61 protein-coding genes and 1 pseudogene (2 of these 62 cut by a window edge) are annotated in these 57,671 nt (G+C 45.7%); 43 read left to right on the plus strand and 19 right to left on the minus strand.

Features of this window, described 5'->3' with window-relative positions:
* The 3 genes in view from AB1552_04440 to AB1552_04450 are tightly spaced (at most 10 nt apart) and all read left to right on the plus strand, a layout consistent with a single transcriptional unit that may run on beyond the window.
* Nucleotides 1-540, plus strand: partial view of an ABC transporter substrate-binding protein gene (locus AB1552_04440; protein ID MEW6053026.1) — the 3' end only. It extends 1,077 nt beyond the left edge of the window; only the last 540 of its 1,617 coding nucleotides appear in the window; the start codon falls outside the window, past its left edge; it ends in the stop codon at nucleotides 538-540.
* 10 nt (nucleotides 541-550) lie between these two features.
* Complete coding sequence (locus AB1552_04445) at nucleotides 551-1,468, plus strand: ABC transporter permease (protein MEW6053027.1); 918 nt, start codon at nucleotides 551-553, stop codon at nucleotides 1,466-1,468.
* Nucleotides 1,452-2,261, plus strand: a complete 810-nt coding sequence (locus AB1552_04450) for an ABC transporter permease (protein MEW6053028.1) — start codon at nucleotides 1,452-1,454, stop codon at nucleotides 2,259-2,261. The genes AB1552_04445 and AB1552_04450 overlap by 17 nt, the downstream gene beginning before the upstream one ends.
* Nucleotides 2,262-2,271: 10 nt before the next feature.
* On the opposite strand, the gene dksA is transcribed toward AB1552_04450, so the two are convergent.
* Both dksA and AB1552_04460 read right to left on the minus strand, forming a co-directional pair.
* Nucleotides 2,272-2,787: an RNA polymerase-binding protein DksA gene (dksA, locus tag AB1552_04455; GenBank protein MEW6053029.1), complete on the minus strand. Its 516-nt coding sequence runs from the start codon at nucleotides 2,785-2,787 to the stop codon at nucleotides 2,272-2,274.
* An 85-nt stretch (nucleotides 2,788-2,872) separates the two neighbouring features.
* Complete coding sequence (locus AB1552_04460) at nucleotides 2,873-3,556, minus strand: energy transducer TonB (protein MEW6053030.1); 684 nt, start codon at nucleotides 3,554-3,556, stop codon at nucleotides 2,873-2,875.
* Nucleotides 3,557-3,730: 174 nt separating this feature from the next.
* On the opposite strand from AB1552_04460, the gene AB1552_04465 reads away from it, so the two are divergent.
* The gene (locus tag AB1552_04465; protein MEW6053031.1) at nucleotides 3,731-4,501 is read left to right on the plus strand and encodes a hypothetical protein; all 771 of its coding nucleotides are present in this window, start codon (nucleotides 3,731-3,733) and stop codon (nucleotides 4,499-4,501) included.
* A gap of 29 nt (nucleotides 4,502-4,530) precedes the next feature.
* Here AB1552_04465 and ychF read toward each other — a convergent pair whose 3' ends face one another.
* Nucleotides 4,531-5,610, minus strand: a complete 1,080-nt coding sequence (gene ychF, locus AB1552_04470) for a redox-regulated ATPase YchF (GenBank protein MEW6053032.1) — start codon at nucleotides 5,608-5,610, stop codon at nucleotides 4,531-4,533.
* Between the two features lie 480 nt (nucleotides 5,611-6,090).
* Here ychF and AB1552_04475 point away from each other — a divergent pair, with 480 nt between their 5' ends.
* From AB1552_04475 to AB1552_04495, 5 genes are all read left to right on the plus strand, one after another.
* Entirely contained in the window at nucleotides 6,091-7,551 is a 1,461-nt protein-coding gene (locus AB1552_04475; GenBank protein ID MEW6053033.1) for a DegQ family serine endoprotease, read from the plus strand.
* A 27-nt stretch (nucleotides 7,552-7,578) separates the two neighbouring features.
* The gene (locus tag AB1552_04480; GenBank protein ID MEW6053034.1) at nucleotides 7,579-7,878 is read left to right on the plus strand and encodes a hypothetical protein; all 300 of its coding nucleotides are present in this window, start codon (nucleotides 7,579-7,581) and stop codon (nucleotides 7,876-7,878) included.
* Nucleotides 7,879-8,082: 204 nt separating this feature from the next.
* Nucleotides 8,083-9,549: a Do family serine endopeptidase gene (locus AB1552_04485; GenBank protein MEW6053035.1), complete on the plus strand. Its 1,467-nt coding sequence runs from the start codon at nucleotides 8,083-8,085 to the stop codon at nucleotides 9,547-9,549.
* 57 nt (nucleotides 9,550-9,606) lie between these two features.
* Nucleotides 9,607-9,768: a hypothetical protein gene (locus tag AB1552_04490; GenBank protein MEW6053036.1), complete on the plus strand. Its 162-nt coding sequence runs from the start codon at nucleotides 9,607-9,609 to the stop codon at nucleotides 9,766-9,768.
* A gap of 184 nt (nucleotides 9,769-9,952) precedes the next feature.
* Entirely contained in the window at nucleotides 9,953-10,222 is a 270-nt protein-coding gene (locus tag AB1552_04495; protein ID MEW6053037.1) for a PilZ domain-containing protein, read from the plus strand.
* Here AB1552_04495 and larC read toward each other — a convergent pair.
* Nucleotides 10,215-11,411 carry a nickel pincer cofactor biosynthesis protein LarC gene (gene larC, locus AB1552_04500; protein ID MEW6053038.1) on the minus strand — a complete coding sequence of 399 codons (1,197 nt, stop codon included), beginning with the start codon at nucleotides 11,409-11,411 and terminating at the stop codon, nucleotides 10,215-10,217. The two genes, AB1552_04495 and larC, sit on opposite strands and share 8 nt — an antisense overlap.
* A gap of 133 nt (nucleotides 11,412-11,544) precedes the next feature.
* Here larC and AB1552_04505 point away from each other — a divergent pair, with 133 nt between their 5' ends.
* From AB1552_04505 to AB1552_04645, 29 genes and pseudogenes are all read left to right on the plus strand, one after another.
* Nucleotides 11,545-12,858, plus strand: a complete 1,314-nt coding sequence (locus AB1552_04505) for a hypothetical protein (protein ID MEW6053039.1) — start codon at nucleotides 11,545-11,547, stop codon at nucleotides 12,856-12,858.
* A 13-nt stretch (nucleotides 12,859-12,871) separates the two neighbouring features.
* Nucleotides 12,872-13,747 (plus strand): cyclic nucleotide-binding domain-containing protein, encoded by an 876-nt coding sequence (locus AB1552_04510; GenBank protein ID MEW6053040.1) that lies wholly within the window; start codon nucleotides 12,872-12,874, stop codon nucleotides 13,745-13,747.
* Between the two features lie 291 nt (nucleotides 13,748-14,038).
* Nucleotides 14,039-15,028: a CHASE2 domain-containing protein gene (locus tag AB1552_04515; GenBank protein MEW6053041.1), complete on the plus strand. Its 990-nt coding sequence runs from the start codon at nucleotides 14,039-14,041 to the stop codon at nucleotides 15,026-15,028.
* Nucleotides 15,025-16,314 (plus strand): adenylate/guanylate cyclase domain-containing protein, encoded by a 1,290-nt coding sequence (locus tag AB1552_04520; protein MEW6053042.1) that lies wholly within the window; start codon nucleotides 15,025-15,027, stop codon nucleotides 16,312-16,314. Before AB1552_04515 ends, AB1552_04520 begins: the two co-directional genes overlap by 4 nt.
* A 43-nt stretch (nucleotides 16,315-16,357) precedes the next feature.
* Nucleotides 16,358-19,618, plus strand: coding sequence for a FecR domain-containing protein (locus tag AB1552_04525; protein MEW6053043.1), 3,261 nt, complete (start codon nucleotides 16,358-16,360; stop codon nucleotides 19,616-19,618).
* Nucleotides 19,619-19,696: 78 nt separating this feature from the next.
* Complete coding sequence (locus AB1552_04530) at nucleotides 19,697-19,897, plus strand: hypothetical protein (GenBank protein ID MEW6053044.1); 201 nt, start codon at nucleotides 19,697-19,699, stop codon at nucleotides 19,895-19,897.
* Between the two features lie 381 nt (nucleotides 19,898-20,278).
* On the plus strand, nucleotides 20,279-20,980 hold the full coding sequence (locus tag AB1552_04535) for a hypothetical protein (protein MEW6053045.1): 702 nt from the start codon (nucleotides 20,279-20,281) through the stop codon (nucleotides 20,978-20,980).
* Nucleotides 20,981-21,084: 104 nt separating this feature from the next.
* Nucleotides 21,085-21,270 (plus strand): hypothetical protein, encoded by a 186-nt coding sequence (locus AB1552_04540; protein MEW6053046.1) that lies wholly within the window; start codon nucleotides 21,085-21,087, stop codon nucleotides 21,268-21,270.
* A gap of 141 nt (nucleotides 21,271-21,411) precedes the next feature.
* Nucleotides 21,412-24,648, plus strand: a complete 3,237-nt coding sequence (locus AB1552_04545) for a BTAD domain-containing putative transcriptional regulator (protein MEW6053047.1) — start codon at nucleotides 21,412-21,414, stop codon at nucleotides 24,646-24,648.
* Between the two features lie 176 nt (nucleotides 24,649-24,824).
* Nucleotides 24,825-25,211 (plus strand): hypothetical protein, encoded by a 387-nt coding sequence (locus AB1552_04550; protein ID MEW6053048.1) that lies wholly within the window; start codon nucleotides 24,825-24,827, stop codon nucleotides 25,209-25,211.
* 269 nt (nucleotides 25,212-25,480) lie between these two features.
* Nucleotides 25,481-26,248 carry a 3',5'-cyclic-nucleotide phosphodiesterase gene (locus tag AB1552_04555; GenBank protein ID MEW6053049.1) on the plus strand — a complete coding sequence of 256 codons (768 nt, stop codon included), beginning with the start codon at nucleotides 25,481-25,483 and terminating at the stop codon, nucleotides 26,246-26,248.
* A 243-nt stretch (nucleotides 26,249-26,491) separates the two neighbouring features.
* Nucleotides 26,492-26,695 (plus strand): hypothetical protein, encoded by a 204-nt coding sequence (locus tag AB1552_04560; GenBank protein ID MEW6053050.1) that lies wholly within the window; start codon nucleotides 26,492-26,494, stop codon nucleotides 26,693-26,695.
* Nucleotides 26,696-27,015: 320 nt separating this feature from the next.
* The gene (gene hisC, locus AB1552_04565) at nucleotides 27,016-28,089 is read left to right on the plus strand and encodes a histidinol-phosphate transaminase (protein MEW6053051.1); all 1,074 of its coding nucleotides are present in this window, start codon (nucleotides 27,016-27,018) and stop codon (nucleotides 28,087-28,089) included.
* Between the two features lie 130 nt (nucleotides 28,090-28,219).
* Nucleotides 28,220-28,810 carry an imidazoleglycerol-phosphate dehydratase HisB gene (gene hisB / locus AB1552_04570; protein ID MEW6053052.1) on the plus strand — a complete coding sequence of 197 codons (591 nt, stop codon included), beginning with the start codon at nucleotides 28,220-28,222 and terminating at the stop codon, nucleotides 28,808-28,810.
* A gap of 108 nt (nucleotides 28,811-28,918) precedes the next feature.
* The gene (locus tag AB1552_04575; GenBank protein MEW6053053.1) at nucleotides 28,919-29,701 is read left to right on the plus strand and encodes a carbon monoxide dehydrogenase accessory protein CooC; all 783 of its coding nucleotides are present in this window, start codon (nucleotides 28,919-28,921) and stop codon (nucleotides 29,699-29,701) included.
* Nucleotides 29,701-30,552, plus strand: coding sequence for a universal stress protein (locus tag AB1552_04580; GenBank protein ID MEW6053054.1), 852 nt, complete (start codon nucleotides 29,701-29,703; stop codon nucleotides 30,550-30,552). Before AB1552_04575 ends, AB1552_04580 begins: the two co-directional genes overlap by 1 nt.
* Complete coding sequence (locus AB1552_04585; protein MEW6053055.1) at nucleotides 30,552-31,577, plus strand: sodium:calcium antiporter; 1,026 nt, start codon at nucleotides 30,552-30,554, stop codon at nucleotides 31,575-31,577. The genes AB1552_04580 and AB1552_04585 overlap by 1 nt, the downstream gene beginning before the upstream one ends.
* Nucleotides 31,578-31,716: 139 nt before the next feature.
* Entirely contained in the window at nucleotides 31,717-33,036 is a 1,320-nt protein-coding gene (locus AB1552_04590) for a sigma-70 family RNA polymerase sigma factor (GenBank protein MEW6053056.1), read from the plus strand.
* Between the two features lie 179 nt (nucleotides 33,037-33,215).
* Entirely contained in the window at nucleotides 33,216-33,524 is a 309-nt protein-coding gene (locus AB1552_04595; GenBank protein MEW6053057.1) for a hypothetical protein, read from the plus strand.
* 39 nt (nucleotides 33,525-33,563) lie between these two features.
* On the plus strand, nucleotides 33,564-34,133 hold the full coding sequence (locus AB1552_04600) for a 5-formyltetrahydrofolate cyclo-ligase (GenBank protein ID MEW6053058.1): 570 nt from the start codon (nucleotides 33,564-33,566) through the stop codon (nucleotides 34,131-34,133).
* Between the two features lie 54 nt (nucleotides 34,134-34,187).
* Nucleotides 34,188-34,457 (plus strand): annotated as a pseudogene (locus tag AB1552_04605) (inositol monophosphatase family protein).
* Between the two features lie 97 nt (nucleotides 34,458-34,554).
* Entirely contained in the window at nucleotides 34,555-35,118 is a 564-nt protein-coding gene (gene folE, locus AB1552_04610) for a GTP cyclohydrolase I FolE (GenBank protein ID MEW6053059.1), read from the plus strand.
* 36 nt (nucleotides 35,119-35,154) lie between these two features.
* Nucleotides 35,155-36,024, plus strand: a complete 870-nt coding sequence (locus AB1552_04615; GenBank protein MEW6053060.1) for a tetrahydrofolate dehydrogenase/cyclohydrolase catalytic domain-containing protein — start codon at nucleotides 35,155-35,157, stop codon at nucleotides 36,022-36,024.
* A gap of 94 nt (nucleotides 36,025-36,118) precedes the next feature.
* A complete protein-coding gene (locus AB1552_04620) occupies nucleotides 36,119-38,140 on the plus strand; it encodes an NAD(P)-binding protein (protein MEW6053061.1) in 2,022 nt (673 codons plus the stop codon).
* Nucleotides 38,137-38,808, plus strand: a complete 672-nt coding sequence (locus AB1552_04625) for a methylenetetrahydrofolate reductase C-terminal domain-containing protein (GenBank protein ID MEW6053062.1) — start codon at nucleotides 38,137-38,139, stop codon at nucleotides 38,806-38,808. The genes AB1552_04620 and AB1552_04625 overlap by 4 nt, the downstream gene beginning before the upstream one ends.
* Before the next feature lie 248 nt (nucleotides 38,809-39,056).
* Complete coding sequence (purD, locus tag AB1552_04630; GenBank protein ID MEW6053063.1) at nucleotides 39,057-40,358, plus strand: phosphoribosylamine--glycine ligase; 1,302 nt, start codon at nucleotides 39,057-39,059, stop codon at nucleotides 40,356-40,358.
* A gap of 13 nt (nucleotides 40,359-40,371) precedes the next feature.
* On the plus strand, nucleotides 40,372-41,253 hold the full coding sequence (locus AB1552_04635; protein ID MEW6053064.1) for a methylenetetrahydrofolate reductase: 882 nt from the start codon (nucleotides 40,372-40,374) through the stop codon (nucleotides 41,251-41,253).
* A 21-nt stretch (nucleotides 41,254-41,274) separates the two neighbouring features.
* Entirely contained in the window at nucleotides 41,275-41,676 is a 402-nt protein-coding gene (locus AB1552_04640; protein ID MEW6053065.1) for a PilZ domain-containing protein, read from the plus strand.
* Nucleotides 41,677-41,719: 43 nt separating this feature from the next.
* The gene (locus AB1552_04645; GenBank protein ID MEW6053066.1) at nucleotides 41,720-42,082 is read left to right on the plus strand and encodes a hypothetical protein; all 363 of its coding nucleotides are present in this window, start codon (nucleotides 41,720-41,722) and stop codon (nucleotides 42,080-42,082) included.
* A gap of 62 nt (nucleotides 42,083-42,144) precedes the next feature.
* On the opposite strand, the gene ybeY is transcribed toward AB1552_04645, so the two are convergent.
* The 12 genes from ybeY to AB1552_04705 form a co-directional block, all read right to left on the minus strand.
* Complete coding sequence (gene ybeY / locus AB1552_04650) at nucleotides 42,145-42,591, minus strand: rRNA maturation RNase YbeY (GenBank protein ID MEW6053067.1); 447 nt, start codon at nucleotides 42,589-42,591, stop codon at nucleotides 42,145-42,147.
* Nucleotides 42,485-44,098, minus strand: coding sequence for an HDIG domain-containing metalloprotein (locus AB1552_04655; protein MEW6053068.1), 1,614 nt, complete (start codon nucleotides 44,096-44,098; stop codon nucleotides 42,485-42,487). The genes ybeY and AB1552_04655 overlap by 107 nt, the downstream gene beginning before the upstream one ends.
* Entirely contained in the window at nucleotides 44,064-44,900 is an 837-nt protein-coding gene (locus AB1552_04660) for a PhoH family protein (GenBank protein ID MEW6053069.1), read from the minus strand. Before AB1552_04660 ends, AB1552_04655 begins: the two co-directional genes overlap by 35 nt.
* A gap of 142 nt (nucleotides 44,901-45,042) precedes the next feature.
* Nucleotides 45,043-45,738 carry an SPOR domain-containing protein gene (locus AB1552_04665; GenBank protein MEW6053070.1) on the minus strand — a complete coding sequence of 232 codons (696 nt, stop codon included), beginning with the start codon at nucleotides 45,736-45,738 and terminating at the stop codon, nucleotides 45,043-45,045.
* The gene (queA, locus tag AB1552_04670; GenBank protein MEW6053071.1) at nucleotides 45,735-46,742 is read right to left on the minus strand and encodes a tRNA preQ1(34) S-adenosylmethionine ribosyltransferase-isomerase QueA; all 1,008 of its coding nucleotides are present in this window, start codon (nucleotides 46,740-46,742) and stop codon (nucleotides 45,735-45,737) included. The genes AB1552_04665 and queA overlap by 4 nt, the downstream gene beginning before the upstream one ends.
* Complete coding sequence (locus tag AB1552_04675; protein ID MEW6053072.1) at nucleotides 46,729-47,715, minus strand: SpoIID/LytB domain-containing protein; 987 nt, start codon at nucleotides 47,713-47,715, stop codon at nucleotides 46,729-46,731. Before AB1552_04675 ends, queA begins: the two co-directional genes overlap by 14 nt.
* Nucleotides 47,716-47,721: 6 nt before the next feature.
* A complete protein-coding gene (locus AB1552_04680; protein ID MEW6053073.1) occupies nucleotides 47,722-47,949 on the minus strand; it encodes a DUF2905 domain-containing protein in 228 nt (75 codons plus the stop codon).
* A gap of 43 nt (nucleotides 47,950-47,992) precedes the next feature.
* Nucleotides 47,993-48,514, minus strand: a complete 522-nt coding sequence (locus AB1552_04685) for an epoxyqueuosine reductase QueH (protein MEW6053074.1) — start codon at nucleotides 48,512-48,514, stop codon at nucleotides 47,993-47,995.
* A 45-nt stretch (nucleotides 48,515-48,559) separates the two neighbouring features.
* Nucleotides 48,560-49,618, minus strand: coding sequence for a Holliday junction branch migration DNA helicase RuvB (gene ruvB, locus AB1552_04690; GenBank protein ID MEW6053075.1), 1,059 nt, complete (start codon nucleotides 49,616-49,618; stop codon nucleotides 48,560-48,562).
* Nucleotides 49,615-50,235 carry a Holliday junction branch migration protein RuvA gene (gene ruvA, locus AB1552_04695; protein MEW6053076.1) on the minus strand — a complete coding sequence of 207 codons (621 nt, stop codon included), beginning with the start codon at nucleotides 50,233-50,235 and terminating at the stop codon, nucleotides 49,615-49,617. The genes ruvB and ruvA overlap by 4 nt, the downstream gene beginning before the upstream one ends.
* Complete coding sequence (locus AB1552_04700; protein ID MEW6053077.1) at nucleotides 50,232-50,723, minus strand: crossover junction endodeoxyribonuclease RuvC; 492 nt, start codon at nucleotides 50,721-50,723, stop codon at nucleotides 50,232-50,234. Before AB1552_04700 ends, ruvA begins: the two co-directional genes overlap by 4 nt.
* A gap of 36 nt (nucleotides 50,724-50,759) precedes the next feature.
* Complete coding sequence (locus tag AB1552_04705) at nucleotides 50,760-51,347, minus strand: D-sedoheptulose 7-phosphate isomerase (GenBank protein MEW6053078.1); 588 nt, start codon at nucleotides 51,345-51,347, stop codon at nucleotides 50,760-50,762.
* 274 nt (nucleotides 51,348-51,621) lie between these two features.
* Here AB1552_04705 and AB1552_04710 point away from each other — a divergent pair, with 274 nt between their 5' ends.
* Together AB1552_04710 and AB1552_04715 are read left to right on the plus strand one after the other, a co-directional pair.
* Nucleotides 51,622-51,822: a cold-shock protein gene (locus tag AB1552_04710; GenBank protein ID MEW6053079.1), complete on the plus strand. Its 201-nt coding sequence runs from the start codon at nucleotides 51,622-51,624 to the stop codon at nucleotides 51,820-51,822.
* A 79-nt stretch (nucleotides 51,823-51,901) separates the two neighbouring features.
* Nucleotides 51,902-52,411, plus strand: a complete 510-nt coding sequence (locus tag AB1552_04715; protein MEW6053080.1) for an NUDIX domain-containing protein — start codon at nucleotides 51,902-51,904, stop codon at nucleotides 52,409-52,411.
* A gap of 10 nt (nucleotides 52,412-52,421) precedes the next feature.
* Here the strand turns inward: AB1552_04715 and AB1552_04720 are convergent, their stop codons facing one another.
* The 3 genes from AB1552_04720 to AB1552_04730 form a co-directional block, all read right to left on the minus strand.
* Entirely contained in the window at nucleotides 52,422-53,432 is a 1,011-nt protein-coding gene (locus AB1552_04720) for a hypothetical protein (GenBank protein MEW6053081.1), read from the minus strand.
* A gap of 135 nt (nucleotides 53,433-53,567) precedes the next feature.
* On the minus strand, nucleotides 53,568-54,950 hold the full coding sequence (gene argH / locus AB1552_04725; protein ID MEW6053082.1) for an argininosuccinate lyase: 1,383 nt from the start codon (nucleotides 54,948-54,950) through the stop codon (nucleotides 53,568-53,570).
* The gene (locus tag AB1552_04730; protein ID MEW6053083.1) at nucleotides 54,947-55,453 is read right to left on the minus strand and encodes a DUF4388 domain-containing protein; all 507 of its coding nucleotides are present in this window, start codon (nucleotides 55,451-55,453) and stop codon (nucleotides 54,947-54,949) included. The genes argH and AB1552_04730 overlap by 4 nt, the downstream gene beginning before the upstream one ends.
* Nucleotides 55,454-55,623: 170 nt before the next feature.
* Between AB1552_04730 and AB1552_04735 the strand changes: the two genes are divergently transcribed.
* The 3 genes in view from AB1552_04735 to AB1552_04745 are tightly spaced (each overlapping or abutting the next) and all read left to right on the plus strand, a layout consistent with a single transcriptional unit that may run on beyond the window.
* On the plus strand, nucleotides 55,624-56,547 hold the full coding sequence (locus AB1552_04735; GenBank protein ID MEW6053084.1) for a MoxR family ATPase: 924 nt from the start codon (nucleotides 55,624-55,626) through the stop codon (nucleotides 56,545-56,547).
* A complete protein-coding gene (locus AB1552_04740) occupies nucleotides 56,544-57,557 on the plus strand; it encodes a DUF58 domain-containing protein (GenBank protein ID MEW6053085.1) in 1,014 nt (337 codons plus the stop codon). The genes AB1552_04735 and AB1552_04740 overlap by 4 nt, the downstream gene beginning before the upstream one ends.
* A protein-coding gene (locus AB1552_04745) for a DUF3488 and transglutaminase-like domain-containing protein (GenBank protein MEW6053086.1) crosses the window boundary here: on the plus strand, nucleotides 57,541-57,671 show its beginning. 1,795 nt of this gene lie beyond the right edge of the window; 131 of the gene's 1,926 nt are visible here — the first part of the coding sequence; the start codon lies at nucleotides 57,541-57,543; its stop codon lies off the right edge, out of view. Before AB1552_04740 ends, AB1552_04745 begins: the two co-directional genes overlap by 17 nt.

The raw sequence follows: 57,671 nt of genomic DNA on the forward strand, positions 1-57,671 counted from the left end.
TTGATTCAGAAAGAGGGAGCGATTGGCCGCGGGATAAAATTCTATGTGACCGCAGACCAGGAAATAGTCGATATCGCAGAGGTCATTCAGTCCTATATCGGGGCAGCTGGTCTGAATGTCACGATCACGCAGCTCGAGTGGAGTGCATACAAGGAAGCGGTCAATAAGGGAGATCCGGATATCTTCTATCTGAGCTGGTGGGCTGATTATCCGGACCCCGAAAACTTTCTTTTCCCGTTATTCCATTCCTCCAATCACGGACCAGCCGGGAACAGGACAAGGTATACCAATACGGCTGTCGACTCTCTGATAGAGCGGGGACAGCATACAAGAGATACAAGGAAGAGAAATCTTTATTACCGAAGGGCGGAAGAAATGATTGTTGCTGATGCGCCATGGGTATGTCTGTGGCACAGAAACGATTATACGATCAGGCAGCCATGGATAGCGCACTACCGAATTTACCCTGTGTACAGCATGGACAAAGGGACAGAACTTGCGGCCATACCCCGCAGCGTGAAAAGGGAGGCGAGGAATTAGGAATTACCTGATAAAAAAAATCATTCTTCTTATCCCTCTGCTTTTCGGTATTACGCTTCTCACCTTTACACTCACAAAGGCGTTGCCCGGTGACCCTGTCCTGAGCATGGTAGGGGAGAGGGCACATCCGGAGACCATAGAGAAGATAAGGCGGGAACTCGGTGCAGACAGGAATATCCTCGAACAATATACGGGATATGTAACGCTCCTGTTACGCGGAGAGTTCGGCCGTTCGTATTATACAAACAGGGAAGTCTTTGAAGATATCCTCATGAAGTTTCCGAATACCCTGAAACTGGCACTGGTCGCAATGATGATTGCGGTTCCTGGAGGATTACTGATGGGTTTCATTGCCGCGGTCAAAAGAGGCAGTGTTGCCGACAGGGTCATATCCTCGCTTTCAGTCGCGGGATTGAGCATACCCGTATTCTGGAGCGGACTTATGATAATGCTGTTCTTCAGCCTGAAAATGAATCTGTTCCCGCCATCGGGGACAGGAGATATACGGTTTCTCGTACTGCCTGCCATTACCCTGTCGCTGCCTGCTGTCGGAGCATTATCAAGGATTACGAGAACCACCGTAATCGACGTGATGGCCATGCCCTGTATCACCACAGCGAGGGCAAAGGGCGTGAGTAATGTCCGGATACATATCGTCCATATATTGAAAAATGCGTTTATACCTGTAGTGACCGTCATAGGTCTCGATTTCGCGAGCTATCTGAACGGAGCTGTCCTGACAGAGACGATTTTCGGATGGGATGGCATAGGAAGATTTACCATGGAAGGAATAATCAGGAGGGACTACCCGGTGATTATGGGGTGTGTGATTACCGGTACGGTATTTTTTGTGCTCATCAATATGACAGTCGATATCATGTATCATTACCTTGACCCGAGGATAAGGCTGGATGAAAAAGGCAGGTAAGATTTCCTCAGGGATACTTCTGATGATTTTTGTGCTGTCGATATCAGCTCCTTTTATCGCAGTCCATGACCCTGACACAATCGATCTCGACAGTCTCAGGGAATCCCCGAGCCTCGAGCATCCGTTTGGCACGGACAGCAAGGGAAGGGATATTTTGTCGAGGATACTTTACGGAGGAAGGATATCAATGAGCATCGCATTTGCCGCTGCGAGTATTTCAATGGCAATCGGTCTCCTTGTCGGGCTGATATCGGGATATCTGGGCGGCAGGACCGACACCATTCTGATGGCCTTTGTGGATCTCATACTGTCTTTCCCTTCGCTCCTTCTTGCGATAGGAATATCAGTCATTTTCCCCTCGGGAATCTACACGGTGATGATTGCAATAGCGGCAGTGGGGTGGGCATCCTTTGCGAGAGTTGTAAGGGGACACATCCTTTCACTCAGGGAATCCAGTTTCGTGGAAGCCGCGGTTTCTGCAGGGTGCAGCAGGATAAGAGTAATGTTCGTGCATCTCATGCCACAGTGCATTCCCCTGATAATCGTGATGATGGGGATGAAGATAGGAGGGTATATCATTACAGAGGCATCACTGAGTTTTCTGGGGCTGGGTGCGCAGCCTCCCGCAGCAACGTGGGGATCAATGATCAACGCCAACCGGGCTTATATCACGTCAGCGCCATGGATGGTGTTTGCCCCGGGATTCATGATAGCGATCACTGCGCTGTGTTTCAATATCCTGAGCGATACACTGAGAGACGCGTATGGACTGGACCTGAGACAGAAACAATGAGAGGAATTGCCTACTTCTCCATCATCTTTTCTTCCTCTTCCTGCAACGTCTTGCATTCTATGCACATGGTCGTTACAGGACGGGCTTCAAGTCTCCGTATATCTATTTCTTCACCGCATTTCTCACATATGCCGAATATTCCGGTGTCGATCCTGTCAACGGCTTCATCAATCTTTTTCAGGAGTTTGCGTTCCCTTCCCTTAAGGCGAAGCATGAAGTTTCTGTCGATCTCCGCAGTTGCCTGATCTCCAAGATCGGGAAAAACGGTCTGTCCCGGCAGTTCGTTCAGTGCTTCCATAGCGCCGGCCAGCAGTGACTTTTTCTGATCAAGGAGGTTCTTCTTAATCTGCTGGACCATATTTTCCCTCTCGTTCAGCTTTCTTGACGTTGCTTTTGTCTTTACAGACGCTTTGACCGGTTTTTTTCCGGTTGTTTTTTTCACGGGTGTTCTTGTTTTGACAGATTTCTGTGCTGTAGTTTTGGTGCGGGATTTCCTGCTCGTTTTCACAGTTTGTTTTTTTGGCATAAAAACTCCTGTAAATAAAAGATAGTCCAATAACTTAACAGAAAAGGCGGCGCTTAGTCAATGGAATGCCGCACGAACATGTGCATTAATGCAGACTGTAAACGATGGGGATTAATATCTGCGCCTCGGCAGGTGGTACGGGAAAGGGAGAGGTGTTCCGGACTGCCTCCAGCGCACTCTGGTCAAGAAGTTCCCTGCCCGAACTCTGCTGTATCTTCATTTCTTTTACGGAACCGTTGGACAGAATCACAAAAGATACCGTAACTTTTCCTTCCCATCCGAAATGTCGCGCTATTTTCGGATATATTGCGTTTTTCTGGATCATATTCTTGATATATGAGAAATTCTCTTTCATATACGTCATTTTGCTGTTATGTGAACTGCTGGCTGAAGGAGAGCATTCGAACTGAGCTGACGATTTCGGGGATGGTGTTGCGTTCAGGGAACCTGCATACGCTGAGACTTCCGGATTATCAGCAAACGAACTGCAGGGATTCTTTGTCCGGTTATTACGAGGAAGGGAAAGATTTTCCTGTTGCTTTGCGAGAGAATCTTTTTTAATAAATGATTCGGGTTGAATCGGCATTGACGGATGAATGTGGTCGCGCTCACTGTTCCGGTCATCCTGGGGGATCACAGCTTTCCGGATCTTTTCCTGTACCGGCAAATCGAAATCTTTTTTCCCTCCGGAGAAGGTGCTTCGGGGTGTAACGGTGATTGCATTTTCGAGTGTCAGGTCAATTACGAATAATTCTTTCTTCTGGAACAAGGAATTACCTGAAAAAAGCAGCCCAAGAATGAGAAGCGAATGAACGCTGACAGACAGAAGTAATGCTATGAATTGTGCACTCATGACAGACTCACTGTACTAAAAAACCGCTGCATTTGTCTATGGCGCCGGATATGCCGAAGCGTATCTCCCCGGATACGGTAAAATACAGGCATGCAGGATATCGAAAAAGAACTTCGTCTGGCAGCAACGGGAAACAGAGACGACTTGCACTATCTGGTTTACCACCATTCGCCGAAAGTCATCGAAAAAGTTCTGCTTAACCGGAATCTCACTGAAGACCTTGTGCTCATTCTTGCCGGAAGACGCAATCTGGACAGTGAAATTCTTGAATCCATATATATGAACAAGAGATGGCGGGAAAGATACCGCATCATACTTGCGCTTTGCAGAAACCCCAGGACACCGCAAAAGATTTCTGTCTCATTGCTGAAATCACTGCGGATTTTCGACGTCTCTGATTTAACCAGGAACCATACTGTCCCCGTTGGGGTGAGAATGAAGGCCGAGGCAATGATCAATGAGAAGATGTTATCCCTTCCGTTAGGCATAAAAAAGGCGCTCGCAAAAAGGGTAAGCGGAAATGTTCTTCTGAGACTTATTGAAGACGGAATGAAAGAAGTGGTTGCATCGTGCCTGAACAGCCCCTGCATGACCGAAGGCATCGTCTGCAAGGTGCTGAACCTGAAAAAAATCGCATCCCATGTGGTCAGACAGATTGCGGAGCATCCGAAATGGGCTTTGAGGTATGACATACAATGGTCCCTTATCCGTAATAACCACGCGCCGCTCGTCAGAGTAGTACACTTCCTCCGTAACATGAAGACGCGTGATCTCGAAGAACTCTACTCATCCCCCGAAGTGCCGAAAAGTACGAAGCCGTTTATTTTCAGGGAACTCTCGGACAGGGGAAAAGCAGGATGACAGGCCGGAACCGGTATCCCTATAATATGTTACACATTAAACCTGAAATTGATGACGTCGCCGTCACTGACCTCATATGTTTTGCCTTCAAGACGCAGCAGGCCTTTTTCCCGTGCAGCCTGGATGCTGCCGGAAGCAATCAGGTTATCGAATGAGATAACCTCTGCACGTATAAATCCCCTTTTTATGTCAGTATGAACCTTCCCTGCGGCCTTCTGTGCAGGGGTGCCTTTTTTTATTGTCCATGATCTCACCTCGTTGCCTGCATAGGTAAAAAAGGATATCAGGCCGAGGCTTCTGAAACACTCGTGGACCAGTCTGCGTGATGCCGGGATATCCAGCCCCATTTCATCGAGGAACGGTTTTCTGTCCTCAGGAGTAAGCTGTGCTATTTCCATTTCGATCTTTCCGCATAATGCCAGTAAGGGAAGAGAAGGAAATCGGCCTGTGAGAGAAGACAATGTATCGGTCAGATGATTGGTGCGTACATCTTCTTCTCCAAAATTCAGCACAATAATCACGGGGACTGTTGAGAGAAACTGCAGATGACTCATCGATCGCAGCTCTTCATCAGAGAACGCCGCATCTCTTAAGGGGATGTCACGGGAGAGCGCGTCTTTGCATTTGAGGAGCAGCGATGTTTCGGATTCATCAGGCTTTTTTCCATGTTTTTGCCCTTCCTTTATACGTTCAAGACGTTTTTCAACAAGTTCCATGTCTCCGAAAATAAGTTCAAGAGCAATGGTCTCAATATCTCTCAAAGGATTGTTTTCTCCCAAGGGATGCGGTACAGAATCATCATGAAATGCCCTCACCACATGGACAATTGCATCAGAATCCTTAATCAGGTCAAATACCCTGATATTTTGTTTAAGATCGCCTTTTGTAAGGCCGACAGAATCAACACAATCCATGACTGCATGCGTGGTTTTCCTGGGAGTGAACAGCCTTGTGAGGCTGTCAAGCCTTTCATCCGGAACCTGTATGATGCCGATATGCGGTTCTCCACCAGATGTCTGATACCTTGCGGTCTCTCTGTTCTGGCCGGTAATGGCGTTGAAAATCGTGGTTTTCCCGCTGTTTGGCAGTCCGATAATCGATACTTTCATTTCAACTTCCCCCGGAAAGCGAAAACATACCGTGACCCGTCCGGAAAGGTCTATGCAGGGTACCGTATGACAGGCCTTCCGTGTTCCTCTTCTAAATTCTGCATACATTGCAGTGATATTTCAAGCCCGAATACCGCAAAAAAAACAGAGCAAGTCTGGCGATGCAATCTTAGTGTCATAGCGCGAGATTGCCACGTATCTGATCCATCCGGCCTCTCGATAAAAAGTGCATATGTATTGAAGAAATCATGGGAGGAAGCGATTCTATAATCTTCATGATGGTATCTGTGTGCCCTTTTCTGCGTACCAGGGATGGCTGACGGAGAGAATAGGGAAAAAGACGAAAAGAGTTATTCCCATGGGATGTGAAGAGCCTGAATAAATAATGCGGAAGACGTGGAGTATGATAGAATAATGATAAACAGTTTTCAGGAATTGCCATAATATGATCCCAATACCAACGTGTCAACAGGAGGAAAAATGAGTATCCGGAAATCCGACAAAGAAAGATTTGCGTCATTTATCATACTCTCGCTTGTTTCAGCAATGATGGTGTTTTTCTCTGCCATAATATCTTTTCCTGCACGTGCGGAAGACATAAAAGTATCAGAAAAACCGTCGGATATCCTCTCCAGTATCGGGGCTGCGACCGCAGGGATTGTCGATTCGGTAAGGCCTGCGGTAGTGAACATCTCCACCATGAGAACGGTGAAGATGCAGGGCGGTTATAATCCCTTTTTTGACGATCCCATGTTCAGACGTTTTTTTGGAGACCAGTTCAGGGTTCCGAAAGAACGTAAATCAGCCAACCTCGGATCAGGTGTCATCGTAGATCCGAAGGGCTATATATTAACGGCAAATCATGTTATTCAGGGCGCGGAAGAGATCAAGGTTACCCTTTCTGACAGGAGAGAGTTCACGGGGAAGATTGTAGGAAATGATGCGATGACTGATATTGGGATAATAAAAATAGAGGCAAAAAACCTTCCGACAATACAATGGGGTGACTCTGACAAGCTGAGGGTGGGAGAGACGGTACTTGCGATCGGGAGCCCGTATGGCTTAAGTCAGACCGTAACCATGGGGATTGTAAGCGCTGTCGGACGGGCCAATGTCGGCATTGCTGACTATGAGGATTTTATCCAGACTGATGCCGCAATAAACCCCGGAAACTCGGGAGGGGCTCTCGTGAATGTCAGGGGGGAACTCGTGGGAATCAATACTGCCATTTTCAGTACAAGCGGCGGTTATCAGGGGATAGGGTTTGCCGTGCCTACAAGCATGGCAAAATCAGTCATGGACAGCCTCATCAGCAAAGGAAAGGTTGTGAGGGGATGGATGGGGGTTACCATACAGCCTTTAACTCAGGAGCTTGCCAAACAATTCGGGATAGAGGATGAAAAAGGCCTGCTCGTAGGTGATGTTACGGAAGGAAGTCCGGCTGAAAAGGCCGGTATCCAGAGAGGAGATGTTATCGTCGAATTCGAAGGGAAAAAAATAGAAGACCCCAATCAGCTCAGGAATCTTGTAGCCAATACCGAGCCAGGGAAAAAAGTGAAGATGAAGATTATCAGGGAAAAAAAGACGGAAGTGAAGGTTATGACCATCACCGAACTGCCTTCGGACAAGCAGGAATTGTCGAGGGAAGAGTATAACAATCTGTTGAGCGGTGTCTATGTGCAGGACATCTCTCCGGAAATCTCGGGAAGACTCAACCTCCCCAAGAAGCTCAGGGGAGTTGTTGTTGCAAGTGTCGCGGATGACAGCCCTGCCGCGATGGTGCTCATGCAGGGGGATGTGATTCAGGAGATTAACCGGCAGAAAATAACGGGAGTGAAGGAATATGAGAAGGTTGCGTCAAGGATTAAGGCGGGACAGGACATATTGCTACTTATATTCAGAGGAGGGGCATCTGTCTTCATAACGCTCTCGGAGAAATAATGTGCGGATATTATAAAAACTCTCGAGGTGCTGAAAAAGCTGGAACTGACAGTAGAACGTCTGTATCTTTTTTATCAAAAATTGTTTACATCCGATCATGATGCCTCTGCATTCTTCCATCAACTGAGTCTTGATGAGCAATCACATGCAGAAATTATCGACTACCAGATCAGGATTATCAGGAAAAACAGGGGCCTTTTTAAAGATGTTGAGTATGACATTGAGACTCCTGCTCAGATGATATCTGACATTGAGAAATTGGTCAGCAAGAGAGAACATTTTGAGAAGATAAGAACCATGGCTGAGAGCAGGGGATACCTGGTATAGAGAAAACTGCATCAGGAAATTCAGAGTGTTTCCCGTCTCAGCAGACATCGTTATCGCATGGAGCTGCAATAGTCCTCCACGGTGCTGTAACTGATTAAAATTAATGGATAATATTCCTTCATAACTTTTTCATATTCTCTTCGCAATTTCTTCATAATGTTTATGTAATTTAATAAGAAAAAGAAAGCAACGGAAAGGAGAAGAATGCTACTCAGAAAGAGGCCGCTGATCATCGCAGCAGTATTTGCCGTATTTGGAATCATTGTCGGGCTTGTCATGTCGTCGAATTTCGGCTTCCATGTGAAGGGGTATACCGATGACTCAAAAATAACGGAGAAATCGGTTCAGCTGCTTTCGAGAACCAACCAGGCGATGGCAGAGCTTGTCGCGGTTGTGAAGCCGTCGGTTGTCAATATCGCGTCAGTAAGAAAGGTGAAAAGCGGAGGAGTTCCCTCACCATTTACGAATGATCCTTTTTTCAGAAGATTTTTCGGGGATAATTTTGGTCCTCCCGAAAAACAGAAGGAATTCAAGAAGTCAGGTCAGGGTTCAGGAGTTATCGTGGACAAGGAAGGATATATCCTTACCAATAACCACGTTGTAAGGGGTGCTGACGAAATTAAGGTAACATTGTCAGACCAGAGAGAATTCAGGGGCAAAGTGATAGGAGCAGACCCCAAGACCGATCTGGCTGTGATTAAGATTGATTCTGACAATCTGCCGGTGATTGCCATGGGAGATTCTGACAGGCTGAAGGTTGGAGAAACTGTTCTCGCTGTGGGAAATCCCTACGGTCTGAGCCATACGGTTACTTCAGGGATAGTAAGTGCCACGGGACGGGCCAATGTGGGAATTGCTGATTATGAGGATTTTATCCAGACAGACGCTCCCATCAATCCGGGAAATTCGGGCGGAGCGCTTGTCAACATAAAAGGTGAACTCATAGGGATTAACACAGCGATATTCAGCACTACCGGTGGCTACCAGGGCATAGGTTTTTCGATCCCGAGCAATATGGCAAAAAATGTAATGGAGAGCCTGATTGCGCACGGAAAAGTTGTCAGGGGATGGCTCGGGGTCACCATACAGCCGTTAACTCAGGAACTTGTAAGGCAGTTTCATCTGAAAGATGACAAGGGCGTTCTTGTAGGCGATGTGAACGAGGAAAGTCCTGCGCAAAAAGCGGGTATCCTGAGGGGTGATGTGATCATTGAATACGACGGCAGAAAGGTTGATGGTGTGGTCGGTCTCAGAAATATGGTCGCAGGGACGGTGCCTGAACGTGAGGTCAGGATCCAGCTTCTGCGGGACGGAAAACCTCAGGCGGTTGAGGTAAGAATAACAGAGATGAGTGCTGAACCACAGAAACTGGCCGGGACATTCGAGAATCAGCTGAAGGGGGTAGTTGTCCGGGATCTTACACCATCAATGAAGAAGACCCTTGATATCCCGAACCGTATTAACGGAGTTCTGATAGCTGATATTGCAGACGAAAGTCCTGCAGATGATATGCTCAGAAAAAACGATGTCATCATGGAAATCAACAGGACAGGAATCGCGGACACCAGAGAGTATGAAAGGGCGCTATCGAAAATCAGGTCTGATGAGAATATCCTTCTCCTCGTGTTCAGGCAGAACTCAACCTTCTATGTAACTCTTTCATCGCAGTAGGAAGTTTGATGGCTGAAAAAGCAGCAACACAACATATCAGAAAAAGGTGGTGAAAAAATGAAAGTCCATAAATGCATGCAGTGTGACAACAAGACGCACCAGAAAGACGGTATTTGCGTTTCATGCAGGCTGGGCATCACGCAGATGTATACGGAACTTGCAGAACTGATGAAAAAGGACAAGAAATATACCCTGCGTACCCGCAAAACCTGCAGCTAACACAGGTTCTCCCCTCCTTACATTCAGTCCCCCTCCTGTCAAAAGGAGGGGGACTGAATTTCTCTCCCGATCGCATCCCGAAGGCTTTGCAGGCATACGAGAAACTTTTTTGTGATATGAATCACATAAAAAAATTGTGATTGCCTTTAGACTGTTAATAAGGGATGTTTTTTCTTTTTCTAAAATGACATCATTCTATACAAACAAATACGAACGTGCGTTTCTTGATTGCAGGATTGAATATGTGTTCGATATGCAGTGCGGCGATACGTACGAGGGAATCATTGACAATATCAGCGAAGCAGGGTTCTGCCTTGTAACACAGACTCCCCTGCACGAGGGACAGGAAATCACCATAAGAAGCATACTGTATTTTCCTTCTCAAACGGCGGTTGTGTGCTGGGTTACGCAGGATGAGAATGATTGTTACAGGGCGGGAATGAAATTCATTTAATTTTCCCCGGATTCAGCAGACCGATTCTTTTCATGACTTCCGTGAGAGGTATCTTCAGTTTCCTGGCTGCCTTTTTGCAGTCTTCGTACTCAGGAATCATTTTTGTAATGTCCCTGCCGTCTCCGGAGAGCTTGACCCTTATCTTTCCAAATTCGGTGTCAATTACTCTGATTGCACGGTCAAGGATTTTTCTTTCTGTTTCATGAAATCTCAGTCCGAGAGTCGGTGTTTCCGAGAAGATGATTTTTACGAGTGTTTCCAGACGTTCCCTGTGACAGAGAGCGGTCAGTTTCGTACCGGGCCTGGATTTTTTCATGATGATCTGTGTGAGGAAGACGTCAAGAGCCCCAGCCTTGTAGAGAAGCTCCATGACATATTCAAAAATCTGGGGATTCATGTCATCAATATTGGTTTCGATCACCATGATGCTGTCCCCGTTGCTGTTATCATGTGCTGAATGCATATTGCCTATCATGATTCTCAGTATGTTCGGCCAGTCACTGAAATTCCTGCTTCCGGCACCCAACGCCAAACTTGAAATTTCCATGTCGGGCATGTTGCCGAAGCCTGAGCAAATCTCTCTGATGATCGCGGCTCCTGTGGGGGTAGTCAGTTCACAAGGGACACCCCTGGAAAATACTGGCACTTTTTTCAGGATCTCTGCGGTAGCAGGGGCGGGTACCGGAAGCATGCCGGTCTCGGTACTGACCATACCGCTTCCGAGATTGAGCGGGGATGAAAAAACTTTTTCTATGCCGAGCATATTCAGGCCGATCACTGTTCCGAAAATATCTATCAGGCAGTCGACAGAGCCGAGCTCATGCAGATGAACGCGATTGAATGCTACGCCATGGACCTTTGCCTCTGCGGTGAAAAGTCTTTTGAAAATCCTGAGACCCTTCAGCTTAATCTCATTTGAGAGAGACGATGAAAGGACGGTTTTTTCGACATCTTTCCAGCTTCTGATGACTTTTTGAACGCGTCCTGCTGCCGGGCGGAAGGTGACATCGACCTTGGTTGCGGCAAGGTGCGATCGCATTACTCTCCCGGACGTCAGACGGTAACCACTCAAAGGGATTTTTTTCAGTTCCCTGTTCAGATCCCTTAAAGGCAATCCTGCGTCAATTAATGCGCCGAGGCACATGTCTCCGCTTATTCCTGAAAAACAGTCGAAATATGCTGCTTTCAAAACAGATCTCCCTCCTGACGATGCTATTTTACCATCAAGCCGGAGCTTTTTTTACATTTCCGGGTTATTGCTTGACAAAAGATGTCCTTTGTAAGTTAATAAAAGAAAACACTCAGTTTTCTCCGGGGGAGAGATGACAGCCAACCCGCATATCCTGAAAGACGGTAATCATATCGCTGTTGTAGGTGGCGGTCCCTCTGGTTCCTTTTTCAGCATCTTTGTGCTAAAAATGGCAAAGATTATGGGAAAAGAGTTTCATATAACTGTCTTCGAGCCAAAGGATTTTACAAAAGAAGGCCCTCTCGGCTGCAACAGATGTGGCGGTATAATCTCCGAACTCCTCGTGCAGATGCTTGCAGTCGAGGGAATCAATCTTCCTGATTCCGTCGTTCAGCGAGGGATCAATGCCTACAGACTGCATACCAATGAAGGATCTGTTGATATTGCCACACCTGCCCATGAGAAAACAATCGCAACTGTATATCGCGGGGGAGGTCCCAGGGGAACCGCGGGAACACATAAAGAGAGCTTCGACAAATTTCTTCTTGATCTTGCGATAAAAGAGGGCGCTGTACATGAGGCGGTAAGAATAGACAGGATTGCATATACCGAGAAAGGGGCGGAATTATTTGCGAAAGAACAGAAGCTATGTGAGACGGATCTGCTGGTAGGCACGATCGGGATAAAGAGCCGGACATCCGAAGTCTTCGAAGCAATGGAATTCGGGTACAGAAGACCTGTTACCACTACTGCTTCAATAGCAGAAATAAGCATGGACGAGGCAGTCATTGCTGAATGTCTCGGGAATTCTGTGCATCTTTTTCTCCTCCCGGTCAGTAACATAAAATTTGCTGCAATGATTCCGAAGGATACGTATGTGACGGTGTGTATACTGGGAGAAGCTTTGGGAACGGAAACGGTAAGTGATTTTCTTGCACACCCGGTTGTCGGAGCGGTACTGCCTGACAGGGATCAATACTCCATTGAGTGCCGGTGTTTGCCGCTGATGAATGTGGGGGCGCCGAAAACGCCTTTTCATGAGAGAGTAGTAATATGCGGCGATGCAGGCTCAACAAGGCTCTTTAAGGACGGTCTTGGTGCCTCTTATATAATGGGGAAAGCAGCTGCAAAGACTGTGGTGTTTCATGGTGCGGGCAAGAGTGATTTCCAAAGGGAGTATTATCCGGTATACAAGAGCCTGATCGTTGATAACCGTTACGGAAGATTCCTTTTTAGAGTCACAGATATTGTAAAAAATCATTCATTGCTGACAAAAGGCATGCTGGAAGTTGTAAGAAAGGAACAAGCCGAGGCAGAGAAACCGGCGGTATTAAGTTCGATCCTCTGGGACATGTTTACCGGGAACGAGCGTTACAGGAATATATTCATGAGGTCTCTGCACGTTCCCATGTTTTATGACCTGCTGAAAGGAATAGCAAGAGTATAAAACAGGAGGAAAGATGACAGAAGGGGAACTTGGCAAAAAATATCAGGACGGCCAGATCATTTTCAAAGAGGGTGATGCCGGGGATAAAATGTATGCAATACAGGCGGGAGGAGTAAAAATAATGAAAAAGACCCATTCCGGCGAAGTGGCTATCGCGGTTCTTGGAACAGGGGAAATATTCGGAGAAATGGCCCTGTTCGACAAAATGCCCCGCTCTGCGACTGCGGTTGCCTCCGGTGAAACCAGGATCCTCACCATAGACAAGACCAAGCTTTTTCAGACAATAAGCAGAGACCCGACCCTTGTGTTCAAGATTATTGAATCAATGAGCCAGAGGATAAGGAAACTTGACGAAGAATTCTCGAAGCTGAAGAAGAACAAAATAGATATTCTGAGAATATTTTCGAATCTCGAAGAGACGTGCGTGTTTATTCTGGAGGAGGCGAGAAGTTTCATCAGGGCTGACAATGGTTCCATCATGCTCTATGATGAGGGGATTCAAAGGCTCACGATCAGGTCTGCATTCGGCACGGACTGGGAGCCGAAGATAGTCATGGGGATAGGGGAAGGAGTTGCCGGAGATGTGTTGCGAACTGGCAAATCTGAACTTATCAATAACGTTTCGATGGACCCGAGGTTTAAGTCAGGAGCAGCCAGTATTACGTCCGTATTGTGTGTTCCGCTTAAGGGGAAGAGTCAGAATCCTGGCGTGATCAACATGAGCAGAAGTTCCGAGATATTATTCACTCTCGAGGATCTGAAATTGCTGAGGTCGATAGCAATGTATGCGTCGATTGCCATTGAAAATGCCCTGAACTTTTCGAAACTCAACAATGCAACCGATGAAATTCTGAGACACGCAACGTTGCTGGACATGTGCAATCTGTAACAGTCTGCTGTTTGCTTTTTTTCCTGCAAATGTGACCAATCTGTAATTTCCCCTGTGGTAGAGTGTAAATAAAGAAAAAGGACTCATCGATGTACGAGAAAATGCTCAGGGCACTTCTCCTTGATGATATAAAGGAAAAGGCAGATAGCCGGGATAAAGGGCAGCCCCTGAAGCAACTCTCTTCAAAAGAATGAGCCAATGTGTCTCTTGTTTTTCATGCAGCAATAGTATATGATTTGATACAAATAATGGAATAGTATTTGACTGGCTTTTTATCCTGTGGGGGGAGCCATGTTAAAGGAGTTCATAAAGGAACGCCTTGTAAAGGCTTTCATTGTAGGAGCCATAATCGGCATGGCCGGGATAGGAATTAACCTGTTCCCTGCAGGAACTGCACTTGAGGAAAATTTCGGCCTTGACCTGCTGTTCACAATGAGAGGAACAAGGGTGCCTCCTGAAGATGTTGTTATTGTGAGCATAGATAAGGAGTCGGCTGACAGACTCGACCTGCCTGAAGATCCCAGAAAATGGCCACGATTCCTCCATGCAAAGCTCATTGATGTGATAACTGCTGCAGGAGCAGCAGTTATTGTCTTCGATGTGAATTTTTCCGAGCCACGCTCGTCCCAGGAGGATAATAAACTTGCCGATGCAATGAGGAGATCCGGCAATACGGTACTTTGTGAGTTCATGCAGATAGAAAATGTTCCCATAGACAATAAAACAGGCTCCACATACGGAGAAATGAATATTGCAAAAGTGGTGCCCCCGATACCGTCTCTTGCCCGGGCAGCATTTGCACGTGCCCCTTTCCCCCTTCCCAAAATATCAAATAAAGTCAGTCAATACTGGACATTCATGACATCAGCGGGAGACAAGCCCACGCTGCCCGTAGTCAGTTTCCAGATATTTGTCATGCAATATCACGTGGACTTTATTCGTCTTATGGATCGTGTCAATGCATATCATGCGGAAAAGCTCCGGCAAAGCCATAAGGATTTTGTGAAAAACCGGGGGATTGAAAAAGTCATACGTGATATCCGCCACATCTTTCAGGGAGATCCTCACATTGGTGCAGAAATGGTGAAAGAGCTGGAAAGTTCAAGAATACCATTTGATAATAAAACAAAGCATGCCGTGCTGCATTCTCTCATTACCCTCTATAAGGGAAATTCTCACAGCCAGTATCTGAACTTCTACGGGCCTGCACGGACTATTACGACCTTGCCGTATTACATGGTATTGCAGCATGGTCTGCCCCCGGGAATACCTTGCCGGTGAATCTGAAGGGAAAAGCGGTATTTGTCGGTCTTTCACAGCTGTCGCCAATAGATCAGAAAGAGAGCTTTTACACCGTATATTCGGAAAAACATGGTCTCGATATCAGCGGTATTGAAATTGCAGCTACGGCATTTGCCAATCTGCTGGAGAACAGGCCTGTGCAACCAATTGATTTCCGGGTCTATCTTGGAGTAATTTTTGTGTGGGGAATTGTGATCGGCTTTATCTGTAAAAGGTTTAGCACTACTGCAGCATTTTTCAGTATGACGGGATTGGTTACCGTATATCTCATATTTGCCATTTTCCAGTTTAAGAGCCGGGGCATCTGGTACCCTGTGATTACCCCCTGCGTTTTGCAGACAACGCTGGCACTCTTCAGCGGTGTTTTATGGAATTACATAGAAGTGAAACAGGAAAGGCAGAATATCAAAAAGGCTTTCGGTTATTATCTCCCGAACGACGTTGTTGAAAGGCTGCTGACGGATATTGACGGAATCCATGACAGTCATCAGGTTGTCTACGGGATATGCATGTCTACAGATGCCGAACAGTATTCATTTCTTTCAGAAGTAATGGAACCTAAAGAGCTGGGAAATTTTATGAACAGGTACTATGAGCTTATATTCAAACCGATAAGACAGCACGGAGGGATTGTCTCAGATGTGGTCGGAGATTCTGTGCTTGCAATATGGGTGTCAGCCAAGCCGGAAATTGTTCTCAGGAAAGAGGCATGTATTGCGGCACTCGACATCCAGAGGACCATATATAATTTTAACAGGACGTCTCAGACACACATGCTCCCCACACGCATCGGCCTGCATTCCGGAAAGATACTTCTCGGCAATATAGGGGCATTCGATCATTACGAATACAGACCGGTCGGGGACATCGTCAATACCGCAAGCCGTCTGGAGGGTCTTAACAAATATTTAGGTACCCAGGTGCTTGTAACGCGGGACGTGGTAAGTCAGCTGGATGGATTTTATACAAGGGGACTCGGAGAATTCAAACTTGCGGGAAAAACAAAACCTGTTGAGGTTTATGAGTTGATCTGCAGGGAAGAAGAGGTGACTGAAAAGCAGAGAAGGGCAGGTGAAATCTTCCAGCAGGCAATAAGGGCTTTCAGAAATCAGTCTTGGGACAGGGCTATTAATCTTTTCAAAGAACACATGGATTATCTCGGCGATGATGGACCGTCGCAATTTTTTGTGCAAATGTGCCGTGATAAAAGGGAAGTGGCAAAGAAGGAGTTATGGGATGGTGTAGTCGAAATAGGCAGGAAATAATTACCAGCATTTAGTTTCAGATAAAAAGGGAGAGGAGAATATCATGAAACGTGCCAGCATCATACTTGTTTTCATCGCTGTTCCGCTGTTGTATCTTGTGCTGCCTCATAGTGCATCTGCACATACATGCGAGAAGTGGATAGCAAAAGCAGTATCAGTCCAGGGAGATGTGCAGACTCTGAAAGAGGGTGAAACCCAGTGGCTTTCAGTAAAAATGCAGGATACCTTCTGTACGGGTGATATGATCAGGGTGATGGAACAGGGCAGAGCTGCTGTTGTTTTGTGGAACGGGGTTATTATGCGGTTTGATCAGAATACCACGGTCACGTTCAACGGGGTAGAAAATGAGAATACCTCTCTGATAGACATACTGAAAGGAGTGGTAAATTTTTTCAGCAGGTGGCCAAGATCACTTAATATCACTACACCTTTTGTAAACGGTATTGTTGAAGGAACAGAATTTCTTGCAAAAGTCGGAAGTGACAATACAGTGCTGTCAGTATTTGAAGGAAAGGTGCTGGCAACAAACAAGGCTGGAAGTTTGACGCTTACATCAGGACAGACCGCGGTTGCCGCACATGATCAGCCCCCGGTTCTGCAAACAGTTGTTCGTCCGCGGGATGCGGTGCAGTGGGCGCTCTATTACCCTCCTGTTATATACATTCGTGAGGAGAAATTGCGGGAGGATGATCCGCGACATATGACCCAGCGCGCGTCATCGCTGCTGCATGTAGGACGGGTTGATGAAGCAAAAGCTGAAATCGGGCGCGCCCTGAACGCAGATCCGGGAAACAGCCTGGCATTTGCGCTTCAGTCCGTAATTGCCACAGTACAGAATGAAAAGGAAAAGGCGCTCAGTCTCGCGAAACAGGCGGTTGAAGCTGACAAAAAATCTGCTGCCGCATATATTTCACTGTCCTATGCACGACAGGCACATTTCGATCTTGAAGGTTCACTGATAAGTCTCCAGGAAGCGGTTAAAGCCGAACCTGAAAACGCCATTGCGTGGGCAAGGTTGTCAGAAATCCGTCTTTCTTTCGGTGAAATTGATAAAGCAGTGAAGGCGGCAGACAAAGCTTTTGAACTTAATCCGCATATTGCACGTACACATACTGTTCGCGGCTTTGCGTATCTGACTCAGGTGAAGATAAGAGAGTCCATGGAACTTTTCGAAAAGGCGATTCTACTTGATCAGGCAGATCCCCTGCCGAGGCTCGGACTCGGATTGGCAAATATCCGCAAGGGATGCCTGCAGGAGGGAAGAAGGCAGATAGAGATTGCAGTGAGTCTGGATCCTGACAACTCACTCATCAGGAGCTATCTCGGCAAAGCATACTACGAGGAGAAACAGGATAGAATGTCAGAAGACCAGTATGCAATGGCGAAGGAATTCGATCCGCGGGACCCCACGCCATTTTTCTATGATGCGATCAGGAAACAGAGCATCAATTGTCCGGTCGAAGCATTGCATGATATGCAGAAGGCAATTGAACTGAACGACAACCGGGCGGTCTACCGCTCCAGGATGCTGCTCGATGCAGACCTTGCTGCAAGGAGTGCAAGCCTTGCAAGGATTTACAGTGACCTTGGGTTCGAACAGCTTGCACTGGTTGAAGGTTGGAAGTCTGTCAATAATGATTCTGCCGATTTTTCCGGCCACAGGTTTCTTGCGGACACCTATTCGGCATTGCCGCGACATGAGATTGCACGCGTGAGTGAACTGCTCCAGTCCCAACTGCTTCAACCGATAAACATCATACCTGTTCAGCCTCGTCTTGCTGAAAGTGACCTGAGGATACTCGAAGGTGCGGGACCTTCAGACCTTTCTTTTAATGAGTTCAATCCGTTGTTCAACCGGAACGGGGTTGGTGTCCAGATGAGCAGCATAATTGGTGAGAACAAGACATTCGGAGATGAAATCGTGGTATCGGCTGTTCATGGAAAGTTATCCTTAAGCGCGGGACAATTTCATTATGAGACGGAAGGATGGCGCGAGAATAACGACCAGCAGCAGAATATTTCCAATATATTTGCTCAGGTTGAGCTTTCTGCCAAGACAAGCATTCAGGCTGAATTCAGAATGAAAAACATAAAGAGCGGGGACCTTGACGTCTTTTTTGACCCGGATAGATTTGTCCCAGATTGGCGGTATCAAGAAGAGAAAAATTCTCTGCGCTTCGGTTTGCATCATAATATTACGCCTGGCTCTGACTTAATCGCATCGTTGATTTATCTGGACGGAGACTATGAGTTCCTCATGACAGGATATGAAGGCGATATTGATGAAAAAGGTTATTTGGGAGAGATACAACATCTTTATAATACTGAGAGATTCAGTCTCATTACCGGAGCTGGATATTATAATGAAGACCGTAAGGATAAGGAAAGTATGCCTGAATTTGATTACTCTTCTTCCACAGAAAACAAACCCAGTCATAAAAACCTTTACATGTATGCCAAAATCAATGTGCTCACAAATTTAACCCTAACTGTCGGTGCAAGCGCTGATTTTCTCAAAGGCTGGAATGCAGCCCAAAAAATAGAGAAAGATCAGCTTAATCCGAAATTCGGGATAGCCTGGAATCCTCTCGTAAATACTACGCTGAGAATGGCAGTCTTCAGAACACTTAACAGGGCGATAATAACAGACCAGACGATTGAGCCCACTCAGGTCTCAGGATTCAATCAGTTCTATGACGATACCGAAGGAGCGGAAGCATGGCGTTATGGCATCGGTTTGGATCAGAAGTTCTCTTCCAGGCTGTATGGTGGTGCCGAGTTTTCGAAACGGGAGCTGGAAGTTCCGGGGGTTACATATGGTGCAACAGGAACAAGACTTATCGAAGGTGAGTGGGACGAGCAGCTTGGAAGGGCGTATCTGTACTGGACACCCCATGGATGGGTTTCATTAAGCACGGAATACCAGTATGAGCGCTTCGAGATGCCTGAGGACTTTGCTGCTCGGATGTTTACGGAGCTGAATACCCACAGGGTCAAGTTTGGAATGAACGTTTTTCATCCATCGGGTATCAGCGTCAAACTAAATCCTATATATGTGAATCAGCATGGAGATTTTATGAAATTCAATCCGGAAACATTCGAAACGTATTTCGAATCTGACAAGGATACTTTCTGGGTTTTTGATGCTTCTGTGAGTTACAGGTTTCCCAAAAGGAGGGGTATGCTCACACTGGCTGCCAAAAACCTGTTCGACGAGGATTTCAAATTTCAGGACACTGATCCGAGAAACCCGAGGATATGGCCGGACCGTTTGATATACGGAAAAATCACCCTTGTATTTTAGGGGCAATACCGGAAAGGAGGTGAAATTTTACCGCAATAAGTTGCAGTCGAATTCATAACGATTCAAAGGGGGGATATTATGAAAGACAGAGCAAGTTTGATAGTATATTTAAATGAGGCTGGTGAGGTCATTCATGTAAGAAATGTCGATCTTTCGGAAGTGGAATATGATAAGGAAGAACGGGACAGGAACAGGACTATGATCGGGGCAAGAATATTTACGCCGAACGGCTGCTGCTGGAGACTCACACCAACTGGATGGAAGTGTTTGCCCTGTTAAGAGTATTGGTAAAAACATCAACAGGCCGTCTACTGTCTGGCCTGTTGATGAATATTCGAAAATAAGAAATATTTTCTATAAGACATACGAAAAGTGGCAGTTTCCCAAGGAATTTGCCGGTATCGCTCCAGACAGAATCACAAGTCATTGATTCATCAGGATCACGAATTCTGAACTCAAGAAGTGTCAACCCGCCCGTCCTGATTTTGAGATAGGTTCCTGATAACGCTGGAGACAAGGCAGATGCTGAATACCCTATTGCACGCAATCCTCCTGACTGTATCATATGGAGTATTTCACGGAACAACTCTGGATAAGCCGGAATGACAGTGCAGAAAAAGTATGTCTGCTGTTCATGAAATCAATGACGGAGAGCAGTAAATGGAAACCATAACTATACATTACCTTTTCACATTGCCGAATGGAAAGCAGGAAGTGATGGAAATACTTCTTGATGCCGAGACTCTCGACTTAATGAATAAAATCCCTGAAAGTCTTCCTGAATGGACCATGCTTGATTACCATCAGTGCTCCAACTGTCTTCTTGCTCTCGATACGCATAAAAACTGTCCCATAGCGGTTCACTTTGTAAAACTCCTTGAAATATTCGAAAGCCTCTTGTCGTTTGATACAATTCATGTCGATATTTTTACTGCTCAGCGTGTTACTACCATGGATACAAGTGCCCAGAAAGGCGCCAGTTCCTTAATGGGACTTATTATGGCGACAAGCGGCTGTCCACACATGGCGTTCTTCAAGCCCATGGCACGTTTTCACCTGCCCCTTTCGAGTGCGGAAGAGACAGTATATCGTGCTGCATCGATGTATCTGCTTGCTCAGTATTTCCGGAAAAAGGAAGGGCTGAAAATAGATCTTGAGCTTAATGGACTCAAGGAACTGTACAGAAACATACATATAATTAATAAATCCATGTCAGGGCGCCTTCGTGACAGGTACAAAAAAGATGTCGGACCGAATTCCCTCACGATCCTTGATTCCTTTGCACAAACTCTCACCATGGTAATCGAGGAACAGCTTGATGAGCTGCGGTATCTCTTCAGACCATATCTCCTTGAACCCTGAATGCACAAAAGACAGAAAACCTTTTTCCAGAAGCGTATACCCAATCTGTGACTAATCCGTAAGCAGTCTTGTGATAAATTTACACAAGGGAGGTAGCATGCATCATGCAGCATCCTCTGGTCGAAATGTCCGGCCAGAGGTCTCTCTCTCAAAGCGGGGCAGGTAATCATTATCTGCCCCGTGGAAATACATCATTTCAGGTGACACGCCTTCAATTGTTGCTGAAAATAGCCAGCCTCAGCAGTATCCATGCCCCTGTGATATCCATTGACAGGGAAAACAGTGTGTGATATTTTTTACACATGTCGGTTGTTTGCGTTGTCTCAGGTTCTCCGGAAAGAAACCAAAGAGAGCCAGGTGAGCATGACGGATTAAGGATACCACGGGAAAGACTATTTTTCTGCTCCAACTGATTGGGGGAACACCTTGGGGTGAAAAAGGCGTACATTTCTGGCAAAGAACCCGTAGTTTTTAAAATCACAAAGCCACATATTGAAGGGATATTCGTCCGGGATAGACTATTCGATGTAATCGAAAAAGCAAGGGAATTCCCTGTACTTTTCGTAACAAGCCCTCCCGGTTCCGGAAAGACAATACTTGTATCAAGCTATCTTGAATCTCATAAATTGCCTTTTATTTGGTATAGGGTCGACGAAGGAGATGAAGATATCGCAACCTTCTTTTTTTATATGGGACTTGCGATAAAAAGGGCATTTCCTGCGAAGCGCTTCTCTTTGCCCATATTTTCACCTGAATATACGGGAAGCGCATCTGTTTTTTCGAAGCGTTATTTTGAGCATATCTTTAGCAGGGTCGCCCCTCCTTTCATGATTGTTCTGGATAATTTTCAGGCAATTCCCGATGATTCTCAGTTCCAGGAAATTTTGTGCCATATATTTGATGAAATTCCTGAAGGGATCAACATAACCGTTATCAGCAGAAAAGGCGTCCCGGCTTCATTTGCAGCTCTGCAGGTGAATAAAAGAATCTGTCCTGTTGACTGGAGTCACATCCGTTTCTCATACGATGAAGTGAAGGCTTTTGTAACGCAGAAGGCAGGGGAGATATCTGATGAGCACATTCATTTCCTGTATCAGAAGACCGATGGCTGGGCGGCGGGTCTTGTCCTGATGCTTGAAAGCCTGAGGAAAGAGAAATTTGCATATACGGGATTGAATCATCTGTCATTTGGCAATATATTTGACTATTTTGCACATGAGACTTTCCGGGAACTTGACAAAGCTACGCGTATGTTTCTTCTGAAGACTTCATGCATGCATGTACTGACAGCTGATACTGCGGACAAACTCACCGGTCTCGGCAATTCTGAAAGAATACTGAACAATCTTAATAGAAACCATTATTTTACCGAAATATATCCGCAGGAACGGTCGGTATATTATTATCATCCTCTTTTCAGGGAATTTCTCCAGTCAAGAGCCAAAGAAGTATTTCCCCATGAAGAAATTCTGGGCATAAAGCAGCATGCAGCGGTTCTTCTGGAGGATTCCGGAAGAATGGAAGACGCAATCGGTCTTTTCAGGGAGTCAGGAGATATTGAAGGAATTGTCCGTATTATTCAGAAATGGGCTGGAACGCTGGTAGAGCAGGGCAGGTACCAGACACTTTCCAACTGGCTGGAATATCTCCCAAAAGATGTACTCTCAGATAATCCGGGGATTCTCTACTGGATGGGCGTGTGTCGTTTGCCCTTCAATCCGGCCGAAAGCCAGATCCACTTTGAGGTTGCGTTTCACAAATTCAACAAAAGGAATAAAGGTCCGGAAACATTCCTCTCATGGGCAGGAGTTGTTGATTCCATCATGTATGGTCATGAGGGTCTGAAATCGCTTGACCGATGGTTTCCCGTCATTGATGATCTGACCAAAAAATACAGGAATTTTCATGATGACCATGTCGAGTCAGGGATATTGTGCAGCCTTGTCAGAGCGCTCTCTCTCAGGCGGCCGGCGAAATCCAGAATGGAAATGTGGGCAGACCGTATACAAACATTTATTCAGGAGAGCAGGGATGTTTCTGTAAAAATCAGTGCTCTGACAACGCTGGGATGCTATTTCTACAGTGAAGGTAATTTCCAGAAAATGAACATTGTCCTTGAATCCCTGCATGAATTAATCAAACGACGAGAAGTGTCTCCTGTGACCAGATTAAACGTTGAATGGTTGAAAGCAGCATACTTCAATGTGATGTCGCAGCATGATGAGTGTCGGAGGGTCGTGTCCGGAGGCCTGGAACTGGCTGCCGCACTCAAGATTTACGTCATGGAGAGCATGCTTCTTGGACATGGTGTCCTTAGTTCGCTGAAGAATGAAGATTTCGAAACTGCACATGAATATCTGAAGAGAATGGCGTATGAATTAAGCTTCTTAAAGACATGGGAGGCGAGTTTCTATCATTATTGTTCTGCCTGGGAGGCATTGTACAGGAATAATCTCGCCCAGGCTCTCACTCATTCCGAACATTGCCTGAGATTGTGTGAACACGCGGGCAATCCCTGGACAATGTCATGTGCACATCTGCTTGCCGCGAACGTATCTTTTGTTTTTGAGGAGATAAAACAGGCTTTCTGTCATATCAGACAGGCTTTTTCGATCGGGAAACGCAGCGGGAACGAATTCACTCCTTACATATGCCACTTAACAGAGGCATATTTTCTCTTCAAACAGGGCAAGGAGGGTCTGGCAATAAAAGCTGTGCGAAGGGGCTTGAAAAAGGGAAGAGAAAAGGGTTTTGTCAGTCTTTTTATGTCTGTTAAGGGAGTGATGGAAACTATTTCTTCAAAGGCGCTTGAGCATGAAATAGAAGTTCCGTATGTGAAATCACTGATATGCAGCAATAGAATTCTTCCGGATACCACTTCTCTGGAAAATGAGCATTGGCCATGGCCTTTGAAGATATTTACCCTTGGACGGTTCGGAATACAAAAAAATGGATCTGTGCTGCGTTTTTCAGGCAAGGTTCAGCAGAGACCATTGGCGATGCTCAAGGCCCTGATAGCTTTTGGAGGAAGAGAAGTCCCGGAGGACAGGATCATCGACATCCTCTGGCCCGAATCAGACGGAGATGCTGCACATAGTGCGTTTACCACAACCCTTCACCGCCTGCGCCAGCTTCTCGGGGTTGAGCAGGCAGTGGTGTTTCACGAAGGAAAAGTATTCCTTGACCCGCGGTATTGCTGGGTGGATACGTGGGCGTTTGAGAGGATTCTCGGAAAAGTTGATGCGTCATGGGACTCGGTATTTTCAGAGGGAAAAAAGGGGGATTCCAATCTCATTGAACTTGCCGAGAAAGCGGTAAGGATGTATTCCGGTGCGTTTCTTCCGGGCGACCGTGAGTCGTGGATGATATCAATACGCGAGAGATTGCGAAATAAATATCTGCGAAACATCAGCAGGCTGGGAATGTACTGGGAGACGACCGGCAAAATGGAAAAGGCAGTCGAATGTTATCACAAAGGACTGGAAGTGGATGATCTTGCGGAGGAATTCTACCAGCGCCTTATGAAGTGTTACCGGAGGATGGGGAGGCGATCGGAAGCGATCGGTGTGTATAAACGGTGTTTTCAGGTTCTTGATTCCGTGCTCGGGATTGAACCGTCACCTGAAACAGAAGCACTTATAAGACCCCTTATGCGCAAAATGGAATGAATGCATGATCCCTGTAGAATGTCATCATTGTCTGTCTGTTCGCAGATTATCCTCTATGTGTGACTCATCCGTGACCTTCCATATGATAAAGAAATACACACTATGGCTTATTCCAGCAGGAATGAGATAAAGGGGGAGATGTTCAGTGCAAACGAAGCAAAACAAGGAGGACAAAAATGTCTGTCAATCATGAAGCAAGAAGATTACTCTCTGTCATCCTCGTATCCGTTGCGGTGATCTTGTCGGGTATGGCATATGTGCACGCAGATTCATCTGTATCTGTAATATCAGGAAGGCTGGCAGCGAAATATGACAGCCAGAACGGTACCGTAACAGCCATGGTAGCGGGATATTGCGAGAGCCAGCCGGTGACAATAGGCCCCTCAACATGGAAAATTGCAGAATGGGAGTTTGCCAACATGAATGCTGCAGACATTGCAAGAACCCTGTGTGGAGAAAATCATACCCTGCAGCGGGTAACGAAATCCTCCAATAACGGAAGGGAAATTGTCGCTGATATTGTCATGGTAAAAAATAAACCGGAGGGTCTGGCTGGACGATAACCCGGACAGAAAAAAGATGAATAATCGCGGCTCAATACGTTTTTTCTTTCCGGTATTACGTGGATGTATTCCTGGTATTATAAAGTGATGCTTCACGAACCCTCATAATCTGAGACACGAAGAATACCAGAGCATATACTGTGTCACTGCGTGTTCCTGGTTTTGCGTGTACGGCCTTTTTTGCGCAGTGTCTGCGTACAAGTCGTATACAAGGGTGCAGAGTAACTCTGCATGGTATTATCTGAAAGGTAAGGAATGCAAAAGAAGCGATGAGAATCAGGGTTATCGGATGTTCGGGTGCTGAATTTCCCGGACACAACGCTCCCAGTTTTGTGCTTGATGATGAAATAGTATTCGATGCGGGGAGTATTACTGATGTGCTCGACAAGAAAGCCCAGTTCAGAATAAAGAATATCTTTATTACACATGCACATCTTGACCACATAAAAAGCATCCCATTTCTTGCTGATAACGTTATTGTAGGAAGAAAAAAGAACCGTATCAATATACTGAGTATTGCTCAGGTGATCAGAACCATCAAACGCCATCTTTTCAACAGTTCTGTGTGGCCGGATTTTACAATTATCCCCAATCCTGAACATGCAATCATGAATCTTATTACCCTGAAAGCCGGTCTGACACTCAGGATAAACCGTTATTCGGTAACTCCATACAGGGTGAAACATCCTGTTCCCGCTGTCGGTTATCTGGTAGAAGACGATAGAAACAAAAGATTCTTCTACACGGGTGATACCGGCCCCACACCACAAACATGGAAAAACATAGGCAGGAGAAGGCTCAACTGCCTTATTATTGACGTCTCTTTTCCTGATGCTATGAGGGGTATGGCGGTGAAAACCGGACATCTTACTCCCGCGTTGTTACGGCAGGAACTGATGATGATGCACGACATGCCCGAAAGGGTATATATTAGTCATCCGAAACCCCAGTATATCAGAACCATCAGAAACCAGATCTCACGGTTGAAGCTGAACAATGTGAGGATATTAAGGGAAGGAGACATTGTTAAGATATGAGTATATATCCGGGCCTCAAAACAAATCAGAAAAACCCCCGCATTATTGCCTGTCATTCCGTTTAACCTTCTGTTACACAGGTGCATCTCTTTGTCAAAAACATTGTCAGGATATCAGGCCCGTTATACGTGACCCATATGTGACCGGATGCCTGATATCCTAAGCCCAGGAAAAGTTCAGTCGGAGTTGAACACACAATATTTCAATCGTATGACGCGGACAAAAACGAACAAAGGGGGCTCTGTGGAAAGTTATATACTCCGCATTTACCGTCGACAGGGGGACAATCCGATGAATTTCATCGGCATTCTCGAAGAGACTGGCACGGAAGAAAGAAAGTCGTTTACCAATTTGAATGAACTCTGGGATATCCTCAAATCACTCAAGAAAAGAGAAACGGGAAGGCAGAGAGATTATACTCAGAGAAGAACGTCAACCAGGGGATGAAAGCCGCTTGAAAGGAAAATTCCCCTCTGTGTTGATCTGTGACAAACGCGGACTCAAGGAACACTGTCAATTATTCCCGCAAAGGGATTGCCGTAAGTATCTATCGAGCGGACAAAATATGCTTTCTGAAGAATGAGATCAAATGAAGTCCATACATCAGCAATTATTTCCCTTCCTGTCATCTGACTGTCAGACATACTGAGCAAATTGTCAGAAGCGCAACGCAGATGCGGGAATGGTGCGTACGTTTTTGCGCTTACGGAAACAAGAAGTAACGTTTTCCCGCAGCATTTATTCCCTGAAAAAACCTTGCGAGACGAATGTGGCTGAAGTTATGGTATAATTCCTTTGCGATGGATCTAAAAAAATTAGTTAGGCCGAATGTGCATGCTCTTACCGCCTATGCCGCAAAAGAAATCCCCTGCAAAGTCAAACTTGATGCCAATGAAAGCCCTTATGGCTTCAAAAATGCAGCAAGGGCATTGAAATCATTCAAGACACACAGATATCCGGATCCGGAGGCGAAGGCCCTGAAAAAGCTCATAGCAAAGGATTTCAGAGTGAATCCGGAAAACATACTCCAGGGAAACGGATCTGATGAAATGATTTATTATCTGGTCACTACGTTCGGAGGTCCTGTACTTTATCCGGTTCCGACGTTCTCGATGTACGGGATCATCTCACAGGCAATAGGAGTGAGGAAACTTGGGATTCCCCTCGACAGTGCATTTGATATCGATATCGAAGGGTTTCTCAGGGAAATCAAAAAGACCAAACCGAGACTGATTTTTTTAAGTTCTCCGAATAATCCAACCGGCAACTGCTTTTCGTCTGACAGGATATTGCAGATCATAGAAGCTTCCAGGAAGGGAACAATAGTCGTTGTCGATGAGGCTTACCAGCCATTTGCAAGCAAAACAGGATTCCTTCCGCTTCTCGGTGATTACAGAAATCTCGTCATTATGAGAACGCTGAGCAAGATAGGGCTTGCGGGTCTCAGGATCGGGTTTCTCGTAGCGGACAGCGAGATAATTGAAGAAGTAAACAAGACCAGGCTCCCGTTTAATGTCAACTCATTGTCTCAGACGATAGCTGTCGAAGCTCTCAGAAGCAAGAAAGTGTTGAGGGCATATATATCATCCATAATTTCGGAAAGAGAGAAACTTTTTGCTGGGATGTCCGGGATAAATGGGGTAATACCTTTCCCGTCAGAGGCAAATTTTATTTTGTTCAGGGTGCCGCATCCTGAGAGAGTATATGCCGGGCTTCTGGAAAACGGGGTTCTTGTAAGGAACATGAAGGGCCTTGTGGATGGGTGCCTCAGGGTGACTGTTGGAACACCTTCGGAAAACAGGATTTTTCTCGCATCGCTCAGGAAGGTTGCAAAAAAATAGTGGGTCTTAGTCATCATACGACAGGAAATCTCATGATGGGTTACCTGCGCAGCTGAAATATGTGACGCGATTCAGGATTGATAAACCAGGAGAAAATAAGGAAAAGAACACAATAATACCGGGTGGAAAAATGAGGACAGCCAAAGTAGAAAGGAAAACCAAGGAGACTGATATAAAATCAGTGATCAATCTGGACGGAGAAGGAAAGTATACAGTCAGCACATCCATTCCATTTCTCGATCACATGCTTTCTCTGATGAGCAAACACGGGCTTATTGACCTAAAAATAAAAGCAAAGGGAGACATAGACATTGATTATCACCATACCGTTGAGGATATCGGCATCGTGCTGGGGAAGTCATTGAAGCAGGCCCTGGGTGATATGAAAGGCATTGCCCGTTATGGCCAGGCTTCGGTGCCGATGGATGAGGCACTTGCCTCGGTGACGCTTGATATCAGTGGAAGACCTTATCTTGTCTACAAGGTTACATTTCCCAAAAAAGCGAAACTCAGAAATTTCGATCCTGATCTCGTTGAGGATTTTCTCCAGGCCTTTTCGAGCAGCAGCAGCATCACACTGCATGTTGAATCTTCATACGGGAGAAATACCCATCACATTATTGAAGCCATATTCAAGGCGCTTGGCAGGGCACTCAGACAGGCTGTTGCGATAGATCCCCGTGTGAAGGGCGTTCCGTCAACAAAAAAAGTGCTGGGATGAGAGGAAGTATTCGTTTTTTCCGGTCTTTTCACATAAGGGGATGAGGATAATTTACAAAACAATGTGTGACGATAGGGTTTCTTTCTTCACAGCGAGATAAACTTACCTATGAAAATCGCGATAACAGGAAAAGGTGGTGTGGGAAAAACAACACTTGCCTCTCTGCTGGCACATCTCTACGCAGAGGAGGGGAAAAGGGTTATTGCGGTAGATGCTGATCCTGATGCAAATCTTGCATCAGCGCTGGGGGTGTCAAAAACAGATGCGGAAAAGCTGAGGCCTATCACAGATATGGCTGATCTGATCGAAGAGCGCACAGGCGCAAGACCGGGACGTCCCGGCGGAATGTATAAGCTCAATCCCAAGGTCGACGACCTTCCCGAGGGCATAGGACTTACACTTAACGGAATTATCCTGCTGACCATGGGGAAGCTGAAAGATGCAGCTTCGGGGTGCTATTGTCCTGAAAACGTACTTTTGAGAAACCTGCTTAAGCATCTGATGGTTGACAGAAGTGAAGTGGTGATCGTCGATATGGAAGCAGGGATAGAGCATCTCACACGTGGGACTGCAGAGGCTGTGGACATTTTTATCGTGGTTGTGGAACCGGGGCAGAGAAGCATAGAGACGGCGAAAACTGTTTTTGGTATGGCCAGGAACCTTGGAGTGCAGAAAGTTTATGTTGTCGCGAACAAAGTGAGGGGCAATGAGGATATTCGTTTCATAAGTGAACATATCGGAGGAATGGATATTGCAGGGGCGCTTTCATACCGAAATGCTGTTATAGAAGCGGATATGAAGGGGGTATGCCCGTATCGTTTCTCTATCGAGACTGTCGATGAAGTACGGGATCTGAAAAACAGAATCGAAAAAGACTTTTCTGTTCCATAATGAATATCGAGAAGATTCTTGCCGGTATAGATTTCGGAAAGGATGCAGAGCGGGTGCTGTCATATGCCTTGTATATTGCCACGGCGTATGAAGCTTCTGTAAGTCTCCTGTATATCATTGACTATCTTGTCACGCCTCCCTCATATCTTGCACAGTATATCGATGAGGAGAAAAAGGCTGCTGAACGGAAGTTTGAAACCATGAAAAAACAAATGAACGAAGCCGGGATCGAGACCAGAACAGATGTTATCGTCGGCAGACTCAGGGAGTCTTTTGCAGCAGCTGCAAAAAACACGGGAGCAGACATGCTCATACTGGGTTTCATGTCTCATGTTTTCCGGAGGAGCAGTTCAGAGAAACTTATAAAAGGCCTGAGGATCCCAATGCTTGTAGTGAGGGGAGAGAAGGCTGCGGCTGCAAAATTTGGATCAGTCAAAGTCAGAAAAGTGCTCTGTCCGACTGATTTTTCAGGTCCTTCAGGGAACGCTGTTGAATATGCCAAGGCATTGAGTGCAAAGGTCTCGGCAGAAATGCATATCTTGCATGTGTCATCTCACCACTTGCTCAAGAAAATGCGGGTATCTGAGGAGAGAGACAGGTCAATAGAAGATTTGAAAGAAACAGCACAAGAACAGTTGAGTAAATTACTTGTGTCTAATGACATCGCAGGAAAGGGTATACTGGATGAGGGAGATCCCGAAAAGAGAATCGTCGCGTGTGCTGAGGACAAAGATATTGATTTAATAGTTATGGGTGCCAGAGGACTGGGACTCATGCAAGGGATGTTGGTTGGAAGTGTAACCGATGCAGTCCTGAAGGCATCACCCTGCCCCGTTCTCGTGATACACTGATGATCTCTGAGATACTTTTTCTTGTATTTGGGCTTCTGCTGATTCTGCTTGCTGCAGAGGTATTTACCAACGGGATTGAAACTTTCGGAAGAAAATTCTCCTTTTCGCAGGCAGTTGTGGGAAGTCTCTTTGCTGCTGTTGGTACTGCCTTGCCGGAAACAATCCTCCCTATCGTCGCAATTCTTTTTTACCGCGGACATGCATCAGAAGAGATAGGTATTGGAGCGATACTGGGGGCGCCTTTTATGCTGTCTACCCTTGCGTTTTTTCTCATTGGGTTGACTGTAGCGGTTTCATACGCAAAAAAGAGGCGAAGGTTCGAGATTCAGGCAGAGGTCAGCACAACAAAGAGAGATCTCATGTTCTTCATGCCCCTGTATTCGTTAGCCATACTCTCACCGCTGTTCGGAGGGAAATCCCTTTTACTGGCAGTTGCCGTTTTCCTCATATTGGGATATGTCTATTATGCATACAGGACGTTCCGTTGTGAAAGCGCATGCATTGAACACGCCGAGGAAATGTATCTCTTCCGGTTATTCAGGCATATCAGAGTCATCAGGAAAGAGCATTCCCCCCTTGTTCTTATTCTCATACAGGTGCTGGGGGCTCTTGCCGTAATGATTACCGGGGCCCACACCTTTGTAGAAAGTCTTGAGCACATTTCTGTTCGTTTCGGAATGAATCCGTTGCTTTTTGCACTGATTCTGGCGCCGATAGCAACAGAACTCCCTGAAAAGTTCAACAGCGTCACATGGACCTGGAAGGGGAGGGATACTCTTGCAATCGGCAACATAACCGGAGCAATGGTGTTCCAGTCGACCTTCCCCGTATGCGTAGGGCTGCTATTCACTAACTGGAAACTGACAGGTATGGCAATGCTGTCGGCTGCCATAGCGTTGACATCAACACTGATCGTCCTTTTGGAGATCACCATCAGAAAACGCATATCGCCGTTTACCATGATTTGCGGCGGAGGTTTCTATCTCTTATATGCGATTATACTGGTTGCCGGTAACAGTCAGTGAGTTCCCTCTCCTGCAAAATTTGTTAATCGTTAACCGGTTGCGGTAATTCAGAAATTCTCTTTCACCGTGATATTGTGATCTGTATCACATCATTTTTTATATTGTTATAGTAATTTGTACATAAAAGAGGTTATATGTGATGAAAGACGCTGACGTGTTAGATGCGATAATGAAGCATGACGGAACGCATGAATTCCTGTATCAGGACATGCACAGAGATATTCTGTCGACCGATGATTTTTCCGATCATACATCCGAAGACGTGGAGGATCTTCCTGCAGATCAGCATGATGATGTTTCTTCATATGCCGAACAGGCAGAGAATGATGGCACGGAAGATCTTCAAGATTCCGGAAACAACGGAGACATGGTGCAGGCGTATTTCCGCTCAATGGGAAAGGTCATGGTACTTACAAGAAAGGAAGAATCTGAACTGGCAAAAACCATATATGAAGGGGAAAGAACAATTAAAAGAGCGATAATCAAGCTTCCTCTCTACAAAAAGCTTGAAGCGAGTCATTACAGCAAGAAATCAGGAGAGGATACACAGCATTCTGATGCAGATAAAAGGGATGAAATACTGAAAACCTGTCTGGCAATGCTTGATAATTTTATGTCTTCGGCAAGCCGCGCAGAATCACGGAACAGAAAAAATGACGCTTCACGGGATGCAGAAATGTCCATTAATGAAATGAAAAGCATTTACAGGAAGATTACCATGGCAAGGAAGGCAGTCCTTGAGTCCAAGAATGAGCTTATCACGCGAAACCTCAGACTGGTAATCAGTATTGCAAAACACTATCTGGGAAGAGGACTCTGTTTTCTCGATTTGATACAGGAGGGAAACATCGGGCTTATCAGGGCAGTTGAAAAGTTTGATTACAGAAGAGGTGTCAAGTTCAGTACCTATGCGACCTTATGGATAAAGCAGTTCATCACGCGTGCAATCATGGACCAGGCGAAAACCATTAGGGTTCCGACAAATATCATGGAACAGTATAATGGAATCATAAAAGCTGCCAGGGAGCTGTCGTTGCTGTTCGGAAGGGAGCCTTTGACCGAAGAAATCGCAGATAAGGTAGGCATTGATCCCTGCAAGGTTGAAAAGGTGTTGAAGTCGGTTCAGGATACAGTGTCACTTCATACGGTTATTGGAGATGATGACAAAACACTCGAAGAATTTGTGCGTGATGAAAAGGGGATGTCACCATACGATGCGCTCGAATCCCATGTGATTACCGAAAAAACACTCCAGACACTCAGGACGCTTAACCCCAAAGAGGAAAAAGTGATACGAATGAGATACGGCATCGGACTTGACAGAGATTACACTCTTGAAGAAATAGGAAGATATTTTGCTGTTACCAGGGAAAGAGTGAGGCAGATAGAGAATACAGCCATAAAAAAACTCCGGCACCCGAACAGACAAAAAATGCTGCGGTCATTGACGACTGCGTAATTCTCTCTCTCCGGTAAAGATAATGCGTTGCACATATGAATATCAGTATATATGACCGCATTTCATTTCTTCCCTGAGCTCACCAGAAAACCATTTCCCGCAAGGGCTGTTTCAGAAGGATAATCAGACAGAAAAAACCTCTTATGGACTTAAGACCGCAAGGAGGTTTATAATTTTTTATGAATATTTTTAGAATACTGTTCGGGCTTATCTTCAGCATATTCCCATTGATAATACTTGCCAGGTTCTACCGCGGGAGGTTCCTCTTTATCACGAATCCTTACATGAAAGGCGGTCTGATGGGGTTTCTGCTCTGGCTGTTTATCGCGCTTTTGTTCTATATTGATGCGGTCTACGGCATATTAGGAATGCTTGAGGGTGAACAGGGACATGCGTTTTTTTCGCTGTTCATGTCATCAGTTCATGGTTTCATAACCGGAGGGGTAATCATCGGTGCGTTTCATAAAAAACTTGGATGGAAGAGATGATAGGAAAAGATTTTACATGAATCCGGAACAGATCATTGCATGACAGAGAAAAAAACTATAAGGAATGCAGTCATCAGAAAAAGGGACAATATCTCGCTTGATGAACGGAAGAGAAAAAACGATGAGATAAAAAATTATCTGCTTTCAATCGAGGAATTTTCTTCATCGGATACAGTATGTCTGTATGCTGCATTCAGATCAGAAGTCGCAACGTCAGAACTCCTGAAGGCATCGATGGCAGACGGCAAAAAAGTTTTGTTGCCAAAGGTAGACAGGGACGGACATACGCTGAAGTTGTACGAAATAAGGGATATGAAGGAATTGCAGGCAGGATTCATGGGAATACCGGAACCTTCTCCTTCAGATAACAGGCTCGCATCGATTGATGAAGTCGATGTTGTTGTCATACCGGGAGCAGCATTCGACTATTCCGGAAACAGGCTTGGATACGGGGAAGGATACTATGATATCCTTTTGTCCGGGAAAAAAGGAAAGGTAACGATAATAGCCCTTGCATATGAAGAACAGATCGTTGATGCACTACCCGCAGAGGACCATGACGTGAAAGTGGACATTATCGTGACTGACAAAAGGGTCATAAGGATATGAGCAATAGCACATGACGACGATAGACACATGATATCTGATTTCCTTGAGACCGCAATTACTGCGGCCAGGAGGGCAGGTTCCGCTGCGCTGGATCTTGCCTATCTTGCATCAGGGAGATGTGACGGGTTTTTCGAGATAGGTCTCAGCCCGTGGGACATTGCTGCAGGAGAGTTGATGGTAAAAGAGGCTGGTGGAGTGATTACGGATTTCGGAGGTGGCAGTGAATATCTGAAAACAGGAAATGTTGTTGCGGGAGTACATGAAATACACGGATTTCTCCTGAATGAGATTCAATCAGTATTCATGGGGGTTATCGACAAATAATATGCAAAACTGTACAAAGATGAGGGTTTCTTTTTTGACATGCAACAATAACAAATGCTAAAATTCACAAAAATTACCCGAGGTTTTCTGGAGAAATATGGATCTGAAAAAAATAGAAAAAGGCGTGCGACTTATTCTCGAAGGCGTCGGTGAGGATGCTGAACGCCCCGGCTTAAAGGATACCCCTGAGAGAGTCGCAAGGATGTACCAGGAGATATTGGCCGGACTTGAAACCCCAACCGAAGAGCTGCTAAAAACGATCGAGGGTGAAAGTCATGATGAGATGGTTCTGCTGAAAGACATCCCTTTTTACTCTATCTGTGAACATCATCTGCTTCCTTTCATAGGAAAAGTACATGTGGCCTACATTCCCTCGGGAGGCAAGATAGTCGGACTCAGCGAGCTTGTAAAATCAGTTGAGGTACTGGCAAAAAGACTTCAGGTACAGGAGAGGATGACAACCCAGCTTGCTGATCTGATAATGCATAAACTGAAACCAAAGGGAGCAATGGTGATTATCGATGCGGAACACCTGTGTATAAGCATGAGAGGGGTAAGAAGGCCGGGTTCCAGAACAGTTACTTCTGCTGTGAGGGGGATCTTCCGTTCTAAACAGTCCACAAGAGATGAGTTACTGGAACTTATCAAGAAAAGAGATTAGTGCCAATTCCTGTATTTAAAGAAAGGAGTGAGATATATGTCAGCACTTATTATCAAAGGTTCAGAGATCGCAAAGAAAATTAAAGAAGAACTTAAAGTTGAAATATCTAATATGATGAATAATAATATTATTCCAGGTCTTGCTACTATCCTCGTGGGACAAGATGAAGCCTCAAAAGTGTATGTTGGCGCGAAGGAAAAAACCTGCAAGGAGCTTGGGATTAAATCTGAGAGGATAGATATTCCTGAGGATACAACAGAGGAAAATCTCCTGTCCATCATTGCCAGACTGAACAAAGACCCGGAAATCCATGGGATTCTTGTGCAGCTTCCATTGCCCAAACATATCAATGAGACCAAAATACTCTATGCCATTGACCCGGGAAAAGATGTTGATGCTTTTCATCCTGTAAATGTGGGGAAACTGATGCTTGGTGTCCCGGATTTTCTTCCATGCACCCCGAACGGAATCCAGCAGCTTTTAGTTCGTTCAGGTATCGAGACAGATGGCGCAGAGGTGGTGGTTGTGGGGAGGAGCAACATTGTCGGCAAACCGATTGCTAATATGCTGATCCAGAAAAACAGGAAGGGTGCGAACGCTACTGTTACCATATGCCATACAGGCACAAAGGATATCGCATCACATACACGAAGAGCGGATATTTTGATTGTGGCATCGGGAAAACCGAAGACGGTGACTGCCGATATGGTGAAAGAAGGGGTTGTGGTGATAGATGTGGGAGTGAACAGGTTAGAAACAGGGTTGGTGGGCGATGTTGATTACGAGCCTGTCAAGGAGAAAGCCAGGGCGATAACCCCGGTGCCTGGCGGTGTCGGACCAATGACTATTGCTATGCTCATGGTGAATACCGTGAAATCTGCAAAGATTCATGCTGGAATTCAATAGGGAGGGCAAAAAGGCAAGGGCATTCTTTTCCCTGAAAGACATTTTATAATAAAGTATATGCTATTTTAAAATATATTTAGTGAAGGCGGAGGTTATGTCCACTTACAGTGTTCCACCTTGTCAGGCAGCATGCCCGATACATACCAATGTGCGGGGGTATGTGGCTGCCATAGCAAAAGGGGATCAGGAAGAGGCATACAGAATCATCCGTCAGGTCAACCCATTTCCCTCTTCCTGTGGCAGGATCTGCACAAGACCATGCGAATCCCGTTGCAGGCGTGCGCAAGTCGATAACCCGGTATCCATCAGGGCTCTCAAAAGGTTTGCCGCAGATACCGCAAAAAAATTCAGGGAAAGCGGACATCCGGCAATAAAATATACTGAAACGATAGCTATCATAGGAAGCGGACCGGCCGGGCTGACCGCAGCACATGACCTTGCACGACTCGGGTATAAAGTCACTGTTTATGAAGAGCAAAAGAAACTCGGGGGAATGCTGCGCGAGGGAATCCCCGATTACCGGCTTCCAAAGGACCTGGTGCAGGATGAGGTTGAAGCAATCCTGTCGCTCGGTGTTGAAGCAAAAACCGGCCTGTCTCTTGGCAAAGACATCAGTCTTGATTCACTTCTGAACGAGTATCAGGCAGTTTTTATTGCAGTTGGAAGCCAGAAAAGTCTAATGCCCCAGTTCAAGGGAGTTGAACTGAAAGGGGTAATTGCAGCAGTGGAATTTCTCAAGCAGGTGAGCAAAGGAATGAAACCTCATCTGGGAGATAAGGTCGTCATTATAGGTGGAGGTCATACGGCGGTGGATGCCGCAAGGACATCTGTACGTCTTGGCGCAACGGATGTGACCATTGTGTACAGAAGAACTGTTGATGAAATGCCGGCGGGACGTGAAGAAGCAGAAGCTGCGGAAAAGGAAGGAATAAAAATACTCTATCTTGCAGCCCCCGTTGAGTTCACAGGTGAGGAAAACGTCCGGACCGTGAAATGTATCAGGATGAAGCTTGGCGAGAAGGATGCCTCCGGCAGAAACAGACCTGTTCCGGTAGAGAACTCTGAATTTGCAATAGAGGCTGATACGGTTATCCTTGCCATAGGCTATACTCCTGATCCCGCTGTTCTAAGGGAAAGTGGTCTGGAACTCAATAGAAAAGGCACGGTACTTGTAAAGGATTCCAGGGGAATGACCAATATTGGGGGGGTATTTGCTGCAGGTGATGTTGTGAGCGGCCCTTTGAGTGTTATCGATGCGATTGCTTCGGGAAGAAGGGTTGCCGAAACAATCCATCGCTTTTTCCGGAATCTTGAAGACAAGGAACCTGATAAATATATTCCTTTAGTGGATATTGAGAAAAAGGTTCTTGCGCGTATCCGGATGGCTGAGCGGCAGAAGATGCCGGTTCTCGAGCGTGAAAAATGTCTTCGCAGTTTTGATGAAGTTGATCTGGGTTTTACCCCGGAACAGGCAGCCATGGAAGCACAGCGCTGTCTTAACTGCGGCGCAGGTGCACAGGTATCTGATACCTGCGCATCCTGTCTTAACTGTGTCCGTATTTGTCCGTTTGAAATACCTTTGCCGGGAAGAGAGAGCGCAGAGATTGATCTCAGCCAGTGTCAGGCGTGCGGAATCTGTGCTTCAGAATGCCCTGCATCAGCCATTCATTTGGGAGTTGAGTCAAAGCATGCCTGGCGTACGGAAGCTGATAAGGTGATAGAACGTGCGCGTGAAGAAACACCAGAGATACTGATTATTGGAATATATTGCAGATACGGATCACCGATAGGTCCGCCCTTTGAAGGAGAAAACGTTTATTGGATCGGAACGTTCTGCACCGGGAGGGTGAATGAAACACAATTCCTTTATCTGTTCGAAGCGGGAGCTGAAGGGGTTGCTGTTCATGGATGCGGAGATGAAGCATGCCACTTCATCAATGGAGGAAACTGGGCGAAAAGACACCTGGCCAGTGCCGGCAGAATTCTGCATGATACCGGCATTGGCGCGGAACGTTTATGCAGTATCTCTGACGAAGAGGAGTTTTTTCTTTTCAGAGAAAAAATAGAGGATCTTGGTATAAATCCTGTCAGGAAAGGGAAGAAGGTGGGAGTATGATTGTTGCCGAGATGAAGTCTTTTCATGAAATAAAGGAAATGCTTGAAGAGTATAAGAAAATCCTCGTCTTGGGATGCGGTTCGTGCGTCACAGTATGCATGAGCGGAGGACAGAAGCAGGCTGAACTTCTTGCAACTGCCCTCAGGATGGCTTCAAAAGCAGAAGGCAGCGGACGTGCTATCAGTGAACTTACTATCCTCAGGCAGTGTGATCCGGAATTTGTGGAACAGATTCGGGATGAAGCAGCCAAATACGAGGTGATCATCTCTATGGCGTGCGGTGCAGGTGTTCAGGGGATGTCAGAATGGCTTGAGAAGATCCCTGTTGTGCCTGCTATGAATACCAGGTTTATCGGGATGACAGATGGCAAAGGCACATGGCTTGAAGTATGTGCTGCGTGCGGTGATTGCGTGCTTTCCATGACGGGCGGAATATGTCCTGTTGCTTCCTGCCCTAAGGGAATACTGAACGGGCCTTGCGGAGGAAACAAAAAGGGCAAATGCGAGGTTAGCCCTGACGTCCCCTGTGCATGGGTAAGGATCTATGAAAGGATGAAAAAGCTGGGTAAGCTTGATGTCCTAAAGCAGGAGTCGGGGGCAAAGGACTGGTCCAAGGCACAGACCCCGGGGAGTTACAGAATAAAAGAAGAACAAGGATTTAGCGAATAGTGCTGGTTAGCAACAGCAGTGATATTCTTCTTGACGATGAATGAGTAAGTTGCTTTTGTCCCCGCTCAGAAAGCAATTCCGCAATTGAAACACTTTCCCCGTCATAGACTGTGCAAAAAAGTGAAATCTCTCTTCCGAACAACGATGAGATACTGTTACAATAACGGCTACGCAAACGCATCTTGTGGCAATGAAAAACAGCGCATCGAATCAATAACACAAAGAAATCAGAAAGGGCTGAATATATCATGAAAGTGATCGTTGTTGACAGCGGGGGGAGAGGACATGCAATTGCCTGGCAGTTCAAGAATGATCCGAATGTTCAAGAGGTAATTTGCACGCCAGGGAATGCGGGAATCGCCCTTGATGTAAGATGTGAACAGGCAAGGACGAATGAGGAGATTCTGGAACTTGCAAAGAAGGAAAAGGCTGATCTTGTCTTTGTCGGCCCGGAAAGCCCTCTTACGAATGGTATTGTTGATCTTTTTTCTGAAGCGAAGATACCCATAGTCGGTCCGCAGAGGAGAGCGGCAATTCTTGAGGGAAGCAAGGCCTATACAAAGCTGCTTTGCAGGGACCTGGGCGTTCCGGTAGCAGAATTTGAGGTGTTTGATGATCCCGGAAATGCAAAAAACTATGTTGCTTCTGTGAAATATCCAGTTGTTGTGAAGGCTGATGGGCTTGCACAGGGCAAGGGGTCGATTGTCTGTTCTGATGCGGAAGAAGCCTTCCGAGCAATCGACCAGTTGATGGTAGAAAAGGTTTTTGGTGAAGCGGGACAGACTGTGGTAATCGAAAAAAGACTGTATGGCACGGAGATTTCATTTTTTGTGTTTACCGACGGGGAAAATATTGCACCCATGCCTGTTGCACAGGACTATAAAAGGGCTTTTGACAATGATGAGGGGTTGAACACAGGGGGAATGGGTGCATATTCTCCGCACAGTCTTGAAGGGGAAGACCTGACCAAAATGATCTGTGATAAGGTTGCAAATCCCCTTATTAGGGGGTTCAGGGAAAAAGAAGGCGTTCCTTACAGAGGGATATTCTACTGCGGGCTGATGCTTGTTGACGGAATTCCGAATCTCCTTGAGGTGAATGTGCGATTTGGTGACCCTGAGGCCGAGGTGATTCTTCCCCGCTTAAAAACTCCTCTGAGCGATATCAGCCTGCAGATAATCAGCGGTGTGCTGAGCGACAAAAAAGTCGAGTGGTCCCGGGAATATTACTGCGGTGTTGTCGCTGCGCAGGGAAGAACGAAACAGGTCAGGCACGGGAAGAGCAAAGGCTGGTATCCGGGATATCCTTCGCGGTATGGCAAAGGATATCCTGTGTCCGGATTGGAGAAGATACAGGATCCCGACTGCAAGATTTTTTTTGCAGGCGTGAATTATCATGAAACAAAAGGGATGATTACGGACGGAGGAAGGGTTCTCCACGTTGTGGGAAGGGGGGACACCCTTCAGGATGCGAGAGATGTTGCCTACAGGAATATCAGCAAAATATCGTTTGATGGTATTCGTTACAGAACCGATATAGGCAGGGAATAACAAGGAGGGTGCTATGACGTTTCGTGAGGCAGTCAAGTCAGGGGAATTTGTTGTCACAGCCGAAATCGGGCCTCCCAAGGGAACTGATATAACGGAAATGATGCATCATATCGAACTTCTGAGCGGAAAGGTGCATGCGGCGAACATAACTGACAACCAGTCTGCTGTGATGAGAATATGCTCCCTTGGCGTATGCAGAATATGCCTTGAGAATGGGCTCGAGCCTGTTCTTCAGATGACATGCAGAGACCGAAACAGGATAGGTCTGCAATCTGATTTGCTGGGAGCATATGTGCTCGGCATCAGAAATGTTCTCTGCATGACAGGAGATCACGTGGCAGCTGGCGACCACAAGGCTGCAAAGCCTGTGTATGATGTCGAATCTGTGCAACTCCTCAGAATAGTCGATTCCCTGAACGCAGGGAAAGATATGGCGGGAAATGTACTGAAAGGAGGAACAGATTTCTTTCAGGGGGCAGTAGTGACACCGGAGACGGATTTTCTTGAACCTCAGCTCATGAAATTCGAGAAAAAAGTAAAAGCCGGTGCGCAATTCTTCCAGACACAGGCCATTTACGATATGGAGAAATTCAGAGATTTCATGCAATATGCACGGGGGTTTCCAGTTAAGATACTGGCCGGTATTGTTCTTCTGAAATCGGTCGGCATGGCAAATTTTATGAATAAAAATGTTCCTGGTATCAGGGTTCCGCAGGAACTTATTGATGAACTGAAGGCAGCCGGAAAGGAAAATGCTCTCGAAACAGGACTAAACATTGCTGCACGTCATATCAGGAAACTCAGAGAAGAAGCTATATGTGACGGCGTCCATATCATGGCCATAGGAATGGAAGACAAGGTGCCAGCTATCATGGAAAAGGCAGGTTTGCTATAATAATACCAGGCATATAACCGTATGAAGAAGAAAGCAGCAGGAGAAATACGCAAATGGCAGCGCTATCATTTTTTCGGCAGTGCATCGGTGCGCGTTGCTCGGTCCAAGGCCCCTATTGAAGCCATGATAGCAAACATTTCACTTTCAGGCATCGGGTTGTATTCATCAAAGCCCATAGGAAAAGGAAAAAAGGCTGCAATGACGATTGCCTTTCTGGACAAGGATGGAAAAATCCTCAAAGATTCCATCACGGGGAAAGTCGACTGGCAGAAAAAGTTCAGAAATATCTACCTTGCCGGCATTCTTTTCGATGAAGAACCGAATGTGCTCTCTCAGCCGAAACTCATGGAGCACCTCACATGGCTGATAGATACCTATGATCTCCCTCAACCCTTCCGGGACAAAAGGATAGCAATGCTGTAAAATTGCTCGGGAAACGCTTCAGAAAATTGTACCCGGCGTTACTATGGAATACAGTGGTCTTATCCATGAAATGATACTGGAACATGTCAGGAAACGCTTGTCCAGAGAGTACAGGGAAATAAAAGTAAACAGGGCAGGAGGAACAAGTCACCACTATCAGGGGCACCGTCCCGATATGATCCTTGGCAACCATGGAATTGTTCTTGGTCTGCTAGAAGTTGAGACGGCTGACACCATCTCGGAAGATCAGGCGGAACAATGGAAGAAACTTTCGGGCCTTGGGGTTAAACTTATCCTCATGATTCCTAAGGAGATGAAAGTGAAGGTGACGGATCTGCTGTGGACCAAAGGGATTATGGATAAAGTATCAATCGGCACGTATGACATTTCCGTTTCCATGCCATAATATGTGCACTTTCACCACCTGGCGGGAAACCGTTCATTGCATATCAGGAACCCGTCGGGGTGCTATTTCAGCAAAGCGGTCAGTTCCCGTTCCTTTGTCTCCATTCTCTCCTTCTGATACCTGTTTATTTCATGGTCGTAATGGATAAGGTGCAGGAGACCATGAACAAGAAGTCGTGAGAGTTCGTCATGAAAGGAAGTGCCGTATTCAGATGCCTGTCTCTTTGCTTTATGGAGATTGATTACGATATCCCCTAGCAATAAATGATGATTCCCGGCATCTGAAAGACGGAAGCCCGCATCAGTCTGCGGAAAAGACAATACGTCGGTTGTCCTGTCCACTCTGCGGTATGTGCGGTTAAGGACCCGCATCCTCCTGTCACTAACGAGAAGGACGCTGATTTCAGCCCTGCGGAGACCGAGGTGACGGAGCGCTTTCCTGAGAAGCCCTGTTATCTTCTGCTGATTTGCCTTTACCAGCCTTTGCTGATTCCTTATAGAGACCTTCATTTGAAAAATCGAACCCCGGATAATCTATCCTTCTGTGAAATATGCCTGTGAGAATATAGGTGAAACGTTTTTTGATTTCATGGATATCCTTCAGGGTAAGTTGGCACTCATCGAGTTGTCCTTCAAGAAAAATATGATTGATAATCCTGTCCACCAGAGAAGAGATCCTTGAAGGTGTAGGATCATTCAGCACCCTTGATGCAGCCTCAACCGCATCAGCCATCATGACGAGCGCAGCGACGCGTGTTTGGGGTTTGGGACCGTGATATTTGTAGTCCTCCTCTACCGGAACGACATTATCTCCTTTTTCCTTAGCTTTCTGGTAAAAATAGCTGATGAGCATGTTGCCATGATGCTGCTGAATGATATCAATGATCGGTTCGGGAAGTTTGTGCTGCTTTGCGAGATCGACTCCTTCCTTGATATGGTTGATAATGATCATGCTGCTCATGTGTGGAGTGAGCTTGTCATGTTTGCTCGGAGAACTGCTCTGGTTTTCAACGAAATAATCTGGCATCTTTATTTTTCCTATGTCATGATAATAGGCGCTTACCCTTGCGAGTAAAGGGTTGACGCCAACAGCTTCTGCAGCAGACTCAACGAGGTTTCCGACTATAACACTGTGGTGATATGTTCCTGGTGCGGTAACCATAAGGTTTTTCATAATCGGCTGGTTGAGGTCAAGCAGTTCGAGAAGGCTTATGTCAGTAGTAACCTTGAAAGTATATTCAATTGCAGGCAGAAGAACAGAGACAATTGCAGCGACACTTATTCCCCCAAGGGCTGCGAACAGGATAGAAGAAGGAGCCTTAATAGTAAAAAGATCACCCTTAAACAATAAAATAATAATGACGGTAACGACATTTGATGCAATTACAAAGGCACCTCCCTTGAGGATTCCGGACCTTTTCTTGCACCTTATGACGGCAAACGCAGCAGTGATGCTTCCCACAAATGCATAAAAGGCAAAGGATGCGTCATTGAGCCATACCCCGGTGAGCAGACTGACCGTAAAACAGAAGGTGATTGCGGTATGAAAATCAAAAAGAAGGGAGACAAGCATGGCTCCGGCAGGAATCGGAATGCCGAAAATTGCGCTATCAAGGTGCTGATACTCAAGCCCCTTTGAAAGATTGTACAGAAGAAAGGAAAATAGCCTTCCGATCAGGAGAGTGCCGGTGAGGAGCAGGCCGAGAAGGAGAAGCATGTTGTATTTCTTGATATATGCTGGTTTATATCTCATGATGTCGCGGTAGAGGATAAACATCAGGAGGGATGAGATCATGAAACCGCCGATGAGTTGTTCGGGACCGAAATTGCCCTGTATCGACAACGCAGCAAGAAGACCGCAGACTATGATGAAATACAGAGGAACAAGCGTATCTTTTTTGGAATAGCGTGCTTGTTTGCCGTTTCCTTTATCCGGGCTTCCGTTGAGGAAGGTCTTTAAGAAGGAGAAGAGTTTAGTGGTCTTATTCTTCGGCTGATCGTTTTTCATATTTTTCATATGCCTTGACAATCTCCTGGACCAGCTTGTGCCGTACCACATCCCGTTCCGAGAAATAGATGAACTTGATACCTTCAATGGCGCTCAGGATTCTCCCCGCCTCAATAAGCCCCGACAATTTGCCGTGCGGGAGGTCGATTTGTGTGATATCGCCGGTGATGACCGTCTTGGAACTATAGCCGAGTCGTGTGAGATACATCTTCATCTGTTCGGATGTGGTATTCTGGGCCTCATCGAGTATGATAAAGGAATCGTTGAGCGTTCTTCCCCTCATAAACGCCAGGGGAGCGATTTCAATTATTCCGCGATCGACAAGTTTCCCGACTTTTTCCGGCTCCATCATATCGAAGAGCGCATCATAAAGAGGCCTGAGATACGGATTTACTTTTTCGAACATATCGCCGGGGAGAAATCCGAGTTTTTCACCTGCTTCCACTGCAGGTCTTGCAAGAACTATCCTGCTGACCTGTTTTTTCAGAAACGCATTAATTGCCATTGCCATTGCGAGATATGTCTTGCCTGTCCCGGCAGGTCCGATACCAATGACAATATCATATTGTTTTATTGCTTCTATATACTGGCGTTGAGTTTCTGTCTTTGGAATAATGAATCGCCTTTTTGAGGAAACAGGGATGTTATTCAGGAAAAGATCCTTCACGGAGACATATTCTCCCTCCCGTGCCATAGATCTAAGCGCAAAGCGAATATCTTCGGGACTGAGATTATATCCTTCCGAACTTATTGAGCGGATGTCACGGATGATCTTTTCTGCCTTTTCGGTAAGTGTATTCTCGCCCTGCAAAAAAATCTTGTTCCCTCTCTGGGAGATGACAATGCCAAGGGATTCCTCTATTATTTTAAGACTTCTGTCAAGCTTTCCGTTCAGCAGGTCTGTTTCTTTATCGCTGTCGAGCTCTATTTCTAATGTAACCGTAGAATCCTCCTTATGGCCTGAATGATACGAATGTTTTTAGCCCTTCGGTCTTTTTCAGCCTGACCGAGAGCAGTTCGGCTTCTTTTCTGGAACTGAACTCTCCAACCATGACCTTGAAAAGCTTTTCATGTTTTTTGGTCCGGAAGGGAAACACAGAGGTTTTATAGCCCTTTTTCTGGAGTTTTTCCGAGAGGGTATCTGCATCAGCCTCGCTCTTGAATGCCCCTGCCTGAACAGTATATTTTCTTGTTTTCGCAATTCCCTTATCATTTTTTACTGCATTTATCTCTCGTGCTTTGTTGAGGGTAATCCCGGAATTTGACGATTCATGCGATTGTGTGGAAGCGGACTGCTGAGATAGATCACCTGGAGCGGCTATAGCTTTTTTTGCTTCCGGCCTGTTTTTCACATCACTGGTTTGGACAGGGGGTGATTGCGGGGTTGGAGTGTCTGGTCCTGCTGTTTGGGCTTCCTTATCTGATTGCAGTTCATGAGGTTTGCTGTTTGACAGAGGGACACTGCCCGAGGTAGTGCGTTCCTGCAGAGAAAGAGACGATATCTGATTTTCGAGTACGGGATTATAGCTTTTTCCCACCAAAAACCCCAGTACAAAACTGAGGGAGGAGGTAATTACGAGCGACAAGATAATAATTCCTTTCCCGACGAAAAGTACGGACGACTTGTCTTTGGATTCAGTCTTTTTCATAAAATAAGCATAGCATCACCATAAGAGAGAAATCTATACCCTTCAGCAATTGCTTCCTTATACGCCTTCATCAGCGTATTGAAACCACAAAGGGCAGAGACGAGCATGAGTGGAGTGGATCTTGGCAGGTGAAAGTTAGTCACCAGTGAATCGATTGCCCGAAATGAATATCCGGGATATATGAATATTCCGGTTGTCCCCCTGAGTATTCCATTCAGGGAGAGCATTTCACAGTTCCCGCTCATGCAGCCTTCCAGAGTTCTGGTAGTCGTAGTTCCGACAGAGACTATTCTTCTTCCTAATGCCTTGGTTTTTGCGATTTCAGATAATAATTCTGCGTCCATTTCAAAGTACTCAGTATCCATGACATGATCCTGCACATGATCTGCCCTGATAGGCTTGAAAGTGCCAATCCCCACATGCAGTGTAAGTTCCCGCAGGATGATGCCCTTTCTGACGATTTCTCGGAGAAGGGATTCAGTAAAATGAAGTCCTGCAGTCGGTGCAGCTATGGAACCTTCCTCTTTTGCAAAAACAGTCTGGTAGGTTTCCTTGTCTGTTTCATCAGGAATACGTTTTATATAAGGGGGCAGTGGCATGCTTCCATATTTCCAGATAATCTCCCGAAAATCTCCTTGACATACGAATTTTGCGGTCTTGCCGTTCACAAGTTCAACCTGCAATTCATCAGATATGTGCAGGTTTCCTGTAAAATTACCCTTTGTAAGAACTTCCCATGAATCATCGCCTGTCTTTCTAACAAGAAGCATTTCTATCGCACCGCCGCTCTTTTTGAATCCGGTGATTCTGGCGGGAAAAACCTTTGTATTGTTTAACAGGAGCATGTCGCCCGGATTGAGATAGGAAGGAAAATCAGAAAACAAGGAATGTATGACTGTGCCATCTCTGTGAAGCACAAGAAGGCGGGAACCGGTACGGTCCTTTTGAGGTCTTTTTGCGATAAGAGATTCAGGAAGAGAAAAATCGAAATCAGTGATTTTCATAGAGCTGTAAAGTTGTGCCCGGGTAGAAAAAGGCGAGAATGTCTTTGTAGTTTTGTCCTTCACGAGCCATTTTAAGGGCACTCCACTGGCAAAGACCGACTCCGTGACCATACCCTTTGCCTTCGAATATCAGCAAATTACCGTTTTTTGATACTGTAAAATTTGTGCTCGGCAGATTTTTCCACCCAAGCGCTTTTCTCATTTCATTGGCGCTCATGGTAAATGTTTTAGAGTTAGTAATAATCTCAATATGTTTCACTCTGTTTGTTAAAGTAAATGATTTAATAATAATGTCTTTGATCCCGGATATATTCATAATTCTTTCGATTTCAGAAACCTGAAATGTCCTTTCCCATTCCGTATAAGGTGACAAATCGCAGTGTGACTCCACAGATTTCAGATATGGGTAGCTTTTGCCAAATACGTCTTCGGGATTTTCTGTCTTTCCTCCGCATGTTGAATGGTAAAGTGCCTCAATAACTCGCCCTTGATAGGTGAGTATTTCTCCTCGGGTCTGTTCTACCGCATATGCAATCCTGATATCAGGATTGTTGCCCTTGTACACCTGATGCAGTACAGAAGAGGCAAGATGATACAGGGAACTTCCGTTTCTTGATTTCTGATAGAGGGCATATGTCCTTGAGATGACAGCCTGTGCCTTAAGTGCTTCTATATCCCAGTCGTTCCGAACTTCCACAGCAACAACATCCTTGATATACTCCTCGAGCGGCAGTTCGTTGATGATATAGAGACCGTCGTTTCCTCTCCAGACATCGATATCACCGGAATACCGTGTCCCCATGACAAGCAGTTCCCCCTTAATGCTGCCGAGTCTCTCGAGTTTTTCATTCTTTGCAGGAATTCTGTCATACACATCATTCACAATCAGAACTTTGATTTTCTCATCAGCATGAACGTGCACTGAAGAGAATACAAGGGAAAATATGACAACAAAAACGATAATTTTATCCAATATGAACTACTTCCTCCGTAAAAGGAAAAAAATTAGCGTCAGCAGCAGGCTCAGAAGTATGCTTGTGGCAAGGGGAAAGTAAAAGGTGAAGTTTTTTTTCTGGACAAGCATATCTCCCGGAAGTTTGCCAAGCCATGGCAATTTTCCTGAAAACAGCAGGATGCCACCGATTATAATGGCCCCGATCCCCAGGATGACAAGTAATCTGCCGATTTCCTGTATGCCGTCGGTCATTGGTTTCTTTTCTTGATTATTGTTTTGCATGGTACAGACTGTTTCATTTCTTTTTCATGTGTCTTTCCATTTCCGAGTAGATGCAGCCGCAATATCTCTGCCTGTAGAGGCCAAGTTCTTTTGATATACGCATTCCTTCCTTCCATCCGGGTCTGAAATCTTTAAAATGAAAAGGTATGGAATATCTTTTGGATGCTTCCATACCTGTATATAGTATCATATCAAATTTCTGATACGGACTTACAAGAAGAGATGTGGTAAAGCCGTCGAGATGCATCTTTTTTGCGGTTTTTGCGGTTTCTTCAAGTCTCATCGAATAACAGATTGCACATCTGTCTTCTTCGTTATGCACTGTAGCGCGGATAAATTCCCTGAGTCCGTAGTAATCGCAATATTCAATTTCGAGGTGCCAGGCTTTTTCGAGTCTCTCAACCGCATCGAGACGCATTTGGTATTCAGAATATGGATGAATATTTGGGTTCAGCCACAGACCCCTGATATCAATCCCTTCTGAAAAAAGGATTTTAATGGGGTAAAGGCAACAATTTGCGCAGCAGATATGCATTAAAAGCTTCATAAGCGGCTAATTATTTGTCATCTGAAAAATGCATCAGGAACGTTGTTTGCTTTTGGATCCTTCAAAAAGACTCAATTCGTTCTTATGTTGTACATTCAGGTGAGAATATGCTTTTTCTGTTGCTTTCCGACCCTGCGAAGTCCTGATTATGTAACCTGTCTTCAGGAGATACGGTTCAATGACATCCAGCAGCACATCAGTTTCTATCTGAAGCGTTGAGGCAAGTGCCTCGATCCCAACCGGGCCGCCTTTATAGTTAAGGATCACCGTCTGAAGAAGCTTTCTGTCGGTTTCTCCGAGACCGGATTGATCGATTCCCTCCAGCAACAACGCTTCAACAGAAACATCTTTTGTAATTCTCCCGTGGGCTCTTACCTGTGCATAATCACGGACGCGCTTGAGAAGTCTGTTTGCGACTCTTGGTGTGCCTCTTGCCCTGCAGGCAATTTCGTACGCGCCTTCCTGATCGATCTCGATATCCAGAATTGTTGATGAACGTTTTACGATATTTACCAGGTCTTTTTCGCTGTAAAAATCGAGTTCCCTGGTGATACCGAACCTTTCCCTGAGCGGAGCAGAGAGGAGTCCAGATCTTGTTGTCGCACCAATCATGGTAAAAGACTCAAGGCGGTAACGATGTGTCCGGGCATGTGCGCCTTTGTCAAAGATAAAATCAACTGCAAAGTCCTCCATGGCGGGATAAAGGAATTCTTCAACGATTTTTGGAATGCGGTGTATTTCATCAATGAACAGGATGTCGCCCTTTTCAAGATGCGTGAGAATGCCCATAAGATCTCCGCCCTTTTCGAGGGCAGGACCAGATGAGGTTATTATTCTGGTTCCCATTTCATTGGCTATTATGTGAGCCAATGTTGTCTTTCCAAGGCCGGGAGGACCGTTAAGAAGAATGTGATCAAGGGATTCTTTCCTCTTCAGGGCTGCCTCTACCGCGATTTTCAGTGTTTCAACAACCTTGTCCTGACCGGTATATTCGGAAAGCCATTTGGGCCTGAGCGTAATGATGTTTTCTTCCTCCGGAGAGGAAAGGTCTCTGAGGATATCCGGGGGGTTCCTGTGTTCTTCATGAATCATTTTTTCTGCCCCCTGTATACTTCTTCGAAAAGCTCCTCTGAGGAATTTATGCGGGGATTTCTTTCAATCGCGTCCTGAATCATTGTACGTGCTTCCGTATATTTGTGTCCGAGCTGCGTTACCAGCACGTCCTCGACCTCTTTTGTGAAATCCTCAGCCAAAGGAGGCGCTGACTCCTCTTCACGGATGAGTGCATATTTCGCGACTTTTCCATTCAGCGTTGCGATGATCTTTTCTGCTTTTCTCTCTCCTATGCCTTTCAGCTGCTTCAGTGCCTTCACATCTTTGTCTTCGATGGAGCGCGCTATTTCCCTTACCGGCTTTGTCAGCGCCTTTACCGCCGCAGAAGGTCCAATGTCTTCGACCGATATGAACAGTTCAAAGAATTCCTTGTCAAGGGAATGAAGAAATCCGACAAGGACTGGTTTGGGCTGCCGCTCTGTCTGGTTGAAAGAGACGTACAGTTCAAGTTCATCCGAATCGACGCTGGTGCGCTTGATCTTGTTCATCACATATGCAGGGATTAAGATATCATATCCTACAGAGTTTACGACAAGGGTTAATCTGTCTTCATGGGCATGGCTGAAACGAAGAATTCCTTTCAGATATGATATCATCCTGTCTTTTCCCTTTTCATAATTTTCCGGTTGAATGCCGTAAGGGCTATTGCCAGCGCGTCAGATGCATGGAGGGATTTTATGCTTTCAATCCTGAGCATTTTTGTGACAGCAGACTTGATCTGGTATTTTCCTGCCCCTCCATGCCCGACAAGCGAATTCTTGATTTCCCTTGGGGCAATCTCAAGCAATGCGATACCATTCTGCGAAACGGACAGATATATAATACCTAAAACACTTCCCAATAATATACCGGCCCTCGGATACTTGACCAGTGAGAATACATTCTCTACAGCTATCAGTTCAGGGTGCAGGGAGTGTATCAACGCATCTATGTCTGTATGGATGTGCGACAGCCTCGACGAGATATGATCAGCAGGGGAAGTCCTGATGTGTCCGCAGGTTACCAGCGAAGGGATGCCGTTTATGCATTGAATTGCTCCAAAACCTGTTGTTGCTAAGCCTGGATCGATGCCAAGTATTATCATATGAAAAAATCAACGCATATGTGCAAAAAAAGACTGTTATCTTTTTCTCGGCGCCTCGAAGAGAATCTCCTCGACCATCTGGCAGAGGATATGTCCGAGTACAATATGGGTTTCCTGAATCCGTGGAGTATTGTCAGACGGGACAACAAAAGAAAATGTTGATCTGGATGCAACCTTCTCTCCTTTGGAGCCTGTAAAAAACACTGTTGTGAGTTTCTTTTTTTTCGCAACTTCCATGGCCTTGAGGACGTTCGGAGAGTTTCCGCTTGTGCTTATGCCAATTACAACGTCTCCTTCTTCAGAAAGAGCCCTGAGCTGCTTGGCAAAGATATCGGAAAAATCATAATCATTGGCTATTGAGGTGATAACCGCCATATCCGTGTTCAGCGCTATTGCCGGAAGCCCCGGACGTTCCTTTTTGAATCTGTTCACAAACTCTGCTGCAATATGAGACGCATCGGTGGCGCTGCCGCCATTGCCGAAGAGGATCAGTTTGTAGCCATCGTTAAAGGCATTGGCGATAGTTTTTGCAACATCAAGGATTTTTTCGATGGTTTTTTCATTGATGAATTTTTCCTTGACCTGTATGCTTTCCTCAAAAGCCCTGCGTATTTTCTCTTTCATGTGAATGAAGATGACCGGAATAATTGTATTTCATTAGAGTAACCAAACCTGAGGCATATGTCAATCAATACCTATTTCGTACTGATTCACACATGAGGCGAGGGGGCAATGCAAAACCTTGTGATAATCCTTGACCTTTTTAACATTCCTGTGTAATACTATTTTCGAAGTTTCGGAAGTATTGTTGTAAATGGCTTCAAGGACGTTGGACTTTGTAGCTTTTATACCATTATTCCGTAATCTTCTATTATTATTATCAAGGAGGTGTAGCAGAATGGTAAAAGGGACCGTTAAATGGTTCAACGAGTCCAAAGGATTTGGATTCATTACCAAGGAGGATGGCGGAGATGTGTTTGTTCATTATTCCGCAATTCAGGGAAATGGATTTAAGACACTGACCGAAGGTCAGGCAGTCAGCTTTGATGTTGTTGATGGTCCGAAGGGCCCCAAAGCAGAGAACGTTACGAAAATCTAACCAAAAAATGCAGGTTCCGGATCCCCGGAACCTGCACTATCAACTCCCTCTCTTTACTATTTTCTTTCAATATCAATAAATGGAAACTGAAGAGCACCTCGATATAGTAGATTATCAGGGGAATGTCATCAGATCTGCTCCAAGGTCAGAGATACATGGAAATCCTTCCCTTATCCACAGGGTTGTGCATATTCTCGTCTTCAACACAAAGGGTGAGATTCTTCTTCAGAAACGCTCCCAGCTCAAAGATGTGGCGCCCGGGAGATGGGATACATCAGTCGGTGGACATGTGGGGCTTGGAGAAGAGCTCGCTGTTTCGCTGCAACGGGAGATGCATGAAGAGCTGGGAATTTCAGGATTGGAGTCTGAATATCTCTATGCATACATTCACACAAACCATTACGAAACAGAACTGGTTACCACATACAGATGCATCTATGATGGAGTATTTTCTTTCAACAGGGAAGAAATTGACGAGGTAAGATTCTGGAGTTTTGATGAAATTCGCGAAATGATAGGGAAAAAGCTGCTGAGCGATAACTTTGAACATGAATTCCGGAAGTATCTCCAGTATATGGGAATGCCTTAGTCAAGCATGTTTATCTCTGCTTTCTGAACATGATGTCCCTGATCTCTGCTGCCGGGCCTTCCTTCGAGGGGCCGACGGCAGTTACCCTGTAGCTCCTCGCTACAGAGGGGGGTGCAGTATCAATGAATGAAGGAATAACTGTCTCACCGATCAGTACGTATGGTGCCTCACTGCCTATTTGCCGGTAAATACGATACCCGGTCAACCATGTTTCTGCGGGTTCTTTCCAAATGAGATAAACCTTTTCTCTGGTTGAAACCGCCTGTAACGATGAGGGAGCAGATGGCATGAACTCGGAAGGATCGACCATGATTTCTGAAGAAGGAGGTCCCTCATTGCTGATGTTCGTTATCTTGAGGCTCCTGACCGTATAATAAACTGTTTTGCTGATATGGAAGGAGTCATTAAAAACTGGCATCCTGAGGGGATCTTTATTAAGAGGAACAGACGTAAAAGAGGCTTCTTTTTCTCTTTTGTATATATTAAACAATACTCCTTCTCCCGGGCTGTTCCACATAATTCTCAGCGTATCATTTCCCGGACTGTAGGTAAGGTTTTCGGGAGGTGATGGCAGTTCAGAGGGAGTTGCTTCCAGCAGGCGTGAATCATCACTTGTCACGTCTTTCAGGCTCAGCGTAACAATCTTGTATCTGTATAATACGCCTGTCTGAAAGTCGGAGTCTTTGTAGGAGCGAATGGTGTTTGCAAGAAACGCGGTTTTTTTGAACTCCCCGTTTGCAGACTTGAAGAGAATAAATCCCTTTACCGAGGATTCCTTATTCCTGGGAAATGCCCATGAAAGGAGGATATCTGATTCTCTGTGAACGGCTGTAAAATCCGAAGGAGGTTCCGGTTTTTCGTACAGACGTAATGTAGGATCGCCTTTCTTGCCACAGGAACAAAGAAGAAAAAATGCGGTAACCATCAGGCAGGAAAGAAGAATAAGAGAAATCAGCCGTATGTTGTTATGAGGCGCACTGATCTGGCGATAAGGATTGTCATTGCGTGCGTTATGAAGCAATCCCGCCTTCTCATGGGAGAAGGATGCGAACCTTCCATGTGTGCGCAATATCACGTTTGTCAACCGTTTGAGATGCTTATCACAGGATCTGGGAAGTATATTATTCATACATATTGCCGGATTCGTACCTGATGTTTACTTCCTGCGGCCGACTAATTTCAGAAGTCTTTTTATCTGTTTTTTCACCTCACGGGGAGAAGTGCTGCCGGGTGTCTGCTTGTTTCTGACCGATGCCTGAGGCGAGAGGCAGGAATAGACGTCATGCGAAAATGCATCAGAAAACCTGTACAATTCCTGCAAACTGAGATCTTCAAGCCTTTTCTTCTTTTTCAGGCAGAAGAGGACGATTTTCCCGGTTACCTCGTGGGCTTTTCTGAAAGGAACACCTTTCTTTACAAGATACTCAGCGAGATCGGTTGCCGTAGCATATGCGTCACCGGCAGTGGCAAGCATTCTCTTGTCGAAAAACCGTATGCCGGGAAGCATTTCAATCAGAACCGCAAGACATGATTTGACAGTATCAACAGTATCGAATAACGGCAATTTATCTTCCTGCATATCCCTGTTATACGAAAGGGGAAGTCCCTTCATAACCGTCAAAAGGGCCAGGAGATTTCCGTATACCCTTCCGGACTTTCCCCTTATGAGTTCTGCAACGTCAGGATTCTTTTTCTGGGGCATTATGCTTGAGCCTGTCGTAAACGCATCGGGCAGGTTAATGAACCTGAATTCTTCTGATGACCAAAGTATCAGTTCCTCTGCAAACCTTGACAGATGCATAATCAGAATAGAGGAGTCGGACAGAAATTCTATGGCAAAATCCCTGTCCGAAACCGCATCAATACTGTTCCATGCAATACCGTTAAAACCCAGAAGTTTGGCAACATAGTGACGGTCAATCGGAAGTGTGGTTCCGGCAAGCGCACAAGAACCCAGGGGAAGCTGATTTATGCGTTTCAGAGAATCGCTGAACCTTTCAACATCTCTTTGCAGCATCTCAACATAGGCGAGAAGGTGATGGGAAAGGAGCACAGGCTGCGCCCTCTGGAGGTGCGTGTACCCCGGGAACAGAAGTTCCAGATGGTGAGATGCGATGGAGAGCAGGGTATTCTGCAGCTTTCTGATCAGCGATATCACTTCTTCCGACTCAGCCCTGAGATACAACCTGAGATCCAGAGCAACCTGATCATTTCTTGAACGGGCAGTGTGGAGCCTTGCACCTGCATCGCCGGTTTTTTTAATGAGGGCAGATTCAATATTCATGTGGATATCCTCAAGATCCTGCCTGAATGAAAATTTGCCAGCTTCAATTTCCCCTGCGATCTCTTCAAGACCTTTTATGATCTTCACGGAGTCCTTCTGAGAAATGATGCCCTGTTTGGCGAGCATTCTGGCGTGAGCGATGCTTCCGCGGATATCATGCATCCACAGACGGTGATCAAATGAGACCGATTCCGTAAAGGTCTCAACAATTCTGGAAGTATCTTCGCTGAATCTGCCTGACCATAATTTTTTCATATGCTTTTCTTGAACCCCATTCTCATGTCTTCGAGTTCCCTGAACACTTCGTAGATAATCTCTGTAGTGTTCAGTTTTATCGGACCCTTCATGACATACTGGGGAACAATTCCCTCAATGAATTCAAACCACCCTTCATTCCATGAGATGGCATCAAGGAGAAGTTCCTTTGCGAAACGGACCATTATTTCCGTAAGCAGTTCAAGTGAAAAGTAATTCAGATCAATAAGCCTCTGCGTGAAAGGCAGCTTCATTGTCTGGCTCTGTTCAAGGGCTGACCTGATATTGTTGATATCGAGGAATGATCCCCGGGCGATGTATTCTCCGAGTCGTTCCCCTTCCTTGTTTGATGAGACATATACGATTTTGCCTTCTTCGAGATAAATCTTTTTGTCGACACCATGGAAGCTGGCATTGAGAGTTCCCGATTTTCTTGAAAGATCAACCCATTGCAGAAGATCCGTCAAGGGCATTACTGATATGTCGCCTTTTATCGAAGCCACGTTGACCCTCCCGAAGCAGTATATATACTTGTCTGAATTGAAATCTATAATAAAGGTAGGAAAAGGTACTGTCAAGATACATGCAGCCATTCGACGAAATATAGGCGATAGCAGAGCCATGCATTGCTTGAACCTTGAGATAAGCGGATAAATTACGATAGAGTAAAGATATGCCGAATGTATCGCTCCAGGCTTTACAGGAAAAAATAGAATCTATCATCAAAGGCAAAGGCAATGTGGTAAAAATGGCATTGCTTGCCCTGCTCGGACGGGGACATCTTCTTATAGAAGATGTCCCCGGTGTCGGCAAGACAACTCTTGCGTTCACGATTGCAAAAGCCACAAACTGTTCTTTTCAGCGTATCCAGTTCACCAGCGACCTTCTCCCTACAGATATTCTAGGAGTTAACATATACAACCCTGACCGTAGGGAGTTTGAGTTCAGACGCGGACCGATATTCACCAATATCGTCCTCGCCGATGAGATCAACAGGACTAATCCGAAGACTCAGTCGGCTCTTCTTGAGGCGATGAATGAACGGAGGGTTTCAATAGAGAGAAAAACATATGTTCTCCCGGAACCGTTTATGGTAATTGCGACCCAGAATCCCCTTGAATATCATGGCACTTTTCCTCTTCCCGAGAGCCAGCTCGACAGGTTCATGATGCATTTAAAAATCGGATATCCGACTCTCTTATATGAAAAAAAAGTAATCTTCGAACAGTCCAGCTTCGAGGATATTGAATCAATGGAACCTGTCATTTCTGCTGATGAAATCATTAAGATGCAGAGGGAAGTTGATCTTGTGAGAGTTGACGACAGTCTTCTGGATTACCTTATTCATATAATCAGGGAAACACGGACGAACGATCATATCCGGCTCGGAGTCAGTCCGAGAGGAGGACAGTTTCTCCTGAAAACCGCGAAGGCGAACGCATATTATGAAGGAAGGGATTATATCGTCCCGGGAGATATCAAGGAAACCGCCCCCCTGGTTCTTGGCCACAGAGTCATTCTTAAGACAAGGACATATTTTTCAGACGCGGAGAGAGTGATAGAGGAAATTCTCGAAAAAATACCTGTCCCTCTATGAAGTCAAGCAGGGAAGGCAAACGATTTATCCTTGCCTCGGCGCTCATCGCTGTCGCTGCTTTGAATACCGGCAATAATCTTATTTACCTTATCCTTTCCATGATGCTGTCCATTCTTCTCCTCTCGGTTCTCATCCTCCATATCAACCTCAAAGGGTTGAAGGTAAGGGTATCCCAGACCCAGCCGATATTTTCCAATCAGAGGGGAATGGTAGACATAGCAGTGACAAACCTGAAGAAAAGGATTTCTTCATATTCAGTGAAAGCGTTCATAGGGGAAGAAATAATAGGTAGCGGGTATTTTCAATGCATACCTCATTCAGCAGTCATAGTAAATCGCGTCTCCGTTATATTTCAGAAAAGAGGCATGTATGGACATGACTCATCCGCCCTCGAGTCTGGGTTCCCCTTCATTTTTTTAACCAAGAAGACGCGTCCCGGGACGGAAGGCAGTGTCATAGTTTACCCGGAAATCCGGGAATCGGACAGATGGCTTTCTGAAATGTTAAGAGATGGCTATGAGCGCCTGCTTCCAGGTTCGGGAAAGTCAGATGAGTTCTCAGTGATAAGAGAATTCAGATATGGTGACGACTGGAGAAAAATTCACTGGAAGGCTTCAGCAAAGACAGACAAAATGATGGTTATGGAATATGCTGCAGATGAGCCGAAAAAGATTACGGTAATTCTCGATAACCTGAAACCTCTGTATCCCGAATCATTTGAAAAGGCTGTATCCCTTGCAGCAACAATCTCCGACAGGTTTCTGAGAGAGGATTTCTTTGTTAGGCTCCTAACCTGCAGGAAAGTCATCCCTTTCGGGTCCGGAAGGGATCATCTCCTGAAGATTCTCGATATCCTGGCGGTCATTGAGGGACAGGAAAGCTGGGAATGTCCGCTGTCTACTGAAGCCATCCCTGAAGGCTACTCTGTGCTCATACTGAATTCAGCGCAGTCACCGCTGAAAAAATTCATTTCATCCAGTAACGCGGTTATTTATGCCTCAACTTTATAAAGGACTGACATTTATCCTTGCCCTTGCAGGATGCATCAGCCTGTTAATCTCAGGAGAGATAAACTATTTTCTTTCTTTTTCTGCTCTTGCGCTATTCGCCGGGTATTACCGGTT

The sequence above is a fragment of the Nitrospirota bacterium genome (assembly GCA_040754395.1).
Lineage (GTDB): Bacteria > Nitrospirota > Thermodesulfovibrionia > Thermodesulfovibrionales > SM23-35 > JBFMCL01.

Coding starts and splice junctions, on each gene's coding strand:
- AB1552_04585 (MEW6053055.1), top strand. CDS start 30,552: ATGATCTCTGAGATACTTTTTCTTGTATTTGGGCTTCTGCTGATTCTG.
- ybeY (MEW6053067.1), bottom strand. CDS start 42,591: ATGAAGGTCTCTATAAGGAATCAGCAAAGGCTGGTAAAGGCAAATCAG.
- AB1552_04595 (MEW6053057.1), top strand. CDS start 33,216: ATGAATATTTTTAGAATACTGTTCGGGCTTATCTTCAGCATATTCCCA.
- AB1552_04710 (MEW6053079.1), top strand. CDS start 51,622: ATGGTAAAAGGGACCGTTAAATGGTTCAACGAGTCCAAAGGATTTGGA.
- AB1552_04680 (MEW6053073.1), bottom strand. CDS start 47,949: ATGACCGACGGCATACAGGAAATCGGCAGATTACTTGTCATCCTGGGG.
- AB1552_04625 (MEW6053062.1), top strand. CDS start 38,137: ATGATTGTTGCCGAGATGAAGTCTTTTCATGAAATAAAGGAAATGCTT.
- AB1552_04640 (MEW6053065.1), top strand. CDS start 41,275: ATGAAGAAGAAAGCAGCAGGAGAAATACGCAAATGGCAGCGCTATCAT.
- AB1552_04635 (MEW6053064.1), top strand. CDS start 40,372: ATGACGTTTCGTGAGGCAGTCAAGTCAGGGGAATTTGTTGTCACAGCC.
- AB1552_04575 (MEW6053053.1), top strand. CDS start 28,919: ATGAAAATCGCGATAACAGGAAAAGGTGGTGTGGGAAAAACAACACTT.
- AB1552_04600 (MEW6053058.1), top strand. CDS start 33,564: ATGACAGAGAAAAAAACTATAAGGAATGCAGTCATCAGAAAAAGGGAC.
- AB1552_04525 (MEW6053043.1), top strand. CDS start 16,358: ATGAAACGTGCCAGCATCATACTTGTTTTCATCGCTGTTCCGCTGTTG.
- AB1552_04655 (MEW6053068.1), bottom strand. CDS start 44,098: ATGAAAAATATGAAAAACGATCAGCCGAAGAATAAGACCACTAAACTC.
- AB1552_04535 (MEW6053045.1), top strand. CDS start 20,279: ATGGAAACCATAACTATACATTACCTTTTCACATTGCCGAATGGAAAG.
- ruvB (MEW6053075.1), bottom strand. CDS start 49,618: ATGATTCATGAAGAACACAGGAACCCCCCGGATATCCTCAGAGACCTT.
- AB1552_04550 (MEW6053048.1), top strand. CDS start 24,825: ATGTCTGTCAATCATGAAGCAAGAAGATTACTCTCTGTCATCCTCGTA.
- AB1552_04665 (MEW6053070.1), bottom strand. CDS start 45,738: ATGAAAAAGACTGAATCCAAAGACAAGTCGTCCGTACTTTTCGTCGGG.
- AB1552_04495 (MEW6053037.1), top strand. CDS start 9,953: ATGACATCATTCTATACAAACAAATACGAACGTGCGTTTCTTGATTGC.
- AB1552_04580 (MEW6053054.1), top strand. CDS start 29,701: ATGAATATCGAGAAGATTCTTGCCGGTATAGATTTCGGAAAGGATGCA.
- AB1552_04715 (MEW6053080.1), top strand. CDS start 51,902: ATGGAAACTGAAGAGCACCTCGATATAGTAGATTATCAGGGGAATGTC.
- AB1552_04465 (MEW6053031.1), top strand. CDS start 3,731: ATGCAGGATATCGAAAAAGAACTTCGTCTGGCAGCAACGGGAAACAGA.
- queA (MEW6053071.1), bottom strand. CDS start 46,742: ATGAAAATCACTGATTTCGATTTTTCTCTTCCTGAATCTCTTATCGCA.
- AB1552_04590 (MEW6053056.1), top strand. CDS start 31,717: ATGAAAGACGCTGACGTGTTAGATGCGATAATGAAGCATGACGGAACG.
- ychF (MEW6053032.1), bottom strand. CDS start 5,610: ATGAAAGTATCGATTATCGGACTGCCAAACAGCGGGAAAACCACGATT.
- AB1552_04515 (MEW6053041.1), top strand. CDS start 14,039: ATGTTAAAGGAGTTCATAAAGGAACGCCTTGTAAAGGCTTTCATTGTA.
- ruvA (MEW6053076.1), bottom strand. CDS start 50,235: ATGATATCATATCTGAAAGGAATTCTTCGTTTCAGCCATGCCCATGAA.
- purD (MEW6053063.1), top strand. CDS start 39,057: ATGAAAGTGATCGTTGTTGACAGCGGGGGGAGAGGACATGCAATTGCC.
- AB1552_04685 (MEW6053074.1), bottom strand. CDS start 48,514: ATGCATATCTGCTGCGCAAATTGTTGCCTTTACCCCATTAAAATCCTT.
- dksA (MEW6053029.1), bottom strand. CDS start 2,787: ATGCCAAAAAAACAAACTGTGAAAACGAGCAGGAAATCCCGCACCAAA.
- AB1552_04705 (MEW6053078.1), bottom strand. CDS start 51,347: ATGAAAGAGAAAATACGCAGGGCTTTTGAGGAAAGCATACAGGTCAAG.
- folE (MEW6053059.1), top strand. CDS start 34,555: ATGGATCTGAAAAAAATAGAAAAAGGCGTGCGACTTATTCTCGAAGGC.
- AB1552_04490 (MEW6053036.1), top strand. CDS start 9,607: ATGAAAGTCCATAAATGCATGCAGTGTGACAACAAGACGCACCAGAAA.
- AB1552_04505 (MEW6053039.1), top strand. CDS start 11,545: ATGACAGCCAACCCGCATATCCTGAAAGACGGTAATCATATCGCTGTT.
- AB1552_04555 (MEW6053049.1), top strand. CDS start 25,481: ATGAGAATCAGGGTTATCGGATGTTCGGGTGCTGAATTTCCCGGACAC.
- AB1552_04740 (MEW6053085.1), top strand. CDS start 56,544: ATGAAGTCAAGCAGGGAAGGCAAACGATTTATCCTTGCCTCGGCGCTC.
- AB1552_04700 (MEW6053077.1), bottom strand. CDS start 50,723: ATGATAATACTTGGCATCGATCCAGGCTTAGCAACAACAGGTTTTGGA.
- AB1552_04540 (MEW6053046.1), top strand. CDS start 21,085: ATGCAGCATCCTCTGGTCGAAATGTCCGGCCAGAGGTCTCTCTCTCAA.
- AB1552_04485 (MEW6053035.1), top strand. CDS start 8,083: ATGCTACTCAGAAAGAGGCCGCTGATCATCGCAGCAGTATTTGCCGTA.
- argH (MEW6053082.1), bottom strand. CDS start 54,950: ATGAAAAAATTATGGTCAGGCAGATTCAGCGAAGATACTTCCAGAATT.
- AB1552_04450 (MEW6053028.1), top strand. CDS start 1,452: ATGAAAAAGGCAGGTAAGATTTCCTCAGGGATACTTCTGATGATTTTT.
- AB1552_04530 (MEW6053044.1), top strand. CDS start 19,697: ATGAAAGACAGAGCAAGTTTGATAGTATATTTAAATGAGGCTGGTGAG.
- hisB (MEW6053052.1), top strand. CDS start 28,220: ATGAGGACAGCCAAAGTAGAAAGGAAAACCAAGGAGACTGATATAAAA.
- AB1552_04615 (MEW6053060.1), top strand. CDS start 35,155: ATGTCAGCACTTATTATCAAAGGTTCAGAGATCGCAAAGAAAATTAAA.
- AB1552_04620 (MEW6053061.1), top strand. CDS start 36,119: ATGTCCACTTACAGTGTTCCACCTTGTCAGGCAGCATGCCCGATACAT.
- AB1552_04475 (MEW6053033.1), top strand. CDS start 6,091: ATGAGTATCCGGAAATCCGACAAAGAAAGATTTGCGTCATTTATCATA.
- AB1552_04735 (MEW6053084.1), top strand. CDS start 55,624: ATGCCGAATGTATCGCTCCAGGCTTTACAGGAAAAAATAGAATCTATC.
- AB1552_04645 (MEW6053066.1), top strand. CDS start 41,720: ATGGAATACAGTGGTCTTATCCATGAAATGATACTGGAACATGTCAGG.
- hisC (MEW6053051.1), top strand. CDS start 27,016: ATGTGGCTGAAGTTATGGTATAATTCCTTTGCGATGGATCTAAAAAAA.
- AB1552_04510 (MEW6053040.1), top strand. CDS start 12,872: ATGACAGAAGGGGAACTTGGCAAAAAATATCAGGACGGCCAGATCATT.